This window comes from Roseospira marina, from assembly GCF_014197855.1.
Taxonomy (GTDB): Bacteria; Pseudomonadota; Alphaproteobacteria; order Rhodospirillales; family Rhodospirillaceae; genus Rhodospira; species Rhodospira marina.
Genome location: NZ_JACIGJ010000022.1, coordinates 1 through 48,563 on the forward strand (window position 1 = coordinate 1; position 48,563 = coordinate 48,563).

Here is a 48,563-nt window from a genome sequence, read left to right on the forward strand (position 1 = left end):
GGCCTGTTCACGTTCCAGACCGACACCGTGCCGTTCGCGGACATGGCGCGGGACAGCGCGTGGCGTTGGGCGTCGCAGGACCGCGCGGGGGCCGCCCCCGCCTATCAGTACACCGGGCCGGGGGCGGATACCCTGACCCTGTCCGGCACCCTGATGCCGGAGGTCACGGGCGGCCCGGTGCATCTGGATACGCTGCGGCGCATGGCCTCGGAGGGCAAGGCGTGGCTGCTGATGGACGGCCAGGGGCGGCGGCGCGGGACATGGGTGGTGTCTGGTGTGAGCGAGACCCGCACGCACATGATGAACGACGGCACCCCGCGCAAGGTGGACTTCACCCTGTCCCTGACACGGTACAGTGACGACGACATCGCCGGGCGCGGCGCCCTCACGGACAGCCTGCCGGGCCGTCTTGGGGCCGTCACCACCGACGACGTCATCGCCGGCGCGCGCGACGCGGCCGGCGCCCTGGTCGGGGCCGTCGGCGATCTGTGGAGCCTGTACCGGTGATCCCGGCGTGGCGCGTCACCGCCGACGCCGTGGACGTGACGGCGGCCGTGGCGGCGGGCCTGCTGTCCCTGACCGTGACCGACAAGCCCGGGTTGGATTCGGATGAACTGACCCTCGCCATCGCCGATCCCACGGGCTCCCTTACGCTGCCCCGGCGGGGTGTGATCCTGCGCGTGGCCCTGGGCTGGCAGGGATCGCCCCTGATCGACAAGGGGCGGTATCGGGTCGACGAGGTCCGCCACGCCGGCCCGCCCGACCGGATCGAGATCAAGGCCCGCGCCGCCGACCTGACCGGCGGCCTGCGCGCCCATCGCGACGAGTCCTATGACGAGACCACGCTGGGCGCGGTGCTCCAGGCCGTCGCGTCCCGGCACGGTCTAGCGCCGGCCATTGCCGCATCCCTGGCTTCGTTGCCGATTCCCCATCTGGATCAAGCCACGGAATCCGACGCCCACCTGGTGACGCGCCTGGCGCAACAGGTCGACGCCATCGGCACCATCAAGGACGGCCGCCTCGTCTTCACCCCGCGGGGAGCCGGTGTGACCGCCGAGGGCGCGACCCTGCCCGCGGTCACCGTAGCGCGGACGGAAACCGCGTCCCATGCGTTCGGCATCCAGGATCGGGAGGGCGAAACCACCGGCGTCCGCGCCGTCTGGCGCGACCATGACGCCGCCGAGGACCGGGCCGAACTGGCTGGCGCCTCCGGGACCGTCACCACCTTGCGGCGGGTCTATCCCTCCCAAGCCGAGGCCGCCGCCGCCGCCCGCGCCGCCCTGACCGACATCGCGCGTGGGCAAAGGGATTTGCGCCTGTCCCTGGCGTTCGGCCGGCCGGAGATCATCGCCGGCCAGCCCCTGGCCGTGACCGGGTTCCGCCCGGAGATGGACGGGGTTCAATGGGTCGTCGAGACCGTCCGCCACACTCTCGATGCCGCCGGCGGCTTCCGCTCCGACATCGAGGCCGTCGAACAGCAACCCCCCGCCCAGCGCAACGGGTCGGACAGTGGATCGGACGGCGGATCGGGCGGCGGATCGGGCGGCGCCGCCGTAGACATTACGTCTCTGCGCGAGAGCGGGGTGGATTGGTCGGGCCTCTCCGCCGCCGAACGAGCCGAGAGGGCGGGCGCCTAAACCGCCCCACACGCAACGCAACTCTCGTTGCTCCCGCACATCCCAAGCGTTAGGCTTCCGACCGGAGATCACCTTCGGCCGGGGGGAGCCGGGACATGAGCGTGACGTCCAAAGCCATTGCGGTTGAGGACCTGTATCCGATGCCTCACCAGGGCGTCCACGTCATCACCACCGAGCTTTTGGCTGCCGTCTACGGCACGGAACCGGATCGCATTCGGCGGAACCATAGTCGGAACGCAGATCGGTTCGTCGAGGGGAAACACTTCTTCAAACTGGTGGGCGACGACCTCAAATCGTTTCGCACCCGAGCAGAGGGTCTTAAAGACCCTCTGCTCGGTATCGCAACGAACGTCAACGCTCTGACCGTGTGGACCGAACGCGGCGCCGCACGCCACGCCAAGATGCTGGAGACGGATCAGGCGTGGGAGGTGTTCGAGAAACTGGAGGACGCCTACTTCGAACGTGGTCCCGTCCTCCCCGTTCCGCGACCGAACAGCCCTGACACCAGCGGATATGGCAAGCAGTCCTGCGAGCGGTTCGTTGAAGAGTGCGAGCGGTTGGGCTTTCGAAACCCCGAGGCCTTCGCCGAGGCCATTGGGTGGCCGAAGTCGAAGCTGTTTCACTACGCGGAAATGCACGCTCTTATTACAAAAGACGACGACTTTAAGCGTTTTCTTGGTCAGAACTTCGATTTGAAGTATTGGTTTTGGGGGACGCGGCAGTATTCCGAAGATGAGATGGCGCTTCTATATGCCTTGCGGACCCTCTCGGAGCCCGACCGCCTTCGCGCTCTCAAGGCTGTGGAACAGGTCTATCGTACACCGGTCGGGCCGGCCTTAACCGACGAAACGGACGATCCATCCTTGCCGGCGAAAGCGGCGCCCCCACGCACACCGGCGCTGTTCTCCAACCTGACCGGACCGTTTTTCGACGCGCTCGATGAACTGACGGAAGACAAGATACCCTGGAACCATTCGCGCGCCCCGAACCTGATCGCCTTCGACCTGATGGAAGTGCGCGACCTGTTCATGGCGAACGGCATCGATGTTGAGATCACACCGCTCCTATGCCGGGCACTGAAGACGTGTGAGGACCCCGTGTTCCAGGCCGTCAAGCCGGTCAACAGCGCACTCAAGCGCGGCGTGCAAGTGCGGTGTTGGGTGTTTGAAAAAGCCGGCTCAGTGCGAAGGTGATGGTTCTATTTTATTGATGCTATATGTGGAGGATGCAAAATGTCCGAAAAATCGGAGAAATTTTCCAGCAAGCTGGATGAATTGATTCATATGGGTGACAATCTGTTTCAATCAATTCAATACGAGTGCCGTCCGGAAGAATACAAAAAAGAAGTTTTACGTATATTAGGAAAAGAAAAATTTAATGATCATATTAATAAATTGCCTTCATTCAATGAAGAGTATCAGACTTGGTTTTCGGAGGCGCAGGCCCTTGTTAAACAAGTAATGCCAGATAGATTGACAGATTTTAACTCACACTATGAAAGTCCGCGTGTCAGAAAAATTATCTCTTATCAAAATTATATGATACGAGATTTCCTGCAGGGCCTTACTATTAGAAATAGTATTGGGGAGGTGATCGTGGGTGGTAGTGCGGCTATTCCTGAATTTAGGCAGCAGTTAAATATTGTAAGGGCAGCAAAAAAGAACCTCGATAGTGCTCTTATGGACATATCAGGAATAATGCAGGCGGACTTGTTTGACTCTGAAGTTGATAGCGCGCGGGCGCTGGCCAAAGCAGGTCATTTGCGTGCGGCTGGCGCCGTGTGTGGGGTTGTCATTGAGAAGCACCTGTTGCAGGTGTGCCAAAACCATTCCATACGGATTACAAAAAAGAACCCGTCTATCAGTGATTTGAACCAAGCCCTTAAGGACAATGGAAATGTGGATGTGCCTCAATGGCGGTTCGTGCAGCACTTGGCTGACATCCGGAACCTTTGCGATCACGCGAAAGAGAAAGAACCGACTAAGGAACAGATTGATGATTTAGTTGCCGGCACAGATAAGGTTCTGAAAACAGTATTCTGACATAGCCATCTATTCAGGCGCATAGTTTCTGTGAGTCACCTTTGTCAAGCGCGTCGGCGCTTGCTGCCTATGAAAGGGTTGCGTCGTTTGGGCGCGCCCGTTATGACCCGCCATTTTTTGGCGTTTGAACCAGTCTCAGGCCGGGCGTTTATCGCTCGTGGGGTGGGTGGTCGCGGCGCGTAATCTGCGCCGCAAGGCGATCTGGTGTTCCGCCAAGGCGTCGAGGCGGTCTCCCGGGCCGGCGGCTTGGGATGTGATCGTGCCGTACCACTCGGCCGCCAACTCCCCCAGGGAGCGGTCGGGGATCGCTTGACCCTCGGCTTTGTAGACCGCCCGAATCGTGTCGACGATTCGTCCCATAAGGTCGCCGTCGAGGCTGGTAGGGCGCGCCGGTTCCCGAAGGTGATCGGGGTTCGGCGTTCCGGCGGCATAGGCGGACTGGAGCGCCGCCTCATCCTCTCCCGTCAAGAGCCAGTGAATGTTCACCCCGACCTTCGCAAGGCCCTGAAGGTGCCGCAGTTTCGGGGAGCGCGTTCCTGCTTCATACCGTTGATAGGCGCTCCGCGATACGCCCATGAGTGCGGCGAAATCCTCCTGAGACCGATTCCGCATTTCCCGGGCCTGAACCAAACGGAGCGCCACCTCGCGGTCCGCCTCCGGTTCCTGCTCCCGTTCGGGTGCTTCTCCGCTAGTTTGCTTTTGTTGCATCCGTTCGGAAGCCCGCTTTTCGACAATAAAAACAACGATATAAACTTATGTTGGCATATAGAAGCAGCCATTCGGCGGCTAGTCCGAGGCCAATAGCTTCGTTTTGGGTTTGACAGCTTCCGTTTGGACGCCTACCGTTCGCGCATGGAACCTGCACCTGCAACCCAAGACATGCCGATCAACCCCGTCCACCGGCGGGATTGGATCGGCTACCAGCTTCGGCTGCGAAACCTGAGCTTCCGGGCCATTGCCCGCCAGGAAGGGGTCTCGCACCAAGCCGTGTGCGCCGCCGCCCGAGGCAGCAGCAGCCGGCCCTTGCAAGAGGCTCTGGCCGCCGCGCTCGGCCTGACACCCCAGGCGCTGTTCCCGGAACTCTACGACGAGGCCGGGCAGCGCCTCGGGTCGACGCGCGCGCCCCAGCGTAGCACGCCCCCGGCGGCCGCGACATGCCCCTTGAGCCCTCCGGCCACTCTGCCGGAGGCCGCGCTCCCCTACACCCGGATTGAGGAAAGTGTTTTCCGCCATGCGACCTCATAGCCCTGCCGTTTACGCCGGCATCAAGAGCGCGTTCCGGCGCCTGCTGGCGGAATGCGGCGACCTGCGCGAGGCGGCCGCCGTCACCCGGGTCGGCAAAACCATGCTGGCTGAATACGGCTCCCGGAACCACCCGGAGACCTATCCCCCGGCGGACGTGGTCGCCGACCTTGAGGCCCACGTCGGGGAACCGATGGTCTCCCGGCAACTCGTCCGCCTCGCCGCCGATCGGCCGGAGCCGGAGGCCGCCCTTCCGGACGACGTCGCCGCGGTGTTGCACATGGCGACGCGGGGGCAGGTGGCGCTGGGCGAGTTGGCCCGGTGTGCCGTCGAGGCCGCCGAGGACGGGGTTCTGTCCGATTCCGAACTGGCGGAGCTGATCCAGCGCGCGGAAACACGCATGCACGTGGCCCAGAGCGACTACGACGCCCTCATGAAGCTCCGCGAAACCCGGCGCGGACAGCCCCACCGCCGCACGGCGGCAAAATCCGGGAGATCACCACGATGAAACGCCCCAAGGGTCGCCACGCCCAGAGTGTGTTCCGCAATCAGGCCCGCTGCCCCGTGTGCGGCACGGGCTGCCGCACCGCCAAGACTCACCACCTGACCGCCGCCGTGACCGAGATCACCTACGTCTGTCCCAACGAGGACTGCGGCATGGTCTGGGTCGGGCAGTTGTATCCGCTGCGCATCCTGGAGCCCTCGCGCCTGCCCGCCGCTCCGCCTCGCGCGGTCCCGGTTCCGGCGGCCGATGAGCGCGGCGCCGAGCTGGTCCTGACGCTCGCGTCGGGCGGCTGATCCAGGGGAAGCGGGGGACCCAACCATGCGTGACGATATCGCCGCCGACGTGCGGCAACGCCTGATCCATGACTACAAGCTGCGCCCCCGGGGCGAGTGGCTGCAACGCGGCACCTGTCCGCAGTGCGGCGAAAAGGAGCTGTACGCCAACGGCACGGAACCCTGGGCGATCCGCTGCGGCCGGCTGAACAAGTGCGGGTTCGAGGCTTCGACCAAGGACCTGTACCCCGACGCTTTCGGGCGGTTGAACGAACGCTATCCCGCCACGTCCGAGAAACCCAACGAGACGGCGCACGCCTATATGGGGTTCGTCCGGGGCCTGCCGGAGGCCGCGCGCGGTTGGTATCGCCAGGGGCGGTTCTGGCATCCGACCGGCGACCGCGCCACCGCGACCGTGCTGTTCGAAATCGCTCCCGACGTCTGGATGGAACGGTTCGTTGAGCCGGTGCGGGTGCGCGAGGACGACGGCGACGTCACCGTTCGCAAGCAGCACTTCCACGGCAAGTTCAAGGGTTTCGCGTGGGCACCGCCCAAGCAGCGCATTGGCGAGGAACTCTGGATCGTCGAGGGCTGCATTGACGCCGCCTCCCTGGCCTGCGCCGGGCTGTCCGCCGCCGCCACCCTGTCCGCGTCCAACTACCCGGGCGACTACCTGAAACGATTGGCGGACACGGGTACACGCCCGGTCCTGGTCTGGGCGTTGGACAACGACCCGGCCGGCCATCGCGCCATGCGCCGCCACATCGCCCGCGCCGAGAAAGACGGCTGGACCTGCCGCGCTGCCCTGGTGCCGCGCGACGGCCGCACGAAGCGCGATTGGAACGACCTCTGGCTCGCCGGCGCCCTGGCTGACGACAAACGGGACGACACCCTCGACCGCTGCCGCTTCCACGGCGACCTGTTCCGCGCCCGCTCGGCCAAGGAAAAGGGCCTCCTGATCCATCGCCGCAAGAGTGCCACCGCCTTCGGCCTCGACTTCGATTGCCGCACATGGTGGTGGAAGCTGGACCAGGAGCGCCTGAACAAGGCCACCATGGAGGGGCTGTCCCGCGAGGCCGCCGAGGACATGGCCGCCGAGTGCCATGAGATCTGCAACTGCGCGGTGTCGTTCCTGTACTTCCAGCAGTCCAAGCTGACGGACGAAAGCTGGTACTACACCCGCGTGGACCTGCCGGACGGCCGCACGCTGAAGAACACCTTCCGGGGGCCGGACATCTCGTCCGCGTCGGAGTTCAAGAAACGCCTGATCTCCATCGCGCCGGGCGCGTTGTACAGCGGATCGTCCCAGCAACTGAACTGGATCGTCGGCCGCTACCTCCGCCGGATCCGTGTCGTCGAGACGGTCGAGTTCATCGGCTATTCCCGCGAACATGAAACCTATGTGTTCCCGGACGTCGCCGTGCATCACGGCCGCGTCCACCGGATGAACGACGAGGACTTTTTCGAGGTCGGGCGCCTGTCGATCAAGAGCCTCAACGGCTCGCTCGCCCTGCACATCGGTAAGGCAACGGAGTACCGCGCCGACTGGCCCGATCTGGTCTACCGCGCCTATGGCGCCCAGGGCCTGATCGCCGCCGCGTTCTTCCTGGGCTCCCTGGTCGCCGAACAGATCCGCGCGGTCCACAAGTCGTTTCCGTTCCTGGAAATCGTCGGCGAGGCCGGGGCGGGCAAGTCCTCCCTGATCGAGTTCCTCTGGAAGCTGGTCGGCCGCGTCGATTACGAGGGCTTTGACCCGAACAAGGCGACCAGTGCGGCCCTGGCCCGCAACTTTTCCCAGGTGGCGAACCTGCCGATCTCGCTGATCGAAAGCGACCGGGACAGCCCGGACAGCAAGCAACGGCAATTCGATTGGGACCAGATGAAGACCGCCTACAACGGCCGCGCCGTGCGGTCGCGCGGGGTGAAGAACGGCGGCAACGAGACCTATGAGCCGCCGTTCCGGGCCTCGGTCCTCATCAGTCAGAACGCGCCCGTAAACGCGTCCGAGGCCATCCTGTCGCGCATCGTGCATCTGCTGTTCGATTGCTCCGGCCACTCCACCGAGGGCAAGGAGGCCGCCGACGAGTTGTCCGCCTTGCCCGTGGAACACCTGTCCCACTGGCTCATCCTGGTCTGTCAGGCCGAAGACCGGATCATGGAAACCCTGCGCGGCCGCACCCCATTGCACGAACGCGCGTTGCTGGCCGATCCCGCCATCCGGTCCCACCGCATCGCCAAGAACCACGGCCAGATGATGGCCCTGGCCGAGGTGTTGTGTGACCTGTGCAAGGTCCCCGACCCGCGCCGCCAGGACGTGCTGGAGACCCTGCACACCGCCGCCACCCGCCGCCAGGACGCCATCGCCTCCGACCATGCCGTGGTCGAGGAATGGTGGGAACTGGTCGAGTTCCTGGACCCCGACGGCGACAAGCTCAACCACAGCCGCAAGCCCGAGCAGCTCCTCGCGCTCAACCTCAATCAGGTGATCCAGATGGCCCAGCAGCGCCAGCAGGTGTTGCCCGCCACCTCCGCCGACCTGAAGCGGCACCTCAAGACCAGCAAGAGCCGCAAGTTCCTGGGCATCAAGACCGTGAACTCCGGTCAGCACGGGGACTTCTACAACCGCGCCGTCAAGTGCTGGTGCTTCGAACAGCGCCCGTCCTGACGCGCGCCCCAAGGCATGGAGACCCCGCCATGGTGTTGTCCGACATCCTTCTCGACATTGCCCAGGACGTTCGCCGCGAGGCCCTGATCGGCCCCGACGCCGACTCCCTGTTCCTGACCGCGAACCGTATCTCGGCCGCCGCCCTGCACCTGGCCGACATCGAGCGGCGCGAAGACCAGGACGGCCCAGCACCCGGGTCGGACCCCGCCGACGTCCTGGCCGTCGAAAGCCCGCTTGACCAGCTCGTCAACGCCGTCCGCGCCGTCGAACGCCGGGGCACCGCGTCATGAGCCTCTCCACCATGGTCCGCGAGGGCCTCGTCCTCGCCGGCCTGTTCGTCGTCCTGATCCTGTGGTCGATCCTCGGCCACGCCGTTTTGGAGTCCTGATCCATGACCGACACCACCACCGAAACCGCCGGCACCAACACCAACGACGTCGGTGGGATCGCCGCTGACCAGCTCCGGTCCTTCATCGAACGCATCGAGCGGTTGGAAGAGGAAAAGGAAAACCTCACCACCGACATTCGCGACGTCTACGCCGAGGCCAAGTCCACCGGCTTCGACACCAAGATCATGCGCCAGCTCGTGCGCCTGCGGAAAATGGACCGCGACGACCTGGCCGAACAGGACGAGGTCCTCGATCTCTACCGCCGCGCCGTGAACGTGTAGGGGGGCGTCGTTATGACCGTGCCTCCGGCGGCAACGCCCTGTCGCGCCCTGTCCATCAAGCAGCCCTGGGCGCACCACATCGTGTGCGGCCGCAAGGACGTCGAGAACCGCTCATGGAACACGGCGTATCGCGGGACGCTCCTGGTTCACGCCGCCCGGTCGACCGCCGAGGATCCCGACCTGATCCGACGCCTTGATCTGCCCTTGGGCGGCATCGTCGGCGCGGTCGACGTGGTCGAGTGCGTGACCGACCACCCGAGCCCCTGGTTCTTCGGGCCGATCGGGTGGGTGTTGGCGAACCCCAGGCCGCTCCCGTTCACGCTCTGTCGGGGTCGGTTGGGGTTGTTCACGCCCGACCTGACGGCCCGGCAATGGGAGACGATCGCGGTCGCGCTGACCGCCGGGGCCGGTGCGTCATGACCGCGCCGGCGATGGTCCGGGAGGCTGTGCGCCTGTTCAACGAGGGCTGGCCGGCGACGGCGCAATTCTGTGCTTACGACGCCGGCACCAGCGCGGGCGAGGCCTTGGCTCCGCGGGCCGCCTGTCCGTTCGACAGCCAGGTCTTTCCCGCACTCGCCGCTGCCTGGGAGCGCGGCCGGAGCCAGACCATCGCCTTTCAGGCCGGCCAGAGCCGGCGCATCGATGGCGCTCCACGGCCCCGTCTTACCCTTCGTCACGTCGGCGGCACCCACGCCGCCCACGCCCACCCCGAGGACTGACCATGACCGCCGCCCCGCATCCGACCCTGTGGCCGCATCTGGCGAGCGCCATGCTCGCCGGGTCCCATGCGTCCCTAACCGCCCAGGCCGTGGCCGCCGAATGCTACGAGACGCCGGACTGGGCCGCGCGCCGGGTCCTTGAGGTCGAGATCCTCACCCGCCGCGTGCTCGATCCCTGTTGCGGGACCGGCATCCTGTCCCGGGCGGCCCGCGCCGCCGGCTATGACGTCGGGTCCCTGGACCTGCACCGGTGGGGCTATCCCGATCAGCACGGACAGGCCGACTTTCTGGCCGACCCGCCGGCCTGGATCGCATGGCCGATGTTCCGGGAGACCCCGGCCTACCTCCGCCACAACATGCCGCTGCCTCTGTCCGGCGTGAGCGTGTTCATGAACCCGCCGTTTTCCCAGGCCACCGGCTTCGTCGATCGGGCGTTCGCGTTGGGTGCCCGCAAGGTCCTGTGTTTCCAGCGGCTGGCATGGCGGGAAAGCCAAACCCGCCGCGCGTGGTGGGACGCCCGGCCGCCGGCGCGCATCTGGTTGTGTGGCGACCGCGCGCTCTGCTGGCGCTTCGATATCCCGCCCGAGGCCCGCACGGGCGGCTCCCCGACTGCCCACGCGTGGTTCGTTTGGGAACAGGGCCATCGCGGCCTCGAGGCCGTCGCCACGATCTGGAAGGACGGGCGGGAGCGCGTCCCAGAACCCCCAGACCACACACCAGGGGATCTGCCATGACCAAAATTCTAACATATCACGTCGGGTCAATGCCGTTCCGCGTCCAGAAACAGCAATGCGTGCCGTTGTTCGTCCTGCGCGACCTGTGCCGGATTCTCGGCTTCTCCGGCGAGGCGGACGCACTCCGGTACCTGAGGGACCACGCCGACGATCCGGACGATGTGGTGACGGGATGGATCCACGATCCGGCGGAGCCCGCCGAGTCCCCCTTCGTCGCGGTCGCCCTCTGTTCCGTTTTCGCCCTGTCCTGCGCGCCAAACGCCGTTGGAGCCAATCGGTTCGAGACCGTTCTGGTGACCGAAGCTATGCCCGTTCTCTTTCACATGAGGATCAAGGAGGCGGTACGATGAACTCCAGGTCCCTCTCCTCCGTTTCTGTCGAGGACCTTCGCCCCATCACCTACCGGGGCGAACCGGTCCTGACCACCGAACTCCTGGCCGAGGCCTACGGGACGGACCCAAAGCGGATCCAGAACAACCATGCGCGCAACGCCGACCGCTTCGTGGACGGCAAGCACCTGTTCAAGATCAGCGGGGAAGAACTTCGCTTGTTCCGGACCCGGTGTGACCCTCTTAAAGAGGGTCACACCGGCATCGCAATGAAGGCGCAGTCGGCCACGCTTTGGACCGCGCGCGGCGCCGCCCGGCACGCCAAGATGTTGGAGACGGACGCCGCCTGGGAAGTCTTCGAAAAGCTGGAGGATTCCTACTTCGACCGCCGGCCGGAAAGCCGGGTGAAGGCCGACGCTCACCTGTTCGTCGGAAGTGGGGAGTACGTCGACGCTCGCCGCGTGCCCAACAGCGCCCGGTTCTGCGAAGAGGTCGCCCGCCTCGGCTATGAGAGCCCCAAGGCATTTGCCGCTTCGGCCGCCTGGACCGGCTCCAAGCTCTGGTACATCGAGCATGGCAACACCCTGCCCAGCAAGTCGGAGGACCTGAAGCTGTTGATCGGGCGCGGCTTCGATCTCCGTTATCTGCTGTACGGCGAGCGCACGGTCTCCCGGGCCGAACTGGACCTGATCGCCGCCTACCGCGACGGCGACACCGCCGGTGTCCAGCGCATCACGGCCGCTCGGCCGCCGCGCATCACCGACCAGACCAACGGCGAGACCTGACGCCATGCCCCGCACACCCGCCACGAGACCGACCGAGGGCTCGCTCTGGACCAAAGGGGGACAGCCGTGATGCGCGTTTCGAGGGACATGTCCCGCTTTCCCGACTGGCCCCGTCTCATGACGGCCGACGAAGCGGCCGCATATCTGTCGATCTCGGCCAACACGCTGCGCACGCACGTCCCTATCGCACCGGTTCGGATCGGCGGGTGCGTGCGCTATGATAGAAAGAAGCTGGATGAATACGCCGACGGTGACGCTTCCTCAGGGGAATCCGCCACCTGGGCGGACGAACTGTTCGGGTGATCCATGCCTGTCTACCGGATCAAAGGTATCAAGCGGGTGCGGAATCCAAGAACGGGCGCCTACTACCTGTATCACCGAGGGACGGGAAAGCGCCTGCGAGAAAAGGAGGGTACGGCCGCGTTCCTTGAGGAAGTGGCGGCCCTCGATCGGAACGCGGAGGATAGGCAGTCGGACCCGAAGGCGCCGGCCGGTACATGGGGCTGGCTGCGCGAACTGTACCTCGCCAGCCCGAAGTATGCCCAGCTCGCGCCGCGCACCCGCAAAAGCTACCGGGCCGTTCTGGACTATCTGGCAGAGCCCAACCCGGAGCGCCCCGGGAAGGGGATGGACCCGGTTCCCTTGGATCGGATCGACAGCCCGTCCGTCATGCGCCTGCGCGACGCGACGCACGACCGCCATGGTTGGCGGCAAGCGAATCTGGTTCTCGCCGTGATTTCGCTCGTGTGGAATTGGGGGCGGCCCTATGGCTACGTCACGGGGTCCAATCCGGCCGAGAAGGTGCCGCGCATCAAGCGGCCGCGTGACAAACCCGCCGCGAACCGGCCGTGGACGGACGACGAGCTGGCCAGTGTTCTTGCGACGGCACAGACGGGTGTGCGTGAGGCCGTGGCGCTGGGGGCCTATACCGGCCTTCGCCAGGGCGATGTGCTGGCGCTGCCGTGGTCCGCGATCGAGGACGGTTGGCTCCGGTGCCGGCAGTCAAAGACCGGCGAAGAGGTTTGGATCCCCGTGCATCGGGACCTTGCCGCGATCCTGGAGCAGGCCGAGCGCCGCGCCACGGTGATCGTCGCCGGCGCGCGCGACCGGCGGCCGTACAGCGGCGATGGCTTCCGGACGCTGTTCTTTCGCCTGATCCGCAAGCTGGAGGCCGAGGGCCGCATCGGCCAGGGCCTGACGTTCCATGGTCTGCGGCACGGTCTCGCGACGCGGCTGGCGGACGCCGGCGCGGACGACCGTACCATCGCGGCAATCACCGGCCACAAGCAGGTGTCCATGGTGCAGCGTTACACCCGCACGGCCGACAAACGGCGCCGCGCCCGGGCGGGAATGGACCTGCTGGAAGGCGGCAAGCCAGAGGACAAGCCGTGAACAAACGGCCCTAAGTTTGGCAAATGTTCGGGAAAAATTTGGCAAAAAGGGGCAGATAGGTTGACCTACCTGCCTCTTAACATATTGATTTAATTGGTGTGCCCAGCAGGACTCGAACCTGCGACCCGCTGATTAAAAGTCAGCTGCTCTACCATCTGAGCTATGGGCACGCCGTGGGAGGGCGCTGGTGTTCGAACGACCGGACGCAGGCGGACATCGGCACCGGGGTCGGGCGCGAAACACGCCGCCGCGCGGCGCGCACTGTATGGGCTGACCGGGGCCGGGTCAACCTCGTCGCCGTGCCGTACGGCACATGGCACACGGCAGGCGGCATGGGGCACGGGGCCCAACGTGCCGGACGGGAATGCGAGGTCTCGCCGAGCGGATCGGGAGCCGGTGTGCCCGAGCCCTCCGTCGCGCATCCCGCCCGGCTCGATCGCCCCGCGATACGTGTCCGAACGGTGGCGGCGGGGGCGGCGTCGGCGGCGGGAGCGGGCTGGAGGGGGGCAGCCTGGGCGCTAGCCACACCGGGACGCCTCTGCTAGCGTCGGGACCCGGTGATCCTGCGTTTTGGCTCTGGCGACATCGGTTGCGCGGTCCCAGGGCGACCAACGAGAGAAGTGGGCCGCGCCATGCAGAGCACAATCGTTCGCGAGTACATGGACCTCGCCTCCAACGTCACCTACTGGGGGCGGCGTTTGGCGTTCGACGCCCCCAAGCTTGCGGGCCGTGGCCTGGGCGCGTTTGTTCGGACACACGTGCGCGTTGGGGCGGGGGCCTCACCCGACGGCGACACGCAGATCCTTGTCGGCACGCACCACAAGGTCCTGACCGTCTTCTTCAACCGGACCTTCCGGACGTTCGGCTTCCTGACCAATCGGCGGGTGTCGAGCGGGACGGGGGACGCCCTGCGCCTGGATGCGGACATCATCCTGGACCACCACGCCTATTTCCGGGGCTTTCAGCCTGGGCGGCCGTTTCGTGGCCTTCATGTGATCCGCGATCCCCGGGATGTGCTGGTGTCCTCGGCGAACTATCACCTGAAATCGGCGGAGGGCTGGCTGCATGTGCGCCGGCCGGAGTTCGGCGACCAGACCTATCAGGAGCATATCCGCAGCCTGCCGACGATGGAGGCCCGACTCCTCTTTGAGATCGACCATGCGTCGGGCGAGACGATTCGCGACATGCACTCGTGGTATGAGGGCCGGCCGGGCTTCCGCGAGCTGCGCTACGAGGACCTTGTAACGGAGCGCGCCGTGGCCGAGTTTTCACAGGCCGTGGCGGACTGGCCCCTGTCCGACAAGGATCGGGACCTGCTGATCGCCGTGTTCGACTACTTCTCGATCCGGGGCCGGGGCAGCCGGCGGAACGCCCACATCCGCAACCCGTCGCCCGGCCAGTGGCGGCAGCATTTCACGCCCCCCGTGCTCGCGCGCTTTACGGAGGCCTTCGGTCCCGTCGTCGAGGATCTGGGCTACACGTGGTAACGAAAACCGCCGCCGGTGCGCGGGGGCGGTTTGGTGACGAGGATCCGGGATCGCAGGGGACTGTAGCCGGCGGAGGACTGCAAAGAGGTGTTGATCGGACGTCCGGGGCCGCGCCGTCAGGACGGAGCGGCGGGCTCCGGCACAGGCGCGGCGCCACCGCACACGTCCGGCGCGCCCTCGACGGTCCGGCGCAGGCTGTCGCTGATGTGGGCCGCCAGTCGGCGGCTCACCGTGGCCAGGGCATCGGCGGCGGCGGCCGCGTCCGCGCTGTCGAGCGGCTGGCTCCCCGTCCAGCGGCAGATATGGACCGTGTCGTCGGACAGGGACCGCAGCGTCCACGAGCCCGCCACGGCGGCGGCGGCCCCCGGAACAGCGTCGAACCGCTCGATCCGAATCGCCAGCCGGTAGCGGGGCAGTGCCGTCGCGTCCGCCGGCACCGGGGCCTGATAGGTGTCCGTGGCCCGCACCGTCCGCCACAGGTCGTCCGCGACCACCTGCTTCATGTCGTCCGCCACGGGGGCCAGCCAACGGTCCGTCTGCAGGACGGTGATCTGACCGTTCCGGTCTTTCAGCACGAGGTTGTCACGGGCCGCGCCCTCGGGCACGACAACGGGAAGGATCTGGACCAGAACCTGGGCCGCGGCGACCGAATCCGGACCGGTCTCGGCGGGAACGGACTGCGACAGCGTGTGATAGCGGACCGGCGGCGAGGTCACGCAGGCGGCCAGCATGGACAGACCCAGGATCACGGGGATGATGCGGCGAAGGACGAGAGCGGTCATGACATACACATAGGCAGTGGCCGGGACGAACCAATGCCTCACCATATACGAGGCGGCGCTGCGCAGGACTCATCGCCGCCGTGTTATTTCGCGCCATGCGGCGCGGCGGCCGGTCGGCCTTGCCCGTCTGCGGTGCGATGATCGCACCGCAGACGGGTTTTACCGGTCCGAGGGCCGGCCCGTCAGCAGGGCCTCGGGATTGCGTTCCAGGCTGTCGGTCAGAGCCTTGAGCGAGCGGGCGGCTTCGGTGACCGCGCGCAGGGCCTGACGGGCCTCCTGCTGCAACGGTGAGTCCCCCGCCATGCTATCGTCGATCCCCCGAAGCGTCTGGGTCGCCGTGCGCCCCGCCCGCACCACTTCCGGCAGGACGGCGGTGTTCACCGTCTCCGCCAGTGTCTGCAGCCGGGTGACGGTGGCGGTCAGCCCGGTCAGGACGGATTGCACCTCCGGCATCGTGTCGCGGTCGACCTGGTCCGCCACGCTTTCCAGCCGTGTCAGGGTGCCCTTCGCCGCCGTCAAGACGCCGTGGACATCCTCCGCCAGCGTGTCGAACGGAATCTGCGACAGTTTTTGCAGGACGGCCTGTGCCTGCTGCTGGAGTGCCTGCAGATCGCCGGGGACGGTCGGCAGTTCCGGCGGGCTCTGGTCCGCATCGAACCGGGCCGGTGCCGCCTCCGGGAAGACGTCCAGGGCGACATACAGCCGTCCGGTGAACAGGTTGCCCGAGCGCAATTGGGCGCGAAGCCCACGGTCGACCAGTTCGGACAGCATCGCCAGACGCGCCTCTGGCGTGGAGTCGCGTGAAAACGTCGCGATGGCGCCGCCCAGGCGCTGGGGATAGGTGTCCACCACCACCCGTGACGTGAAGGTCGCGCGCGCGTCGTTGTAGACGATATCCATGGACCGGATTCGGCCGATATCCACCCCCCGGAAGTCCACCGGCGCGCCGACGGACAGCCCCCGAATGCTCTCGTCGAAGTGCAGCACCAGCGTTTGCGGATCGCTGTCCGTCGCCTTCATCGCCTCGGTGTGATCGGACGCCAGGGTAAACGTGTGGCCCTCCTCGGCGGGATCGGCCGGTGGGGCGCCGTCCGGGGCCTCGAACGCCACGCCCCCAAGCATCACGGTGGCGATGGACTGGGTTTGCAGCGTCACGCCGGACGCATCCATCCGGAGGTCGATGCCGCTGGCGTGCCAGAACCGAGTGTCGAGGGTCACGAAGCGATCGTAGGGCGCTTTCACGAACACCCCGAGCTGAAGGCGCGGCCGGTCCGGTTCCAGTGAAAACCGCTCGACCTGCCCCACCTGGATGCCCCGGAAATACACCGGCGACCCGATGTCGAGCGAGCCGAGCTCGTCCGCGTGCAGCACGTAGCGACGGCCCGGCACGTCGGAGGGCACGACGGGCGGATCCTCCTCGCCCGTGAACGTGGTCACGCGCGAGTCGCCATTGCCCGGATCGACGGCGATATAGGACCCGGACAGCAGGGTCCCGATCCCGGAAATGCCCGAGCCCGCGAAGCGCGGGCGCACCACCCAGAACCGCGTGCCCTCGACGGCAAAGGATTCGGCTTCCTTCACCAGATCGATGGTGGCCACCACGCGCGAACGGTCCTCGCTGAGACCAACGTCGGTGACGCTGCCGATGTCGACGTCGCGGTAGGTGACCTTGGTGGTGCCGGCCTCGATCCCTTCGGCGGAGGCGAAGGAGACCGTGATGGTCGGGCCGCGCGCGGCCAGAACGTTGAACAGCAGCCCCAGGCCGATGAGGGCGGCGACCAGCGGAATGCCCCAGACTAGCGACGGCCGCCAGCGCCGGGTCTGGACGATCTCGGGCTCGGTCGGGCGGGGGCTGGTGGCGGCGTCATCGGGCATCGTCGGAGCGTCCGTGATGGTCCCACAGCAGGCGGGGATCGAAACTGTGCGCGGCCAGCATGCTGAGCACGACCATGGCGCCGAAGGCCGCCGCGCCCGGACCGGCGGTGATCGTGGCAAAGGACCGGAACTGCACCATGCCGGCCATCAGGGCTACGACGAACACGTCCAGCATGGACCAGCGGCCGATCAACTCGACCACGCTGTACAGGCGGCCCAGTGGGTGCGCGTCGGCGCGGAAGGGCTTGCGCGCCCGCCACGCCAGGAACGCCAGGGCGACGATTTTGGTTATGGGCACGACCACGCTCACCGTGAAGATGAGAACCGCGAGTTCGGGGGAGCCCGAGGTCCAGAAGTAGGCCACGCCGCTGATGATGGTGTTGTCGGAGGTGTGGAACAGGGTCGACGTCCGCATCACCGGCAGCAGGTTCGCCGGAATGTACAGAATGGCGGCGGCGATCAGAAAGGCCCAGGTGCGCGCCAGGCTGTCGGCCTTGCGGGCGTGGACGGCCGCGCCGCAGCGCGGGCAGCGCACGGGGGCGCGATCATCGCCCATTCCGTCCCCGGGGGCGTGACACACCGTGCGGCAGACCAGGCACACGCGCAGGCCGGCGGTCAGGGCCTTCATCGGGCGGCCTCCTGGTGGGGGACGGGCCGCCACAGCACGCGCAGGTCATAGGACAGGATGGCCGCCAGCAGGACCGTCAGCGCAATGAACGCCCACAAGGCCACCCCCGGAACCACATCGGCCATCCTGGACAGCTTGATGAGGGAGACGAGCACCCCCAGCATCAGAACCTCGATCATCCCCCAGGGCCGCACAGCCTGGAGCGCGCGCAGCAGCGGCGCATACAGGGCCGGACGCCGCCCCGTCGTGACCGACAGCAGCAGCACGAACAGGGCCAGCAGGTCGAACAGCGGGAACAGCCAGGCGGTCAGGAACACCAGGACGGCGGCGGGTTCCTGCCCCTCCGTCCAGAGCGCGGCCACGCTGCCGAGCAGGGTCGCCTCGCTGAGGATCCCCTGCGCTCGGAGCACCAGGATCGGAAACGTGTTGGCGACGACGAAGGCGATCAGCGCCGCCGTTACGATGGCCAGCATGTGATCGGGCCGGCGGCGCGGCCTGCGGTACAGGGTCGTGCCGCACCGGGTGCACCGGGCGCGTTCCCCGGGCCGCACGGCGCGGCGGACATGCAATTCGTCACACTCGGGACACGCGGCGAGGTCCGCCTCGGTTCCGTCCCCTTCGGCCGCCACTGGGGTCATCCGCACCTCATGTCGCGCTCAAGCATCTGGCGGGATCCAGATGCTCCACAAAATGCTTTAGGTGAGGACGACGGCGGCCCGTTCCAAGCCGCCGTCGTCCCCGTCGCTTACATCATGCGCGTTCCTGAGGCTGGGCGCACGGCCTACCGCGTCAGGTGCAGGAACTGCACGTGCTTCTGGTACTGCGACAGGATGTCGCCGATGATCTGCTCGCGGGTGTAGCCGAACACGTCGTAGTTCTGGCTGCCCTCCGACAGGTAGACCTCCGCCCGGCAGTACTGGTCGTTCGGATTGCGATCGGTCCGCTGCGGCCCGTTGGCGAAGGCGTAGTCCTCCGAGGCCTCGTACATCGTGGGTTTGACGGCGTAGAGGAAGTCCTGTTCCGCGCCGTGGTGGATGGTCAGCGCGGCTTCGCCGCCCTCCAGGCGCACCTCGGCCTCCAGGCGTCCCAGCCGCCGGGTTTCCTCGGCCACGTCCTCCATGGCCCCGTACACCGTGTTGTGCAGAAAGGCCTCGATCCGGCCGGGCTGCGGCTGGTGCACGATGTTCGCCAGCCAGCGCCGCCAGTCGACCTCGGCGCCCCGGATCTGCACGGCGCTGGACAGGTGGAAGGACTGGCGCCGCGCGGCCTCGATCCGCAGACTTTTCAGCAGCGCGTAGCAGACCAGCAGCATGATGAACGTGAACGGCAGCGCGGCCGTGATGGAGGCGGTTTGGAGGGCTTTCAGTCCGCCGGCCAGCAGCAGGGCGGCGGCCACCAGCCCCTCGGTCAGCGCCCACATGGTCCGCTGCCAGACCGGTGATTTTTCGGCGCCGCCGGACGTGATGATGTCGATGACCAGCGAGCCGGAGTCCGATGAGGTGACGAAGAACGTCACCACCAGCACCGTCGCCAGCACCGAGGAGATCGAGGCGAACGGCAGTTGTTCCAGGAAGGTGAACAGCGCCAGCGGAACATTGTCGTCCACGGCCTGCGCGATGGCACCGGCGGCGGCGCCCTGGTCCAGGCTGATCGCCCCGTTGCCGAAGAAGCTCAGCCAGATGAAGGTGAAACCCACCGGCACCAGCAGCACGCCGACCACGAACTCACGGATGGTGCGGCCCCGGGAGACGCGGGCGATGAACATGCCGACGAACGGCGACCACGCGATCCACCACGCCCAGTAGAACAGCGTCCAACCGCCGATCCATGCGTTCGGCTCGTAGGCGTACAGGGTGAAGGTCTTGCTGACGACCTCGGACAGATACGCGCCCGTGTTCTGCACCGTGACCTTCAGCAGGAACAGCGTCGGCCCAGCCAGCAGCACGAAGGCGAGCAGAATAAGCGCCAGAATCAGATTCAGGTTGGACAGCCGTTTAATGCCCGCGTCCAGCCCGGCGACCACGGAGGCGGTCGCCATCAGGGTGATGACCGCGATCAGGATCAACTGGACGCCCGTGGTCTCGGGCACCCCGAACAGATGCGCCAAGCCGGCGTTGACCTGCAACACGCCCAGGCCGAGCGAGGTCGCCACGCCGAACATGGTGCCCAGCACGGCGAAGATGTCGGCGGCATGGCCGATGGGACCGTGGATGCGGTCGCCGATCAGAGGGTGCAGGGCGGAGCGGATGGTCAGGGGCAGATTTTGCCGGAACGCGTAGTAGGCCAGCGCCAGACCGATCACGGCGTAGATGGCCCAGGCGTGGATGCCCCAGTGAAAGAAGGTAATCTTCATCGCCTCGCGGGCGGCCTCCATGTCGCCGCCGGCCCCGGTGGGGGGCGACATGAAGTGCATCATCGGCTCGGCCACGCCGAAGAACATCAGCCCGATGCCCATACCGGCGCTGAACAGCATCGCGAACCAGGAGACATAGCTGTAGTCGGGCCGTGAATCGTCCGGTCCCAGGCGGACCTGACCGTGGGCGGACACCGCAAGCCCCAGCGCGAAGACGACGAAGATCGCGACCGCAAGCATGTAGAACCAGCCGAAGGTGTCGACGATCCAGTTCTGAACGGCGGTGAAGGTATCGCTGGCGGTGTCGGGAAACGCCACGCCGAAGATGACGAACGCGAGTGTCAGGCCGGCCGAGCCCAGAAAGACCGGAGGGTTTATGGTAGCGGGTATGCGCATGGCTGGCTCTCTCAGGATCGAGGGTCTGACCGGCGTGTCCGGCCCGCAGACAGGATGGGGACCTCAGGAGGCGGCCGGCGCGGACGGCCGGCCGGAACCGGATGCAGCGGGGACCCGCCGCCGACGCGACCTGGAGCACGGTCGCGAGGCGGATGCGTCATCCGGTCACGGGCCGCGGGGCCGATCCCCCCTGATTCGTGGAAAGAGGCAGCCTAGAGAGTTCCGCCTGGATTGTCACCTGCGGCTACTCCAGATGGGATCAATTCGGCCGAAAGGGGCCTAAGAAACGAGCAATGCGTGTTTGCGCCCTGTGTCTCCAGGGGTATCGACGGCGCCTCCCGTCCATGCGGGCGTGGGGTGCCCCCCGTGGGGTGCCCCCTATGGTTCGCGTGCAGGCGGCCCCGAAGGCGCTTTCGGACTCAAATCGCCCCGCGTGCCCGACCGTCCCCGGCCGGACGTGTCGCAGGGGGCCCCGCCGGTCAGCGCATTTGCAGGATGATGACCTCCCCGCTGGCGGCGTCGGTGTCTTCGCGCAGTTCGGCGACCGCTTCCGCCGACACGGGGCCGCCGGTGTTGCCCCAGGCGGCGCGCACGAAGGTCAGGACCTCCGCGATTTCGTGATCGGACAGCTTCGCCCGCAGCGCCGGCATCCGGTAGATATCGGGAATGCCCTTGGCCACCGCGCGTCCGGCCCCGTTCAGCGTCAGGTTGATCGCCGAGGCCGGTTCGGACGACAGCAGGGAACTCGCCCCCGCGAGGGACGGGATCCAGGGGCCGCGTCCGCGCCCGTCCGTGCCGTGGCAGAACGAGCATTGCGCCATGTAGATCGCCGCGCCCGGCGCCTCCGGCGCCGTGCCGTTGGACAGGCGCTCGGCCGTGGCCGGGTCGTACTGCCAGGGCGGGCCGTCCCGGTCCGGATCGCCCGGCAGGGATTTCAGATAGTGGGCGATGGCGTGGAGGTCCGCATCCGTCAGGAACTGGGTGGAGTTGTTGAACGCATCCAGCATGGAGCCGAACACCACGCTGTGGCGGTTCCGGCCGTCCCGCAGATAGCCGATGATCTCGTTCTCGGTCCAGCGGCCGAGGCCGGTGTTCGGGTCGTTGCGCAGACTGGGGGCGTACCAGCCGTCAAGCAGCGCGCCCGACAGGAACGCGGTGTCGCTTTCGTCAAAGGCGACCTCCTGGAAGGCGAAGCCGCGCGGCGTGTGGCAGCTTCCGCAATGCCCGGGCCCCTGCACCAGATAGGCCCCCCGGTTCCACGCGTCATCGCGGTCCGGGCTTGGCTCATAGGGGCCGTCGTCGGAGAACAGCAGGCTCCAGAACGCCAGCGGCCAGCGCATGTTCAGCGGCCACGCGATGGTGGTGGGCCGGTTGTCCTGCCGCACCGGCTTCACCTGGGTCATGAAGAAGTCGTACAGCGCCTCGACGTCGGCGTCGCTGAGGTTGGCGTAGGACGGGAACGGCATGGCCGGGTACAGGCGGTGCCCATCGCGCGCGACCCCGCGCCGGACCGCGTTGTCGAACTCGGCCAGGGTGTAGGCGCCGATGCCGGTGTCGTCGTCGGGCGTGATGTTGGTGGTGTAGATCGTGCCCAGCGGCGAGCCCATGGCCCGGCCGCCCGCGAACGGCGCACCGTGCTCGGTGGTGTGGCAGGCGACGCAGTCGGCGAGACGGGCGGCGTATTCGCGTTGCTCCGGCGGCGTGGCGTGCGCCGCCGAGGCCGGACGGTCATCGAAGGGTGACGCGGGAATCCGGGCGGCGAACCACCAGAGCCCGGCGGCGGCGACCCCGAGGATCGCCAGAACGGCTGTGAACCATCGCACGGTCGGTCATCCTTCTTCCGTGGGACCGGCGTTCTTGGGACCGGCGTTCTTGGGGCCGGGAGGGGCCGTCAGGCCGCCCCCTCGAACCGTGTCCGCGACAGGGGCAGGCTGCGAACCCGCCGTCCGGTGAGGGCGGCCACCGCGTTCGCTACGGATGGCGGCACACCCGGCACGCCCGGTTCGCCGATTCCGCCCATCGGCGCCCCGCTTTCCACGATCCGCACGTGGACCGTCGGCATCTGGTCCGGCGGCAGGATGGGATAACCATCGTAGTTGCGCGCCTGGGGTACGCCGTCCTTGTAAACCACCTCTTCCAGCAGCGTGGCGGACAGGCCGATGGCGACCGCACCGGTCACCTGGGCCTCGATGATGGCCGGGTTGACGATGCGGCCCGGGTCGATGGCGACCCACACGTCGTGCACCCGCACCCGGCCGTCGGCGATCGACACCTCGGCGATGGTCGCCACTTCGCTGCCGAAGGGCGAGGCCATGGCCACACCGCGCGCCCGCCGGCGGCCGTCGTCGGCGGTGAACGGCCCGCGCTTCCAGCCGCCGGACAGCTCCGCCACCGCCTTCAGCAGGGTCGTCAGGCGCGCGTTGTCCTCCAGCAGCCGGAGGCGCAGCGCGTAGGGATCCTGACCACCGGCGTCGGCCATCTCGTCCAGAAACGTCTCCGAGAAGAAGTCGTTCATGGAATGGCCGACCGAGCGCCAGAAGCCGATGATCGCCGGGTCGTCGATGGGAAGGTGCGCCACGCGCCGGTTGGGAATGGCGTACGGTTTGCCGGAAAGGCCTTCCACGGCCGAACTGTCCGCCGTGTCGGGTTTGCGGCCGAACCAGCGGCCCATTGGTCCTTCGCCCACCGCCACGGCGTCCAGGGCGACGGGCAGGCCGTTCTCGTCCAGGCCAGCGCGGAAGCGGGCCACGCCGAGCGGCCGGACCGCGTCGCGCAGGAACTCCTGCTCCCGGCTCCAGATCAGCTTGACCGGACGCCCGGCCGCCTTGGCCATCGGAATGGCTTGTGGGAACGGGTTGGCCGTGTCGTAGATGAAATGCCGGCCGAAGAACCCGCCCAGCATGGGGGAGTGGATGATGACCTTCTCGGGCGCGATCCCGGCGGCTTTGGCGGCCGCGCCCTGGAACATTTCCGGCGCCTGGTTGGGAACCCACATCTCCAGCGTGCCGTCGTCGTTCCACCGCACCAGCGCGGACGGCGGCTCCAACTGCGCGTGCGCGAGGTAGGGCGCGGTATAGGTCGCCTCGACGACCGTGGCGGCGCTGTCCAGGGCCGCGCGCACATCGCCGTTCGCCTCGAACGCGATCCCCTCGCCGGGCGCTGCGCTCAGCGTGGCCGTCCGCTCCTCCGAGGAGAAGTCGGCGGGCATCGCATGGTCGGCGCCGGGCTCCGCCTCCGTCCAGTCGATCTGGAGCGTCTCGGCGGCCCGGTGCGCCCGCCACCAGCTATCGGCCAGCACCCCGACCGCACCGGGCAACCGGTGGATGGAATGGACCCCGGGCATGTCCCGGACCTGGGCTTCGTTGGCGATCGCGCCCGGCTCCATCCTTAGGCGGGGCGCATGCTGAACCGCGCCGTGCAGCATGTCGTCCAGCGACAGGTCGATGGCGAACTGGGCCTTTCCGGTCGCCTTGTCGGGGATGTCCAGCCGCGAGACGGACGCGCCGATCCAGCGGAAGTCCGCGCGCGCCCGCAGCGTCAGATCCGCCGGGTCCGGCAACGGCAGGCTGGCGGCCGCCTCGGCCACATCGCCGTAAGCGAGGCTCCGGCCGGACGCCGCATGCACGACCCGCCCCGGTTCCGTGGACAGCTCTGCGAACGGCACGTCGAGCCGGGTCGCGGCCGCCTGCAACAGCATGTGCCGGGCCGAGGCCCCCAGGGTGCGCATCCGGTCATAGCTTCGGCGCACCGACATGCTGCCGCCGGTGAACCGGATGCCGTCGAACAGCAGGTAATCGGGACCGGGCGGAGCACACTCGACCGTGAAGTGGGCCGGGTCGACGTCCAGTTCCTCGCCGACGACCTGGGGCAGGGCTGTGAACACGCCCTGGCCGCCCTCAATGAACGGGGTGCGGAACAGGACGGAGCCGTCGGGCCGGATCTCCAGGAAGGCGCTGACCCGCGTGCCGGGCTCTATGGCGGGTTCTTCGGCCTCCTGCGCCTGGGCCGGACCTCGGCCGGGCAGGGCGACGCCCAGCACCAGGGCGCCCGCCGACGCCCCGAGGAAGCCGCGCCGGGAGAGTTTCAGGATGGAGCCGTCGCGGTGACCGGCGTTCCGGTGACCGGCCTTCTGGCGACCGGGCGGCCCGGAGCCCAGGGGGGATTGATCGGTCATGGTGTCCTCCCTCACGCCGTTTCGGCGGCTTGCCGGACGGCGGCCGTGATCGCGGTATAGGTTCCGCAGCGGCACAGGTTGACCATCGCGGTGGCGATGTCGGCGTCGGTCGGGTGCGCGTTCTGCTTCAGCAGCGCGGTCGCCGACAGGACCTGACCGGACTGGCAGTAGCCGCACTGCGGCACCTGATGATCCACCCAGGCCGCGACGACCTTCTGGCCGACCGGGTCGTCGGTGACGGCCTCGATCGTCATGATCTCCGCCCCGGCGACGCTCTCCACCGGCGTTACGCAGGAGCGAATTGGGTGCCCGTCGGCGAGCACGGTGCAGGCCCCGCACTGCGACAGGCCGCACCCGTACTTGGTTCCGGTCATCCCCAGTGTGTCCCGCAGGACCCAGAGCAGGGGAGTGTCCGGCTCGACCTCGACCGGATGGCGGGATCCGTTGATCGTCAGTTCCATGCGGCTCTCCTTGGCGGTTCGACGGCGGCCCTGTGGGAGGGCCTGCGCGGTGCCCGACGCGGTCCTTCGGCGGGTCGCGGCACGCCGGATGCCTGGGCGCGGAGGGAACGCGGGCCCGTCTCCGGCCCCTTCGGTCCGCGTGGGCGCGCAGCCCAACGGAGCATGTGGGTGTGCGACCGTTATAAATGGGTCCGGATCCGACACAAATTTAGGGGGCCGCGTCACAAACGGACAGGAGGGCCCCCTCACAAATCGGTGTTTCGCGGCGGGGATGGGATCGCCCGACGTCGTGCGCCGCGCCGGCCCCTGCTATGCGGGGGCGTTCCGATGTTGGACGGGCGGCCGTTGTTCCCGGTCCGCCGTGCCGTCAATACGCCAGCGTGACGGAAACGGCGTTTTCGCCCGGGCCGGCCGTGAAGCGCGCCGACTCGTAGCTTGGAATCCCCAGCAGTGTGGCGCCGTCGTTCGAGACGCCGTAGCCTTCCAGCGGATACCCGAAAAAGTTTCGGTTGAAGTCTCCGTCCCCGTCCTCATCGTGATACACGGTGATGGCGTAGGACGTGCGCTCCGGCACCGCGAGGCAGGCTTCGGTAACGCCCTGTCGCGCGGCGACCCGCACCCGCCCCAGCTTTTTCCCGGGGGCCAGAAAGTCGTCTGGATTATCGCCGTACACGGTGATGGTCATCAGGCCGTCGCCGCTGCGAACACCGAACACCGAGACCGTCAGCCGAACCGGATGGCCGTCCTCGACGCAGGCGGTCGCGTCCCCGGTGTATCGGGGCGCCGCGCGCGCGGCCTCCGGGCCGACCACGATCGCGAGCAGGCAGGCTGCAATGCACCCAAATGCTCTCAAAACACCCTCCACGGTTCTGTTCGCCCGGCGTTCCGCCGCGATGGGACGAAGACGCGACGCGAACCCTGTCGTTCCGTCCTGAGGTAATGTGAAGCCGACGAAATGGAAGCCCGAACCGCGCGGCGGAGGCGGAGGTGGAGAGGCGGTCAGGCGACGCGCGCGCGGAACCAGCGCAGCACCGGCAGCAGAAAGGCAATCAGGGTGATCACCGTTGCGAACAGCCGTGCCCAGCCGGCGCCGATCAGGCCGAACTGGTGCACGAGCAGCAGCAACACCGGAATATAGAGCGCCGAACTCCACAGCCGGGCGCGCAGCGCGGTCCCGGCCTCCCCGCCGCTGATGAGCACCGGCTCCAGCGGAAAGGCGGCGATGGACACGACGCCCGCCGCCACCAGCCACAGCATGACGGGATAGGCCGCCACGAAATCCGGCCCGAGCACCAGCCCGAGCAGCCATTCCCCCCCGAGCCAGGCCACGAGCAGGCTCAGGCTGGCCCCGGCGCCGGCCAGCAGGGCGGCGCGTCCCACCAGCGAGCGCATGGTCTGGATCGCGCCTTCGGTCGACAGCTTGGCCAGTTCCGGATAGATGGCCGGCACCAGCAGCTTGGCCGGTTTGGACAACGCCGTGCCGACTTGACGCGCCACCCGGAACAGCGCCGCGTCACTCGGCCCCAGCAGCCCGCCCACGGCCAACGTGCTGAGATGGTTGGAGATCAGTCCCAGGCTTGCGTTGAGATTGGTGGACCAGACAAAGCTCCAGATCCGCGGGAAGTCCGCGGTCCAGGGACCGCCCCACCACCGGAACCCGTCCAGGAGCCCGCGCCCCTTCACCTCGCGCCACGCCGCGTAGAACAGGGACAGCCCGGCCACGGTCGTTCCAAGATACCAGGCGACCAGGAAGCCGCCCGTCCCGGCATCCATCCCCCAGGCCACCAATCCGGCCGCCAGCCGCACCACACTGCCCAGCGTGCTTTGCACGGACAACAGATCGAAGCGATCCACCAGCCGCAGCACGCCCGTTGGGGTGGCGCTGACCATGAACAGAATCGAGGTCGCGTACACCATCACGCCGGGTTGCAGGTCGTCCGACCAGCCCAGGTGCGGGCCAACCCACCAGGATAGCGCCATGGCCAGCCCGATGCCGAGCACGGCGCCGAGGCCATCCAGCACGACGGTGAAGCGCAGCAGGCGCTGGACGGTCTCGACCTGCCCCTCCATCACCGGCCCGGTGCCGTACCGCAACACAGCCTGCCACGACTGGAACTTGGCGATGTCGCCCATGGTCTGGATGAAGGCATGGATCAGGATCAGAACGCCGAACGCTTCCGTGCCCAGGGCCCGCGCCGCCACCGCCATGGCCGCCAAACTGAACACGGCGTTGAGGCCCTTGCCTCCGAGCAGGATGCCGGCGTTGGCGAACAGCTTTTTCAGCCGGTCGTCGAACAGCCACGCGGACCGCACCGGGCCGAGGCCGCGTGATTTCTGTGACTCAGGACCCATGGACCCCATCTGTGTGACGACTGACCCAACGGATGCGTGCACGGGTCTCGGCCCGTCCGGACCCGTTCGGCGCCATTCGGGTGGTGGCGGCCGGCCCGACAGAGCGCCGGCGCGGTGTCCGGACCAGACGGGATTCCGGGCCAAAAGCCATACATTAAAAGGGGAAATCCCTCTATTGTCGGGGCCAGCCTGATAGTGTAACGTCCGTTACTGTGAATAAAATGCTACAGTCAGTGTGCCGGAGAACGCAACGGGGATCTCCGCGGTGTGGGGCGTGGCTGTCCTGACCCGTGGGAGCCGCCGCGTGGTGTTCGTGGGCGGGCGCCTTACCCCGTTGGGCGGTCCTGCGCCGGGCCGGGCAGACAGGGACGAGGCCCGCCACATGTGGGGCCGTCACGTGGGGCATTGACGGCAATTGAGGGGCCGAAACCTGAACGACGGCCATCGATGGGGTTTCCGGGGTGTGGGCATACCCCGGATCAGGGAACGGCGACGGTTCGATGTCGCCGCGTTTTTGTATGGGGCTGACCGGGCCACCGAGCGTGCGGCAGGCGCAAACGAACCGTCGCGCCTGTTCGGACATCGCATTGCACACATCATCCGCACTCTTGAGCAACCATGCTGATACGCCGCCAAGCCCTCGCATCGGCTCTTCGGACGTCCGACACCGGCACGCCCGTCTTCGTACACCGGACGACGACGCGGTCGCACTCTGGGCGAACCCCCTTTGCGAGATGATGGGTTAGACATCGTGGAACTGTTGTCGGCGTCGCCGTCCACCCGCCCCGTGCCTGTTCGCAGGGCCTCCTTTGCGACCCTGACCGACGCGTTGGACGATGCGGTGATGGGGCAGCATGGCCTGAATTTTTATTCAGGGAAAGGCCAGCGCGTCGAGAGCGTCAGCTATAGCGACCTCCGCAGCGAGGCGCAGGCGTTCGCCCGGCGTCTGCGGGCCGCCGGCTTCGCGCCCGGCGCCCGCATCGCCCTGATAGCGGAGACGAGCGGCGCCTTTGTGCGCGCGTTCTTCGGGTGCGCCTACGCCGGCGTGGCCCCGGTGCCCATGCCGCTGCCGATGGCGTTCGGCGGGCGCGCGGACTACGTCCAGCACATCCGTGGCATGCTCCAGGCCGCCCGGGTCTCCGGTGTGTTCGGCCCGGCGTTCCTGGCGGACTGGGTGGCAGAGGCGGCCGACGGGCTGGACCTGCGGGCGATCGGCGATTTTACGGCGCTCGACGGCCATGAGGACGATGGGGCCGACCTCCCCGTCGTGGCGCCCGACGACGTTGCCTATCTGCAATTCTCCTCGGGCAGCACCCGGTTCCCCTCGGGGATCACCGTCACCCACCGCTCGTTCATGGCCAACGCCCGCGCCATCGTGCAGCACGGCCTGCGAGTTCGGGAGGGCGACCGGGCGGTGTCGTGGCTGCCGTTCTACCATGACATGGGGCTGGTCGGGTTTCTGCTGGTCCCCATCACCGCCCAGATCTCGGTCGATTTCCTGCCGACCCACGAGTTCGCGCGGCGGCCCCTGACGTGGCTGTCCCTGATCGCGCGCAACAAGGGCACGCTGTCCTACAGCCCGAGCTTCGGCTACGAACTGTGCGCGCGGCGCGCCGCCACGGCCCGGCCCGAGGGGCTGGATTTGTCCTCGTGGCGGGCGGCCGGAATCGGCGGCGACATGATCCGCCCGCATATCTTGGACAGCTTCGCCGAGACCTTCGCGCCGCACGGCTTCGACCGCCGCGCCTTCATGCCCAGCTACGGCATGGCCGAGACGACCCTGGCGGTCAGCTTCGCCCACCCGGACGTCGGCGCCGAGGTGGACCATGTGGACACCGATGTGCTGGAGGGCGAGGGCCGCGCGGTGGCGCCGCAGACACCCGAGGCGCGCTCGCGCGCCTTCGTGCTGTGCGGGCCGCCGCTGCCGGAGCACGCGGTCGAGATTCGCGGCGCCGACCGGACGCCTCTGGGGGAGCGACAGGTGGGCCGCCTGTTCGTGCGCGGGCCGAGCCTGATGCGCGACTACTTCGACCAGCCGGACAAGACCGCCAGCGTCCTGTCCGAGGACGGATGGTTCGACACCGGGGACCTCGGCTATCGGGTCGGGGAGTCGCTGGTCATCACCGGCCGCGCCAAGGATCTGATCATCGTCAACGGCCGCAACATCTGGCCGCAGGACCTGGAGTGGAGCGCGGAGCGTGTGACCGGCCTGCGCAGTGGCGATGTCGCCGCGTTCGCCGTCGACCAGGGCGACGCCGAGGATATCGTGGTGCTGGCCCAGTGCCGCACCTCCGAGATCGAAGCCCGCAAGGCGCTGAAGGCCGCCGTGGCCGGCGCGCTGCTGCGCGAGCATGGGGCGGAGGCACAGGTGCTGCTCGTGCCGCCGCACAGCCTGCCCCAAACGTCGTCCGGCAAGCTCAGCCGCAGCCGTGCCCGCCAGCTCTTTCTGGGCGGTGCGTTCGGAGACGGCCTATGACGCGCACCGTGGCCGTGACCGGTGGCACCGGATTTCTCGGGCGGGCCGTCGTCGCCACCCTGGTTCGGGACGGCTGGCGGGTGCGCGTGCTGGTGCGCCGCAGCGCGGCCCCCTGGTCCGAGCCCGGGCTGGGGGCCAAGCACGAAGCCGACCATGAAACAGAGCTGGTGTTCGGCGATCTGGCGGACCCGGCGGCGCTGCGGCGGTTGGTGCGCGGTGCGGATGCCGTGGTGCACGCGGCGGGTGCGATCGCGGCGCGCGACCGGGCCGCGTTCATGGCCGTCAACCGTGACGGCAGCGCGCGCCTCGGCGCGGCGGTGGCCGCCGAGGCACCGGCCGCGCGGCTGGTGCATGTGTCGTCCCTGGCCGCCCGTGAACCCCAGCTTTCGGACTACGCGGCCAGCAAGCGCGCCGGCGAGGATGCCCTGCGCGCGGCCTGTGGCGCCGCGTCGTGGGTGGTGGTGCGGCCGCCGGCCATCTACGGCCCGCGCGATCGGGCGACCCTGCCGGTGTTCCGGGTGGCGTCCGGTCCGCTGGCCCCCGTGCTGCACGGTCCGGAAGCGCGGGTTTGCCTGATCCATGTCCAGGACGTGGCGGAGGCCATCGCCGCCCTGTGCGCCGACGGTCCGTCCGGCCGTGTGTTCGAACTCAGCGACGGGCGGCAAGAGGGCTATTCCTGGCGCGCCATCGTCGACGAAGCGGCGCGCGCGGTGGGCGGAACCCCCCGCATCGTCCGCGTGCCGGCGGCCCTGATCCGACTGGTCGGCGCCGTGGCGGGGGCGGCGGGGCGCCTGACCGGCCGCGCCGTCCTGCTGTCGCGGGGCAAGGTGCGGGAGATGCTGCATCCGGACTGGTCGTCGGCGCCCGAACAGCAGCCGCCGCCGTCGCTTTGGTCGCCGCGTGTCGCCTTGCCGGAGGGCTTCGCCGCGACCGTCCGGTGGTACCGCGAGGCCCGGTGGCTATGACATTCCCCGCGCGCCGCCATCCCCAGGGACACGATGCGCCGCGCCCCGGTCGCCCCTGGCGGTGTGCGATCGGCGCCGTCGAGCAACAGTGAAGATGCGAACCATGAGCCAAAAAGACGAGATCGTTGCGGTGATCATCGAGATGATCGGCGCCTTGCCCCAGCCGCCCGCGCAACGGGCGACCCCCGAGACCAACATCGCCCGGGATCTGGGCTTGGATTCCCTCGCCGTCATGAATCTGGTCATGCAACTCGAAGACCGTTTCGACGTCTCCATGCCCATGGACCGACTGGCGGAGGTCCAGACGATCGATGACTTGGCTGTCACCATCGCCGACCTTCAGGGAGGCTGACCCCAGAATGGCGATTCTCGATAAATTCAAGCCGCAGCAAGCGGCCTACACGGCCATGAAGACGACGGGACGCGATCCGTTCTCCGTCTGCTTCGACGAGGTCGTGACCCCCAGCGAGGCCGTCCTGAAGGGACGGCGCATCATTCTGTTGGGCACGAACAACTACCTGGGCCTGACCTTCGACCGCGAGTGCATCCAGGACGCCGTCGCGGCGGTCCGGCAGGCCGGCACGGGCACGACCGGGTCGCGCATCGCCAACGGCACCTACGGCGATCACGCCCAACTGGAACGCCGCCTGGCCGCCTTCTACGGCTGCCGCTCGGCCATGGTGTTCTCGACCGGCTATCAGGCGAACCTGGGCATTCTGTCTACGGTGGCGGGGCGTGGTGACACCATCCTGATCGACGCCGACAGCCACGCCAGCATCTACGACGGCTGCCGGCTCGGTGGGGCCGAGGTCATCCGCTTCCGCCATAACGATCCCGATGACCTGCACCGCCGTCTGCGGCGCCTGGGCGATGCGCCGGGCAACCGGCTGATCGTGGTGGAGGGCATCTACAGCATGCTCGGCGACACCGCGCCCTTGACGGAGATCGCGGCGGTCAAGCGGGAGTGGGGCGCCTCTTTGCTGGTGGACGAGGCCCATTCGCTGGGTGTCCTGGGCGAGACCGGGCGCGGTCTGACCGAGGAAGCCGGGGTGATGGACGACGTCGATTTCATCGTCGGCACGTTCAGCAAGAGCCTGGGGGCGGTTGGTGGCTTTTGTGTGTCCAACCTGCCGGATTTCGACGTGCTGCGGGTCGTCTGCCGGCCGTACATGTTCACCGCGTCGCTGCCGTCGGCGGTTATCGCGTCGGTCACGCGGGCGCTGGCCCACGTGCACGAGCGTCCGGAGCTGCGGGAGCGTCTGAGCCGCAACGCGCACCGCCTGTACCGGGGGCTCGCTGCCGAAGGGTTCGTGCTGGGGCCCCGGGTCAGCCCGATCGTCTCGATCCGGCTGCCGTCCTCGGAGGTCGCCATCGCGTTCTGGAACGCGCTGCTGGACGCCGGGATCTACCTGAATCTGGCGTTGCCGCCGGCGACGCCCGACAACGCGCCGCTGCTGCGCTCCAGCGTCAGCGCCGCGCACAGCGACGACCAGATCGACGCCGCCCTTGAGGCGATGGTCGGCATCGGGCGCTCGCTGGGCGTCATCGCGGCCCCCGCCCGACGGGCGCGGGATGACCAGCGGGCGGGCGTCCGGTTGGGTGAGGCCACCTGGGGCCAACCCGGCCACGGTCCCGCGCGTGTGGCTGTGACAGGGAGTTGAGTGTGAAGGCGATCGTTCTCAGTGCGGGGCAGGGCAAACGACTGTCGCCGTTGACCGACTCCCGCCCCAAGTGCTTGTTGCCGTTCGGGGGCCGGTCCCTGCTGGAGTGGCAGATCCGGGCGCTGGCGTCGCAGGGCGTGACCGAGGTCGTCGTCGTTGTCGGCTTCGGCGCCGAGGCGGTGGAACAGGAACTGGCGCGGATCGCCCTGCCGGACCTGCGCCTGCGGGCGCTGTTTAATCCGTTCTTCGACGTCGCCGACAACATCGGCAGTTGCTATGTCGCGCTGCCGGAGATGACGGGCGACTTCCTCATCCTGAACGGCGATACGCTGTTCGAGCCGGCCGTTCTCGAAACGCTGCTGGCGCGGGCGACGGCCCCGGTGACGGTGACCATCGACCGCAAGGCGCGCTACGACGCCGACGACATGAAGGTGTGCCTCGACCAAGGCCGCCGGCTGTGCGCCATCGGCAAGACCCTGGCGGCCGACAGCGTGAACGGCGAGTCCATCGGTATGCTGTTGTTCCGGGGCGACGGTGGGGCGCGGTTCGCCGAGTCCATTCAGGCCGTGATCCGGGAGACTGATGGGCCGCGCCGCTGGTATCTGTCGGCGATCGACCGGCTGGCGCGGGCCGGCGGCGCCGTGGAGGTCGTTTCCATCGAGGGACGCCAGTGGGGCGAGATCGACTATCCCGCCGACCTTGAACGCGCCCGGCGAATGGCCGAGGGCTGGATCGCGACCGAGAGCGCCACGGTGGTGACCGCCTACGGGGTCGGGTCCTGACCACGCGCGGCCGAATGGGAGCCTGAGACGACGCTATGACCGATGCGACGCCCCGTAATGCCACGATGCAAAAGTTCGGGTATCCGGGCACTCTGGTGACCGAGACGCCCCACTGGGTCGTGCTCGTCCGCCCGCAGCAGGTGACGCTGGGGTCCCTGGTCGTGGTCTGCCGGGAGCCGGCGACCGCCTTCGGCCAGATCAGCCCGGCGGCGTTCGCCGACCTTGGCCCCGTCATGGCCGGGGTGGAGGCCACGCTGCGGGCGTTCGTCTCCTATGAGAAGATCAACCATCTGATGCTGATGATGGTGGACCCGGACGTTCATTTCCACGTCATTCCCCGGTATGCCGAGCCCCGGCGGTTCGAGGACGTCGCGTTCCCCGATGCCGGCTGGCCCGCCGTGCCCGCTCTGGGCACCGCCGTCACGCCGTCGCCGGACACGCTCGACCGGATCGTGGCAACGCTGCGGGACCGCTGGACCGGCCACACAGTCTGACGCCCCCGCGAGGGAGGATCAAACAGGGGACCGCTCGGTGCGCCTGATCGATCGGTATATTCTGCTCCAGGTCATGCCGCCGCTCGGAGTCTCCCTGGCGGTCCTTCTCGTGGGGCTGGTGTTGGAGCGGATCCTCCGCCTGTTCAACATCATCGCGCAACAGGGCCAGCCGTTCGGGTCGATTCTGGCCATGGCCCTCAATCTGGTGCCGCACTACCTGGGGCTGGCGCTTCCGGCGGCTTTTTTCATCAGCCTGTTCCTGGTCGCGGCGCGGTTCAGCGAGGAGAACGAGCTGGACGCGATCCGCAGTTGCGGCTTGTCGATCCGGCGCTTCAGCCGCCCCCTGATCGGTCTCGGGCTCGTGCTGGCCGTGGTGGCGTTCGCGCTGTACGGCTATCTTCAGCCCTACTCGCGCTATGCCTATCGCGCCATCCTCCACACCGTCACCAGCGCGCCGTGGGATGCGTCGGTGGTCGCGGGTACCTTCGTCGATCCGGGTGACGGCTACACGATCTACGCCGACCGGATGGACGACGGGGGCGCCGGCCTGGAAAACGTCTTCGTCCATGAACGGCGGAAGGACGGCGCCACCATCACGACCACGGCGGCGCGCGGGCTGATGCGGCTGAGCGACGACCATCGCTGGCTTCGGGTGGTTCTGGAGGACGCGGTTCAGATCCGCGACACGGGCATCGCCACGCCGACGGTGGTGGCGTTCGATCGGCTCACGCTGACCCGTCCGTTCACTCTGGCCGAGCCCCGGTTCCGGCGGCGCGGCAAGGGCGAGCGCGAACTCACGCTGACGGAGCTGCGGGCGGAGCTGGACGATCCCTGGTCCACGATCCCGGACGACGCGCTGAGGGCGGAGTTCCATTCTCGTCTGGTCCGGTCGGTGTCCCTGCTCGTGCTGCCCATGCTGGCGATCCCGATGGGGCTGGCCGCAAAGCGGACCTTCCGCTGGCAGGGCATCGCGCTCGCGGCGGTGATTCTGCTGCTGTACCATCACACGCTTCAGTTCGGCGCCAGTCTGGCCGCGCTCGGGCGCGTGGACCCGCGCCTCAGCCTATGGGGTCCGTTTGTGGTGTTCACAATCGCCTGCGCCGTGCTGTTCCTGACCCTGGAACGCCGGGCGGGCGTCCTGCCCTTCGACGCCCTGTTCACGCGCCTCGACGCGGTCACCCGGGGGATTGCCGGGTGGGCCCGCCGGCGGATGCCAGACCGAAAGGCACCGCGGTGACCCTTACGTCCACCCTCACGTCCTACGTCTCGCGGGCGTTCCTGGGACGGTTCCTGGGCGTGCTGCTGGGGTTCGCCGCGGTGTTGCAACTGCTCGACCTGCTCGACACCGCGAGCACGGTTCTGGAGGGCGGGCGCGGTGCGACCGACCTTGTGACCTACATCGGCTTGCGCTTGCCCCTGCTGGTGAACCAGATCGTGCCGCTGGCGGTTCTGATCGCCGCGCTGGCGACGTTGCTGGGGTTTGCCCGGCGCAGCGAGATCGTCGCCATGAAGGCCGCCGGCGTGTCGCCCTGGAACTTCCTCAAGCTTCTGGCTCCGGTCGTGGCCGTCATTGCCGTCTTGCACATCCTGCTGTTCGGCCAGGTGGTGCCGTGGAGCGAGCAGGCTTTGCGGGACTGGTGGGCGAGCCACGTTGAGGCGCCGGACGCCGACGCGGCGGCGGACCCGGTGTGGCTGCGGGCCGGTCCGGATATCGTCTCCATTGATCGGGTGGACGATGCGGGCCGCCACCTGAGCGGCGTCACCATCGTCTCCCGCGACGAGAAGGGCCGGGCGGACGAACGCCGCGTTGCGCGCGCGGCCGACTGGATAGAGGAAGGCGAGGACGGGGGCCAGTGGACGTTGCGCGATGTCGCCATTCTGCCCCTGACCGGAGGCGCCCAGGCCGAAACCCATCGGGAGAGCATGCCCTGGCCCGCGGGCCCCGCGCCCGAGACCATCGCGTTCGTGGCCGATCCCACGGAGTTCCTGTCCCCGCAGCGCAGCCTGTCCATCCTGCGCGGGGCCTGGTCCGGCACCAAGCCCCAGGCGTATTACGCCACCCAGCTTCAGGCGACCCTGGCCGTTCCCCTGTCGTCTTTTGTTATGCTGCTGTTGGCGCAGCCCGCGTTGCGCGGCCTGCGGCGTGGCGAGCGGTTCGGCGTCGGCATGGCCATGGGCCTGGCGCTCGGCCTGCTGTTCCTTCTGGTGCAAGGGCTGCTGTCGGCGCTGGGAGAAACGAACACGCTGCCCCCCACGCTCGCGGTCTGGTCGCCCCTGCTCCTGTTCGCCTGCATCGGCGGGACGATCCTTCTGTATCTGGAGGAATAACCCATGCGTCCCCCGTCGCCGGCCCCCGCTCTCGTCATTGAGCCGGTCACCGGCCGCCGCGCCATGGCGCGGTTCATCCGCCTGCCGTACACCCTGCACCGCGACGATCCGCACTGGATCCCGCCGCTGCGCATGGAGCGCCGCGCCGCCCTGTCGGCGTCCGGCAATCCGTACTTCCGGCATGCCGACGTGGCGTTCTGGATCGCCCGGCGGGACGGCCGGGACGTCGGCCGCATCAGCGCGCAGATCGATCATCTGGCGGAGCCCGGCACCGGTCATTTCGGCCTGCTGGCCGCGGTCGACGACTGTGCCGTGGTGGCGCGCCTGATGGCGACGGCGGAGGACTGGCTGCGGGCGCGGGGATCCCGGCGCGTGCTCGGTCCGTTCAACCTGTCGATCAACGAGGAAACCGGCCTGCTGGTGGACGGGTTCGAGACCCCGCCCATGCTGATGATGGGGCACGACAAGCCCTATCTGGACGGCTTGCTGACCGGCGCGGGCTACACCAAGGCCACGGATGTGCTGGCCTACCGTGCCGACAACCCCGACCTGCCCGGCATGGCGGCCGTGCTGGACCGGCCGCTGCCGCCGAACGTGCGCATCCGGCCGCTGAACAGGAAGGCCTACCGCGATGAGGTCGGCGTGCTGACCGCGATCTTTAACGACGCATGGCGCGACAACTGGGGCTTTGTGCCGCTGACCCCGGAGGAGATCGACCACATGGCCGCGCAGATGAAGCCGCTGATCCATGAGCGGCTGGTCTGGTTCGCCGAGGTGGACGGGGAGCCGGCGGCCTTCGCGGTCTGCCTGCCCAACCTGAACGAGGCCATCCGGGATCTGAACGGCCGCCTGCTGCCCCTGGGCTGGGCCAAACTGCTGTGGCGCCTGAAGGTGTCGGGCGTGAGCAGCGCCCGCGTGCCGCTGATGGGGGTGCGGCGCAAACACGCCGGGACCATGATCGGCAGCCTGCTAGCGTTCCTGATCATGGGCGCGATCCAGCGGGAGGCCCGGGCCCTGGGCCTGCGCAGCCTGGAGATGTCGTGGATTCTGGAGGACAACACCCCCATGCGCCGCATCGCCGAGGCCATCGGCGGGCGCGCCTACAAGACCTACCGCATTTACGAGAAGACGCTGTGAGCCGGCGCCCCGATCATCCGGTCGTGATGCCGCGTGACCGACGCTCCACCTCCCCCCGTCGGGGGGAGGAACGTGCGGCCACAAGCCGTGACCGACGGTGTCCCGGAGACGCCCTATGAGCCCGGAACACGCGCCCACGATCACGGCGATCGTGCTGGCCGGCAGTCGCGGCCCGTCCGATCCGGTCGCCGCCGCCGCCGGTGTGTCGCATAAGGCGCTGGCCCCGGTCGCGGGCGTGCCCATGCTGGCACGGGTGCTGGACACGCTGGCCTCCGTGCCGCGCATCGGTCGTATCGTCGTGGTGATCGAGCGGCCCGATCTGGTGCGGGAGCATCCGGCTTTCGCGCGATTCCAGGATCGGCTGACCATCCTCCCCGCCGCGCCGTCGCCCAGCCGCAGCGTGCTGGCGGCGCTGGACCACGACCCCGCGCCTGGGTCCTATCTGGTCACCACCGCCGACCACCCGCTGCTGACCCCGGCGATGGTGGAGCATCTCTGGACCCATCAGCCCGCCGAGGCCGACGCGGCCGTCGGGCTGGCCCGGTCGGAGACCATCCAGGCGGCCTACCCGGACACGCGCCGCACCTATCTGCGCTTCCGCGACGGCGCCTACAGCGGCTGCAATCTGTTCGTTCTGCGCACCCCGGCGGCGCGGGCGGTGGTGACCTTCTGGCGGCGGGTCGAGCAGGACCGCAAGAAGCCGTGGCGCATGATCCGCCTGCTTGGCCCCGGGCTGCTGCTGGCCTATGCGCTGGGCCGCTTGACGCTGCCGACCGTGCTGGCCGCGCTCGGCCGGCGCACCGGAACGACGCTTGCGGCGGTCGAGATGCCGTTCGCCGACGCGGCGGTGGACGTGGACCGGCCGGGGGATCTGGCCTTGGCGGAGGCCATCCTGGCCCGCCGCGCAGGTGCCGCGTCCGACGCTCAGGGGGCCGTGTGATGCGCCTCGGTGGTCACCGCGAAGCGGGCGTCGGTGCGGAAGCCGTCCGGGGTGTAGCCGCGCACCACAGCGGACAGGCGCCAGCCGCCACCCGCCGGTCGGGTGACCGTGTAGTGGACCCAGCGGGCCGGTGTGGCGCCCGCGACCGGCGCGGCGGAGGCGGACGAGACCCCGATCACCGGCACCGGGCCATTCGGGCCGGGCAGGGACCCGATGTGGTCGCGGTGATGATGGCCGTGCAGCACCAGCTCGGCCCCGACCCGCGCCAGAGCGTTTTGCACACGCGGGCGGTCGCGCAGGGCTCTGCGCTCCGATTCGCCGACCCGCAGCGGCGGATGGTGTATCAGCACGACCCGGAACCGATCGCGCCGGCCCAGATCGGCCAGGATCGCCTCCAGGCGCGCGGCCTGTTCGGCGCCGATGCGGCCGGTGGCCAGCAGGGGCAGGCTCGGCGCGGCCGTCGAGACGCCGACGAAGGCCACCGGCCCGCGCATGCGCACGAAGGGGAAGGCGTCGGGCTCCGGGGTGTCGCCGGTCAGCCAGGGCGCCCACCGGCCGAGGCCGTCGGTCCAGGGGACCGCGACCATGGCGTCATGGTTGCCTGGGACGACGGACACGCGGTCCGGCGGTCCGATCCGGTCCAGCCACGCCCGCGCCCGTTGGACCTCGTCCGGCAGCGCGAGATTGGTGAGATCCCCGGTGAGCACGATATGATCCGGCGCCTGGGCCGCCACGTCGGCCAGAAGCGCGGCCAGAACCGCCGGCTGATGAATCCGCTGCCGCTTGAGGCGCCAGGACAGCCGGCCCAACCGGCGTTTGACCCCGAGCCACCGCACCCCGGCCGCGTCGTCGGGCCGCAGGGGCAAATGGGGGTCCGAAAAATGAGCGAAACGAAACTCGACCGGCATAAGGAGGGATACACCCCGTGAACGGTGTCGCAGATCATGCCTTGAACGACGACGGCGCCGCTGTCGAGTCCGGACCGCCGCCGGTCGGCCGGATTCTTGGAGATTGCCCGGTCCGGTTGTGGGGCATGACCTCGGCGGAGCGGCTGCGGCGGTCCCTGCGTCGCGCCGGGGTGACCGAGGTGGCCCCCTGGGACGGCACCGTCACGCCGGGCCGTCGGCATCTGCTGGTGCGCGACGATCACGTGTACGACGCGATCCTGATGAAGGATCTGGCGGGCGTCCGCAATGTGGTGCTGACGACGGAGAGCGGCGAGCCCGTCGCGGCCTGTGTGGACGCGGCCCGCGTCGAAGCCGTCGCGGCGGCACTGACGGCGGGCGGTCCCCTCCCGGACGACCTGCGGACCGTGACCCCGGGTGTGCTCAGTTCCGCCCACAACGCCATCCTGCGCAAGCGGGAGACGCCGTACCTGCTGCCCCTGACGGCAGAGACCCGCCCCGCCGTGGAGCGGCGCATGTTCGCCGGGTCCTACAAGGGGGTCACCGATTTGGTGACCAAGTACCTGTGGCCGGCGCCCGCGTTGCGCGTCACCCGTTGGTGCGCCGGGCGGGGCATCACGCCGAACCAGGTCACGAGCGCGAGCTTCGTCCTGATGCTTCTGGCCCTGGTCGCGTTCCTGTACGGCTGGTACCTGCCCGGGCTCGTCATGGCCTGGGTCATGACCTTCCTGGACACCGTCGACGGCAAGCTGGCGCGCGTCACCCTGACGTCCAGCCCCTTCGGTAACATCTTCGACCACGGTATCGACCTGATCCATCCGCCGTTCTGGTACTGGGCCTGGATCGCGGGGCTGGGCAGTGTCGGGCTGGCGCTGGCGTACAGCGACGCTATCGTCGTCGTGATCTTCGCGGCCTACATCCTGCAGCGGATTCTGGAGGGCGTGTTCCCCCTGCTGTTCACGGTCAAGATGCACGTCTGGCGCCGCTTCGACAGCCGGTTCCGCCTGATCACCGCGCGCCGCAACCCGAACCTGATCCTGCTGACGGTCGGTGCGCTGGCCGGGCGCCCGGATCTGGGGGCGCTGGCGGTCGCGATCTGGACCGTGCTGTCCCTGCTCGTGCACATCGGGCAGGTCGTGCAGGCATCCAAGGCGCGCCGGAACGGCCCGCTGGTCTCGTGGTTAGCGCAATGACACGGGTCGGACTCATCATCAACCCGTACAGCCGGCACAACCGCGCCGGGGTGTTCCGCCGTGCGGTGGCGGAGCAGGGGGATGCGTTTCTTTGGGTGGAGCCGCGCACGCCGGCGGGCCTGGCCGAGGCGCTGACGGACTTCCGGCGCCAGGGCGTGCGGGTGGTCGCCGTGAGCGGCGGGGACGGCACCCTGCGCGATGTGCTGACCGCGCTGCCCGCCGTCTATGGCGACGACGCGCCGGATATTGCGCTGATGCCGGCCGGCAAGACCAACCTCGCCGCCCGGGTCGTCGGTGGGACCCGCCGGGACCTGCGCGGCCTGCGCCGCCTGTGCGACGCGGCGCGCGATGGAACCTTGACGCGCACCACATGGCCGCTGCTGGAGGTCTCCTGGCCGGATGCGCCGGAGCGGCGGGTGCGCGGCTTTCTGTTCGGTGCCGCCGCCTTTGCCGAGGGCACCCGGATCGCCGCCCGCCATATCCAGGGGGCCGGCGTGCACAACGGGCTGTCCGTGGCGCTGTCCATCGCGGTCACCGCCGCCGCCACCCTGTTCGGCCGCCGCCGCCGCGCCCTGCTGGCGGGGGAGGCGATGCGCGTTACGGTCGACGGGGCCCCCGCGCGCGGCGGGCACCATTTCATCACCCTGGCCACGACGCTCGACCGCCTTGTGCTCGGCCTGACGCCCTTCTGGGGCGAGGGGGCGGGGCGGCTCCGCTGGCTGGATGTGGCCGCGCCGCCGCAGCGGCTGATGGCGGCCCTGGTCCCGGTCCTGCGCGGCCGGCCGCGTCCCTGGATGACCGACGCGGGCTATGCCAGCGGCCGGGCCGACCGGCTGCACATTGAAACGGACCAGCCTGTCGTGGTGGACGGCGAGATGTTCGAGCCCGGGGCGGGCGGTCTCGTCGTGTCCACCACGGCGCCTTTGGGGTTTGTGGCGCCATGATCACGTTGTCGAGCCAGCGTCTCGCCGCCCATATCGTCGATGACCTGACCCAACCCGTCATGCCGGAGGCACGCGCGCTTGCCGACGCAATCGTGGCGCGGCACGGGGCCAGCGTCGCGGCCGTGCTGTTCTACGGCTCCTGCCTGCGCACCCAGGACACCAGCGGGATCCTTGACCTGTACGTTCTGACCGACGACCTGCGGGCGTATCACGGTCGCGTCCTTCCGGCCGTGCTGAACCGGATCGTGCCGCCGACGGTCGCCTATCTGGAGGTGCCGGGCGCGACCGGGACGATCCGCGCCAAGGTGGCGGTGATGGGCACGGCCGCGTTCGCCCGCGCGGTACAGGGTGGCCGCCTCGACACGACCCTGTGGGCGCGCTTCTGTCAGCCGTCGGCGCTGCTGTACGCCCGCGACACCCAGGCCCGCGCAGCGGTGGTGGCGGCGGTCTCGGATGCCGTGATCACCGCCAGCCGTTGGGCGATCTGGCTGGGGCCGCCGAAGGGGTGGCCGGCCGACTACTGGACGACTCTGTTCCAGCACACCTATCGGGCCGAGTTGCGCGCCGAAGGAGCGGACCGATCCGCGCTGGTGTACGGCTGGGCGGCGGAGCGCTACGACCGCCTGTTGCCCCTGGCGCTGACCCGGGCGGGCATCCCGGTCACCACGGCGCCGGACGGGCGGATGATCCCCCACGGTGTCGATCGCGACGCGGCCCGCCGCGCCTGGGCGCGGCGCCAGCGCGTGGGCAAGCTGTTGAACATGGTTCGCCTTACCAAGGCCGTGTTCACGTTCGAACATGGCGCCGACTACATTCTGTGGAAGCTGGAGCGGCACAACGGACGGCCTGTTCCGGTCTCGGACTGGGAGCGTCGGCACCCGATCCTGGCCGCGCCCCGCGTGCTGCTGCGATTGTCCCGTGAGGGGTTCATTCGATGACAGGGCAAAGACAAAACAAAAAACAAAGCAAAAGACGGGGACAGGGGCGCGCGTTGCCAAGATCGGGCCGCATTCACGCTCGCGCGTTACGGGTCATCGTAAAACATTCACATATGGTTGCGCCCGAACTCTTGACAGCCGGCTCGCCCCCGGCTGGGATTGTATGAGATTTGAGAGCGGATTGTGCGTGCCATACTCTGAGGTCACCCCGAAAGACAGGCGAAACGGATCGTGGTGTCGCGAAGCGCTCTTGACTCATATCGTCCAAAGGTGACGGCACCGGTGGCGCAGCGACGCGGCCGGGCACGCGGTGAATCCCGGCGTGCGGAGATTCTGGACGCCGCCCTGCGCATCTTCCTGCGCAGCGGGTACAAGGGGGCGACCATTGATCTCGTCGTCTCCGAGGCGAATGCGTCGAAGGCCACGGTGTATAGCTATTTCGGTGGCAAGGAAGGTCTCTTCATCTCCATCTTGGAGGAGCGCACGGAGCACGTGCTCTCGGACCTGTTCGCCCAGGATATGATTGATCCGCATGCTATCGGCGCGGCCGACGTGCCCGGTGTCCTGGAGCAGATCGCCCGGCGGCTGCTGACGGCCTCGCTGGCGCCGGAGGCGCTCGGCATTTATCGGCTGGTTCTGTCCGAGGGCCGTCACTTTCCCGAGGTGGCCCGCACCTTTTACCGACTCGGACCGGATCGCGCGAGGCGACGGCTCGCCCGCATCCTGACGACCTGGCGGGAGCACGGATGGATCGTCGTGGACGACCCGGACCGGACCGCGCGGCACTTCCTGACCATCGCTCTCGGCGATCTGCATCTGCGCGGCGTGGCCGGTCTGCTGCCGGACGATCTGGATGCCGCCATCGACGACCACGTCAAAGAGGCCTTGGCCTTCTTCTGGACCATCGTGGGATGGACGCCGCCGCCCGCGTGAGACGCTCCGGCGACCCCCGCGCCGTCCTGCGTCGGGACGGGCGCGGGGCGGAGCGGGGGCGGAAAGGGTCAGGCCGTCCGATCGGGCAGCATGCGGCTCAGCGTGTCGTCGCGGTCGATGAAGTGGTGCTTCAACGACACCAGGGCGTGGCCCGCGACCAGCAGCAGCACCAGATAGCTGCCCCACTCGTGCACGATATGCCCGGTGGCGGCGAGCCACCCGACCTCGCCCTGCGCCGGGATGGTGTACAGGCCGAGCAGGGAGACGGGATGGTTGTTGTACAAGGACATCACGATCCCCGACAGGGGCAGCAGCACCGTGGCCACCAGCAGCGTGGCGTGCAGGGCGGTGCGCAGGGTCTCGGCGAGAGCGGGTTGACCCTCCACCGCGCCGGGGCTGCGTTGCAGGGCGCGCCAGCCCAGCCGCAACAGCGCCAGGGTCAGCGCGAGCACGCCCAGGAGCTTGTGCACCTGGATCAGGTCGCCCTTCATGGGGCTGCGCGGCAGGCCCTCCAGGATCAGGCCGAACGCGATCAGGCCAAGAATGAGGGCCGCGATGGCCCAGTGGTTGATGATGCTGATCCAGCCGTAGCGGGATCGGGTGTCGGCAAGCGCCATGGGTGTCTCCTGAGGCAGACCATTCGAAACGGGGCTCACAGGGCGGGGGCTGCGCTGGTCCGGCACGCGCTCTCCACGCCCTGTGCAAGATCCCACCGTACGGTGGCCCCATCACATCCCTATGACGGTGTGTCCCGACCTGTAAGCCGAATCATGGCAAACTCTGACTGTTTTTGACGAAATGTGACACGGTCGCCCCCGGTTCGATCCGGTCCGGCAGTCCTTCCAGCTGCGTCCGGTGGCTTCCGTGCGCGACAGGTGCGGGCCGTGTGTGCCACACTCGCCCGCCACACCGGTCGCGCGCCACGCCCGTGCCAACGTCCACCAAAAGGAGTGCGCCCATGGGCGAAACGATCACCCTGAACGCATCCGACGGGCATACCTTCTCCGCCTACTGCGCGGATCCGACGGAGGCGCCCGCACGGGGCGGCCTTGTCGTGATCCAGGAGATTTTCGGGGTCAACGGCCACATCCGGCGGGTCTGCGACGACTTCGCGGCGCGCGGGTTCCGGGCCGTGGCGCCGGCGCTGTTCGACCGCGCCGAACGGGGTGTGGAGCTGGACTACGACCAGGCCGGCACGGCGCGCGGCCGCGAGATCCGCGGCGCGCTGGGCTGGAGCGAGCCCCTGCGCGATATCGACGCGGCGCGCAATCTGGCCGCCAGCGCCGGCCCCGTCGCCGTGGTGGGCTACTGCTGGGGCGGGTCGCTGGCCTGGCTGGCCGCCTGCCGGCTGGCCGGGTTCGGGGCCGCCGCCTGCTACTACGGCGGCCAGATCGTCCAGTTCGCCGACGAAAACCCGCGCTGCCCGACCCTTCTGCACTTCGGCGCGCTCGATCCGCTGATCTCCATCGACGCCATCGCCAGCATCCGCGCCGCCCATCCCGACCTGCCGATCCTGGTCCACCCCGGGGCGGGCCACGGTTTTAACTGCGAGGCCCGTGCCGACCACCGGCCGGAGATCGCGGCGGTCGCGTTGGACCGCACCCTGACGCTGTTCGCCCGCGCGCTGGGCCGAGGCTGAGCGGTCCGGTGGCCGCGCCCGCGACGATCCCCGGCCCAGAGGCCGCGCGCTCTCCCCGAGGCGATCGGCGGCGTGGGCGCGCCGGGCTGGACCGGGCGTGGTGGTGGGGCGTGTTTCTCGGCTGTGCCCTGCCCCTGCTGGCGCTGGTCCTGTGGGCGGCGACCGGCGATCTCGGCGCCAACCCGATCGAGACCGTCGTCCGCCATCTGGGCGATTGGGCGTTGCGCCTGTTGATCCTGACGCTGGCGCTGACACCCCTGCGGCATCTGACCGGCTCGTCCCGCCCGGTGCGCTACCGCCGCATGATCGGCCTGTGGGCGTTCGCCTACGTCTGCCTGCATGTCCTGGCCTATGTCGTCGTGGACATCGGTCTGCACCTGCCCACCCTGATCGATGACCTGACGAAGCGCCCCTACATCATGGTGGGCATGGCCGGCGTTCTGACCCTGATCCCGCTCGCGGCAACCTCCACCAAGGGCATGATCAAGCGCCTGGGCGGCCGGCGTTGGCAGCGGCTGCACCAGTTGGTCTACGCCGCCGGCATCCTGGGGGCGGTGCATTACCTCCTGATGGTGAAGGCCGACATCACCGAGCCCCTGGTCTATATCGGGCTTCTGGTGCTGCTGTACGGCATCCGGGTGGGGCGCTGGGTGGCGCGCTGATCCGGCGGGATTGTTCGCAAGAAAACGTCTTGTGCCGCCGCGCGAGACCTTGCAGCGTACGGAATGCGACCGTGTGTCCTGCCTCAAACCGCCCACCGCCCGCAGGAGGATCCCCCGATGACCGCCCAAGGTGCTGGTGTTCCGCCGTCCGTCAACGACCTGTCGTCGTTCTGGATGCCCTTCACCGCCAACCGGCAGTTCAAGGCCGCACCGCGCATGCTCGTGGGGGCGCAGGGTGTGCACTACACCACCGACGACGGTCGCCAGGTGCTGGACGGGACCGCCGGCCTGTGGTGCTGCAACGCCGGGCACGGCCACCCCGCCATCGTCCAGGCGATCCAGGCGCAGGCGGCGGAGCTGGACTACGCCCCGGCCTTCCAGATGGGGCACCCGAAGGCCTTCGCCCTGGCCAACCGGCTGGCCGGGATGCTGCCGGGCGACCTGGACCATGTGTTCTTCACCAACTCCGGCTCCGAAAGCGCGGACACCGCGCTGAAGATCGCGCTGGCTTACCACCGTATGCGCGGCGAGGGCAGCCGCACCCGCCTGATCGGGCGTGAGCGCGGCTATCACGGGGTGAACTTCGGCGGCATTTCCGTCGGCGGCATCACCAACAACCGGCGCTTCTTCGGCACCCTGCTGACCGGTGTGGACCATCTGCCCCACACCCACCGGCCGGAGAAGAACGCCTTCTCGCGCGGCCAGCCTGCGCACGGCGCCGAACTGGCAGACGATCTGGAGCGCCTTGTCGCCCTGCACGGTGCGGAGACCATCGCCGCCGTGATCGTCGAGCCCATGGCCGGCTCGACCGGCGTGCTGATGCCGCCGAAAGGCTACCTGGAGCGGCTGCGGGCGCTCTGCGACCGGCATGGCATTCTGCTGATCTTCGACGAGGTCATCACCGGGTTCGGCCGTCTGGGCTCGTCCTTCGCCTGCGAGCACTTCGGGGTGCTGCCGGACATCGTGACCACGGCGAAGGGCCTGACCAGTGGGACCGTGCCCATGGGCGCCGTGGTGACGCGCAAGGGCATCTACGATGCCTTCATGAGCGGCCCGGAAACGGCCATCGAGCTGTTCCACGGCTACACCTATTCCGCCCACCCGCTGGCCTGCGCGGCGGCGTTGGCGACCCTGGACGTGTACCAGAGCGAGGATCTGTTCGGCCGCTGCGCGGCGTTGGCGCCCTATTGGGAAGAGCGGGTGCACGGCCTGAAGGGCAAGCCGCACGTCATCGATCTGCGCAACATGGGCCTGATCGCGGGCATCGAGTTGGAACCCCGGCCCGCCAAACCCACCGAACGGGCGTTCGAGGCCTTCCTGAAATGCTACGAGGCGGGCCTGATGATCCGCACCACCGGCGACATCATCGCCCTGTCGCCCCCTCTGACCATTGACCGGGAGCACATCGACACGATCTTCGACACCCTGGCTACGGTGCTCGACATCTTGGACTGAGAGAGCCAGCGGGCGCGATCAGAGGCGTTGGTCCGCAATCGGAACGGCCTGCTCGTCCGGCGGCGCATAGTAGCGGAACGTGTTGCGGCCGCCGGTCTTCGCGGCGTACATGGCCGCGTCGGCCCGCTTGAGCAGGGTTTGCGCGTCCGCGGCATCGTCCGGATAAAAGGCGAGTCCCAGCGAGACGCCGACGCGCACCGTCACGGTTTCCAGGGGCATCGGCTGTGTGATCCGGTCGATGAGAGCGGCCGGGACGCGGTCGCTCATCCGGCCCGGTCCCTGATTCTCCATCAGGATCACGAACTCGTCCCCGCCCATGCGGACCGCCGTGTCGGACGCCCGGAGCTGGCTGCGAATCCGGTCGGCGACCGTCTGCAGCAAAAGGTCGCCGATATCGTGGCCGTACGCATCGTTGATGTCTTTGAACCGGTCGAGGTCGACGAAGATCAGGGCCAGACGGCCCTTCTCCCGCTGCGCCCGGACGATGGCGTGTTGCAGGCGGTCCTTTAGAACAAGGCGGTTGGGCAGGTTGGTCAGCGCGTCGTGAAACGCGAGATGGCGAATCTGTTCGTCCTGCAGGTGGCGGCCCGTGATGTCGCGACACACCGCCACATAGCGCACGCGCCGGTTGGCGGAGTCGGCGGCGCGGTTGATGGTCATGGATTGCAGATAGGCTTCGCCGTCCTTGCGGCGGTTCCAAACCTGTCCCCGCCAGACACCGTGCGTCGCCAGGGCGTCCCACATGGTTCGGTAGAACTCGTTGTCGTGCCGGGTCGAGCGCAAGACGCCCGGGTTGTGGCCGATCAGTTCCTCCGGACTGTAGCCCGTGATCTGGGACAACGCCGGATTGATGGTCAGGATGTGGCCGTCCGCATCGGTGACCATGATGCCTTCCGACGAGTGCGCGTAGACGGCGGCCGCCAGCCGAAGCTCCTCCTCCGCGCCCGAAAACCGCCGATAGAACCGATGCATGGCCTCGATCGATGTGCAGACGAGCAGCGCATCCACCAGGAACACGGCGTTGGAGAGAATCATCTCCCGCTCGAAATCGACCTGCCAACTCATATAGGGCGGCCAGAACAGGTACGTTGCCAAAACGGTGCCGATCCCCGCGGCCACCATGCCGGGGCCGAACCCCCCGATGACGGCGGCGATCGCCACGGACGGGAAGAAGGTGATGTACTGAATGCCGCCGTCCAGGGGGGCGATCACGAGGCGCAAACCCAGCGCCAAGGCCATCAGCACGACGACAAAAAGACAAACTAAGGCGCGTTCCCTTGGAGATGCGCCTTTTGATTGAAATCGGCCTAATAAGAAATCAAAGAGGCGGCCGCTTCTAAACCAAAAGTTTGACATGTGACGGACTCGGCGCACGACAAAGACGTGTTGAATACCTGCCGCCGACCGTCTCCCTCACACGACGACGCCCGTGTCATGCTGATAATAGGGAAGCCGGACCCTTCCGGAAAGCCTGGATCTTGGTCCCGGGCCGAACCGGATGGGAGGACGGGATTCACCTGAGCAACCGGAAACATTGGTAACGTTTTGGACCGATGACATAGGTAACACTTTTTGCCTCTGATCACCGCCTGGACCCGGGTCTGGATCGCG

At 68.3% G+C, this 48,563-nt stretch carries 49 protein-coding genes and 1 tRNA gene; 35 read left to right on the plus strand and 15 right to left on the minus strand.

The genetic code is table 11. The features are described from left to right. The 4 genes from GGD82_RS18415 to GGD82_RS18430 form a co-directional block, all read left to right on the plus strand. Positions 1-507 (plus strand): phage tail protein (locus tag GGD82_RS18415; RefSeq protein ID WP_184013320.1); only part of this gene is annotated, 507 nt, incomplete at its 5' end. Continuing rightward, positions 504-1,637 (plus strand): contractile injection system protein, VgrG/Pvc8 family, encoded by a 1,134-nt coding sequence (locus GGD82_RS18420; RefSeq protein ID WP_170284439.1) that lies wholly within the window; start codon positions 504-506, stop codon positions 1,635-1,637. The genes GGD82_RS18415 and GGD82_RS18420, both read left to right, overlap by 4 nt. 95 nt (positions 1,638-1,732) lie before the next feature. Further along, positions 1,733-2,830 (plus strand): ORF6N domain-containing protein, encoded by a 1,098-nt coding sequence (locus tag GGD82_RS18425; protein ID WP_150063787.1) that lies wholly within the window; start codon positions 1,733-1,735, stop codon positions 2,828-2,830. A gap of 39 nt (positions 2,831-2,869) precedes the next feature. Then, a complete protein-coding gene (locus GGD82_RS18430; protein WP_150063788.1) occupies positions 2,870-3,679 on the plus strand; it encodes a hypothetical protein in 810 nt (269 codons plus the stop codon). A 135-nt stretch (positions 3,680-3,814) separates the two neighbouring features. On the opposite strand, the gene GGD82_RS18435 is transcribed toward GGD82_RS18430, so the two are convergent. After that, the gene (locus tag GGD82_RS18435; protein WP_150063789.1) at positions 3,815-4,387 is read right to left on the minus strand and encodes a helix-turn-helix domain-containing protein; all 573 of its coding nucleotides are present in this window, start codon (positions 4,385-4,387) and stop codon (positions 3,815-3,817) included. A 171-nt stretch (positions 4,388-4,558) separates the two neighbouring features. Here GGD82_RS18435 and GGD82_RS18440 point away from each other — a divergent pair, with 171 nt between their 5' ends. From GGD82_RS18440 to GGD82_RS18500, 13 genes are all read left to right on the plus strand, one after another. After that, positions 4,559-4,924, plus strand: a complete 366-nt coding sequence (locus GGD82_RS18440; RefSeq protein ID WP_170284441.1) for a helix-turn-helix domain-containing protein — start codon at positions 4,559-4,561, stop codon at positions 4,922-4,924. Next, positions 4,911-5,429: a hypothetical protein gene (locus tag GGD82_RS18445; protein ID WP_150063791.1), complete on the plus strand. Its 519-nt coding sequence runs from the start codon at positions 4,911-4,913 to the stop codon at positions 5,427-5,429. The genes GGD82_RS18440 and GGD82_RS18445 overlap by 14 nt, the downstream gene beginning before the upstream one ends. After that, entirely contained in the window at positions 5,426-5,719 is a 294-nt protein-coding gene (locus GGD82_RS18450; protein WP_150063792.1) for an ogr/Delta-like zinc finger family protein, read from the plus strand. The genes GGD82_RS18445 and GGD82_RS18450 overlap by 4 nt, the downstream gene beginning before the upstream one ends. A gap of 25 nt (positions 5,720-5,744) precedes the next feature. Continuing rightward, entirely contained in the window at positions 5,745-8,363 is a 2,619-nt protein-coding gene (locus GGD82_RS18455) for a toprim domain-containing protein (protein WP_150063793.1), read from the plus strand. Between the two features lie 29 nt (positions 8,364-8,392). Then, positions 8,393-8,653 (plus strand): hypothetical protein, encoded by a 261-nt coding sequence (locus tag GGD82_RS18460; protein ID WP_150063794.1) that lies wholly within the window; start codon positions 8,393-8,395, stop codon positions 8,651-8,653. Positions 8,654-8,754: 101 nt separating this feature from the next. Continuing rightward, positions 8,755-9,033 (plus strand): DUF2312 domain-containing protein, encoded by a 279-nt coding sequence (locus tag GGD82_RS18465; protein WP_150063795.1) that lies wholly within the window; start codon positions 8,755-8,757, stop codon positions 9,031-9,033. Between the two features lie 12 nt (positions 9,034-9,045). After that, positions 9,046-9,453: an ASCH domain-containing protein gene (locus GGD82_RS18470; protein ID WP_150063796.1), complete on the plus strand. Its 408-nt coding sequence runs from the start codon at positions 9,046-9,048 to the stop codon at positions 9,451-9,453. Then, a complete protein-coding gene (locus GGD82_RS18475) occupies positions 9,450-9,752 on the plus strand; it encodes a hypothetical protein (RefSeq protein ID WP_150063797.1) in 303 nt (100 codons plus the stop codon). Before GGD82_RS18470 ends, GGD82_RS18475 begins: the two co-directional genes overlap by 4 nt. 2 nt (positions 9,753-9,754) lie before the next feature. Further along, positions 9,755-10,486: a hypothetical protein gene (locus GGD82_RS18480; protein WP_150063798.1), complete on the plus strand. Its 732-nt coding sequence runs from the start codon at positions 9,755-9,757 to the stop codon at positions 10,484-10,486. Continuing rightward, positions 10,483-10,836, plus strand: coding sequence for a BRO-N domain-containing protein (locus GGD82_RS18485; RefSeq protein ID WP_150063799.1), 354 nt, complete (start codon positions 10,483-10,485; stop codon positions 10,834-10,836). The genes GGD82_RS18480 and GGD82_RS18485 overlap by 4 nt, the downstream gene beginning before the upstream one ends. After that, entirely contained in the window at positions 10,833-11,600 is a 768-nt protein-coding gene (locus GGD82_RS18490) for an ORF6N domain-containing protein (protein WP_184013321.1), read from the plus strand. Before GGD82_RS18485 ends, GGD82_RS18490 begins: the two co-directional genes overlap by 4 nt. A gap of 69 nt (positions 11,601-11,669) precedes the next feature. Continuing rightward, positions 11,670-11,903, plus strand: a complete 234-nt coding sequence (locus GGD82_RS18495) for a helix-turn-helix domain-containing protein (RefSeq protein WP_221240827.1) — start codon at positions 11,670-11,672, stop codon at positions 11,901-11,903. A gap of 3 nt (positions 11,904-11,906) precedes the next feature. Continuing rightward, complete coding sequence (locus GGD82_RS18500) at positions 11,907-12,992, plus strand: tyrosine-type recombinase/integrase (RefSeq protein ID WP_150063801.1); 1,086 nt, start codon at positions 11,907-11,909, stop codon at positions 12,990-12,992. A 94-nt stretch (positions 12,993-13,086) separates the two neighbouring features. Here GGD82_RS18500 and GGD82_RS18505 read toward each other — a convergent pair. Continuing rightward, positions 13,087-13,162: transfer RNA gene (locus GGD82_RS18505), tRNA-Lys, on the minus strand. A gap of 462 nt (positions 13,163-13,624) precedes the next feature. Here GGD82_RS18505 and GGD82_RS18510 point away from each other — a divergent pair. Next, entirely contained in the window at positions 13,625-14,479 is an 855-nt protein-coding gene (locus GGD82_RS18510; protein WP_150063802.1) for a sulfotransferase family protein, read from the plus strand. 116 nt (positions 14,480-14,595) lie between these two features. Here GGD82_RS18510 and GGD82_RS18515 read toward each other — a convergent pair whose 3' ends face one another. The 10 genes from GGD82_RS18515 to GGD82_RS18560 all read right to left on the minus strand — a co-directional run bounded on the left by GGD82_RS18515 (position 14,596) and on the right by GGD82_RS18560 (position 27,500). Then, positions 14,596-15,261, minus strand: coding sequence for a PqiC family protein (locus GGD82_RS18515; protein WP_170284443.1), 666 nt, complete (start codon positions 15,259-15,261; stop codon positions 14,596-14,598). A 159-nt stretch (positions 15,262-15,420) separates the two neighbouring features. Next, the gene (locus GGD82_RS18520) at positions 15,421-17,136 is read right to left on the minus strand and encodes a PqiB family protein (RefSeq protein ID WP_150063804.1); all 1,716 of its coding nucleotides are present in this window, start codon (positions 17,134-17,136) and stop codon (positions 15,421-15,423) included. Beyond that, the gene (locus GGD82_RS18525) at positions 17,126-17,764 is read right to left on the minus strand and encodes a paraquat-inducible protein A (RefSeq protein WP_150063805.1); all 639 of its coding nucleotides are present in this window, start codon (positions 17,762-17,764) and stop codon (positions 17,126-17,128) included. The genes GGD82_RS18520 and GGD82_RS18525 overlap by 11 nt, the downstream gene beginning before the upstream one ends. Beyond that, positions 17,761-18,402 carry a paraquat-inducible protein A gene (locus tag GGD82_RS18530; protein ID WP_150063806.1) on the minus strand — a complete coding sequence of 214 codons (642 nt, stop codon included), beginning with the start codon at positions 18,400-18,402 and terminating at the stop codon, positions 17,761-17,763. Before GGD82_RS18530 ends, GGD82_RS18525 begins: the two co-directional genes overlap by 4 nt. Before the next feature lie 143 nt (positions 18,403-18,545). Beyond that, positions 18,546-20,513: a BCCT family transporter gene (locus GGD82_RS18535; RefSeq protein WP_150063807.1), complete on the minus strand. Its 1,968-nt coding sequence runs from the start codon at positions 20,511-20,513 to the stop codon at positions 18,546-18,548. A gap of 479 nt (positions 20,514-20,992) precedes the next feature. Then, the gene (locus GGD82_RS18540) at positions 20,993-22,336 is read right to left on the minus strand and encodes a c-type cytochrome (protein WP_150063808.1); all 1,344 of its coding nucleotides are present in this window, start codon (positions 22,334-22,336) and stop codon (positions 20,993-20,995) included. Positions 22,337-22,404: 68 nt separating this feature from the next. Beyond that, positions 22,405-24,687: a xanthine dehydrogenase family protein molybdopterin-binding subunit gene (locus tag GGD82_RS18545; RefSeq protein WP_150063809.1), complete on the minus strand. Its 2,283-nt coding sequence runs from the start codon at positions 24,685-24,687 to the stop codon at positions 22,405-22,407. An 11-nt stretch (positions 24,688-24,698) separates the two neighbouring features. Next, a complete protein-coding gene (locus tag GGD82_RS18550; protein WP_150063810.1) occupies positions 24,699-25,148 on the minus strand; it encodes a (2Fe-2S)-binding protein in 450 nt (149 codons plus the stop codon). A gap of 367 nt (positions 25,149-25,515) precedes the next feature. Next, positions 25,516-26,001: a DUF2141 domain-containing protein gene (locus GGD82_RS18555; RefSeq protein WP_170284444.1), complete on the minus strand. Its 486-nt coding sequence runs from the start codon at positions 25,999-26,001 to the stop codon at positions 25,516-25,518. Positions 26,002-26,147: 146 nt separating this feature from the next. Then, positions 26,148-27,500, minus strand: a complete 1,353-nt coding sequence (locus GGD82_RS18560) for a lipopolysaccharide biosynthesis protein (RefSeq protein WP_170284445.1) — start codon at positions 27,498-27,500, stop codon at positions 26,148-26,150. 751 nt (positions 27,501-28,251) lie between these two features. On the opposite strand from GGD82_RS18560, the gene GGD82_RS18565 reads away from it, so the two are divergent. The 10 genes from GGD82_RS18565 (at position 28,252) to GGD82_RS18610 (ending at position 38,283) form a co-directional block, all read left to right on the plus strand. Continuing rightward, a complete protein-coding gene (locus GGD82_RS18565; protein ID WP_211364841.1) occupies positions 28,252-29,976 on the plus strand; it encodes a fatty acyl-AMP ligase in 1,725 nt (574 codons plus the stop codon). Beyond that, positions 29,973-30,941 carry an NAD-dependent epimerase/dehydratase family protein gene (locus GGD82_RS18570; RefSeq protein WP_150063813.1) on the plus strand — a complete coding sequence of 323 codons (969 nt, stop codon included), beginning with the start codon at positions 29,973-29,975 and terminating at the stop codon, positions 30,939-30,941. Before GGD82_RS18565 ends, GGD82_RS18570 begins: the two co-directional genes overlap by 4 nt. A gap of 103 nt (positions 30,942-31,044) precedes the next feature. Then, entirely contained in the window at positions 31,045-31,293 is a 249-nt protein-coding gene (locus tag GGD82_RS18575; protein WP_150063814.1) for an acyl carrier protein, read from the plus strand. Between the two features lie 7 nt (positions 31,294-31,300). Beyond that, complete coding sequence (spt, locus tag GGD82_RS18580) at positions 31,301-32,602, plus strand: serine palmitoyltransferase (RefSeq protein ID WP_150063815.1); 1,302 nt, start codon at positions 31,301-31,303, stop codon at positions 32,600-32,602. A 2-nt stretch (positions 32,603-32,604) separates the two neighbouring features. Beyond that, positions 32,605-33,384 carry a phosphocholine cytidylyltransferase family protein gene (locus GGD82_RS18585; protein ID WP_150063816.1) on the plus strand — a complete coding sequence of 260 codons (780 nt, stop codon included), beginning with the start codon at positions 32,605-32,607 and terminating at the stop codon, positions 33,382-33,384. A 35-nt stretch (positions 33,385-33,419) separates the two neighbouring features. Continuing rightward, entirely contained in the window at positions 33,420-33,878 is a 459-nt protein-coding gene (locus tag GGD82_RS18590) for an HIT family protein (protein ID WP_150063817.1), read from the plus strand. A 37-nt stretch (positions 33,879-33,915) separates the two neighbouring features. Then, positions 33,916-35,115, plus strand: coding sequence for an LptF/LptG family permease (locus tag GGD82_RS18595; RefSeq protein WP_170284446.1), 1,200 nt, complete (start codon positions 33,916-33,918; stop codon positions 35,113-35,115). After that, complete coding sequence (gene lptG / locus GGD82_RS18600) at positions 35,112-36,206, plus strand: LPS export ABC transporter permease LptG (RefSeq protein ID WP_170284447.1); 1,095 nt, start codon at positions 35,112-35,114, stop codon at positions 36,204-36,206. Before GGD82_RS18595 ends, lptG begins: the two co-directional genes overlap by 4 nt. 3 nt (positions 36,207-36,209) lie before the next feature. Continuing rightward, entirely contained in the window at positions 36,210-37,343 is a 1,134-nt protein-coding gene (locus tag GGD82_RS18605) for a GNAT family N-acetyltransferase (RefSeq protein ID WP_150063820.1), read from the plus strand. A 115-nt stretch (positions 37,344-37,458) separates the two neighbouring features. Further along, positions 37,459-38,283: a nucleotidyltransferase family protein gene (locus GGD82_RS18610; protein ID WP_150063821.1), complete on the plus strand. Its 825-nt coding sequence runs from the start codon at positions 37,459-37,461 to the stop codon at positions 38,281-38,283. Here the strand turns inward: GGD82_RS18610 and GGD82_RS18615 are convergent. Further along, positions 38,268-39,191 carry a metallophosphoesterase family protein gene (locus GGD82_RS18615; protein ID WP_150063822.1) on the minus strand — a complete coding sequence of 308 codons (924 nt, stop codon included), beginning with the start codon at positions 39,189-39,191 and terminating at the stop codon, positions 38,268-38,270. The two genes, GGD82_RS18610 and GGD82_RS18615, sit on opposite strands and share 16 nt — an antisense overlap. Positions 39,192-39,208: 17 nt before the next feature. Between GGD82_RS18615 and GGD82_RS18620 the strand changes: the two genes are divergently transcribed. The 4 genes from GGD82_RS18620 to GGD82_RS18635 all read left to right on the plus strand — a co-directional run bounded on the left by GGD82_RS18620 (position 39,209) and on the right by GGD82_RS18635 (position 43,196). Further along, positions 39,209-40,381 (plus strand): CDP-alcohol phosphatidyltransferase family protein, encoded by a 1,173-nt coding sequence (locus GGD82_RS18620; protein WP_246163997.1) that lies wholly within the window; start codon positions 39,209-39,211, stop codon positions 40,379-40,381. Next, entirely contained in the window at positions 40,378-41,325 is a 948-nt protein-coding gene (locus tag GGD82_RS18625) for a diacylglycerol/lipid kinase family protein (RefSeq protein ID WP_150063823.1), read from the plus strand. Before GGD82_RS18620 ends, GGD82_RS18625 begins: the two co-directional genes overlap by 4 nt. Next, positions 41,322-42,263 (plus strand): hypothetical protein, encoded by a 942-nt coding sequence (locus tag GGD82_RS18630; RefSeq protein WP_150063824.1) that lies wholly within the window; start codon positions 41,322-41,324, stop codon positions 42,261-42,263. The genes GGD82_RS18625 and GGD82_RS18630 overlap by 4 nt, the downstream gene beginning before the upstream one ends. Positions 42,264-42,545: 282 nt before the next feature. Further along, positions 42,546-43,196, plus strand: coding sequence for a TetR/AcrR family transcriptional regulator (locus GGD82_RS18635; protein ID WP_150063825.1), 651 nt, complete (start codon positions 42,546-42,548; stop codon positions 43,194-43,196). A 68-nt stretch (positions 43,197-43,264) separates the two neighbouring features. Here GGD82_RS18635 and GGD82_RS18640 read toward each other — a convergent pair whose 3' ends face one another. Further along, a complete protein-coding gene (locus GGD82_RS18640) occupies positions 43,265-43,813 on the minus strand; it encodes a cytochrome b (protein WP_150063826.1) in 549 nt (182 codons plus the stop codon). Between the two features lie 341 nt (positions 43,814-44,154). Between GGD82_RS18640 and GGD82_RS18645 the strand changes: the two genes are divergently transcribed. The 3 genes from GGD82_RS18645 to aptA all read left to right on the plus strand — a co-directional run bounded on the left by GGD82_RS18645 (position 44,155) and on the right by aptA (position 46,952). Further along, positions 44,155-44,835, plus strand: coding sequence for a dienelactone hydrolase family protein (locus tag GGD82_RS18645; RefSeq protein ID WP_150063827.1), 681 nt, complete (start codon positions 44,155-44,157; stop codon positions 44,833-44,835). 8 nt (positions 44,836-44,843) lie between these two features. Beyond that, positions 44,844-45,497, plus strand: a complete 654-nt coding sequence (msrQ, locus tag GGD82_RS18650) for a protein-methionine-sulfoxide reductase heme-binding subunit MsrQ (protein WP_211364842.1) — start codon at positions 44,844-44,846, stop codon at positions 45,495-45,497. Positions 45,498-45,614: 117 nt separating this feature from the next. Then, entirely contained in the window at positions 45,615-46,952 is a 1,338-nt protein-coding gene (aptA, locus tag GGD82_RS18655) for an omega-aminotransferase AptA (RefSeq protein WP_150063828.1), read from the plus strand. A gap of 18 nt (positions 46,953-46,970) precedes the next feature. On the opposite strand, the gene GGD82_RS18660 is transcribed toward aptA, so the two are convergent. Beyond that, complete coding sequence (locus tag GGD82_RS18660) at positions 46,971-48,308, minus strand: diguanylate cyclase domain-containing protein (RefSeq protein ID WP_150063829.1); 1,338 nt, start codon at positions 48,306-48,308, stop codon at positions 46,971-46,973. Positions 48,309-48,563 lie beyond the last annotated feature (255 nt).

What these genes read in the sequence shown, in the direction of transcription:
- GGD82_RS18485 (WP_150063799.1), top strand. Translation starts at nt 10,483, where the DNA reads ATGACCAAAATTCTAACATATCACGTCGGGTCAATGCCGTTCCGCGTC.
- GGD82_RS18570 (WP_150063813.1), top strand. Translation starts at nt 29,973, where the DNA reads ATGACGCGCACCGTGGCCGTGACCGGTGGCACCGGATTTCTCGGGCGG.
- aptA (WP_150063828.1), top strand. Translation starts at nt 45,615, where the DNA reads ATGACCGCCCAAGGTGCTGGTGTTCCGCCGTCCGTCAACGACCTGTCG.
- GGD82_RS18645 (WP_150063827.1), top strand. Translation starts at nt 44,155, where the DNA reads ATGGGCGAAACGATCACCCTGAACGCATCCGACGGGCATACCTTCTCC.
- GGD82_RS18470 (WP_150063796.1), top strand. Translation starts at nt 9,046, where the DNA reads ATGACCGTGCCTCCGGCGGCAACGCCCTGTCGCGCCCTGTCCATCAAG.
- GGD82_RS18510 (WP_150063802.1), top strand. Translation starts at nt 13,625, where the DNA reads ATGCAGAGCACAATCGTTCGCGAGTACATGGACCTCGCCTCCAACGTC.
- GGD82_RS18460 (WP_150063794.1), top strand. Translation starts at nt 8,393, where the DNA reads ATGGTGTTGTCCGACATCCTTCTCGACATTGCCCAGGACGTTCGCCGC.
- GGD82_RS18475 (WP_150063797.1), top strand. Translation starts at nt 9,450, where the DNA reads ATGACCGCGCCGGCGATGGTCCGGGAGGCTGTGCGCCTGTTCAACGAG.
- spt (WP_150063815.1), top strand. Translation starts at nt 31,301, where the DNA reads ATGGCGATTCTCGATAAATTCAAGCCGCAGCAAGCGGCCTACACGGCC.
- GGD82_RS18640 (WP_150063826.1), bottom strand. Translation starts at nt 43,813, where the DNA reads ATGGCGCTTGCCGACACCCGATCCCGCTACGGCTGGATCAGCATCATC.
- GGD82_RS18440 (WP_170284441.1), top strand. Translation starts at nt 4,559, where the DNA reads ATGCCGATCAACCCCGTCCACCGGCGGGATTGGATCGGCTACCAGCTT.
- GGD82_RS18455 (WP_150063793.1), top strand. Translation starts at nt 5,745, where the DNA reads ATGCGTGACGATATCGCCGCCGACGTGCGGCAACGCCTGATCCATGAC.
- GGD82_RS18520 (WP_150063804.1), bottom strand. Translation starts at nt 17,136, where the DNA reads ATGCCCGATGACGCCGCCACCAGCCCCCGCCCGACCGAGCCCGAGATC.
- GGD82_RS18515 (WP_170284443.1), bottom strand. Translation starts at nt 15,261, where the DNA reads ATGACCGCTCTCGTCCTTCGCCGCATCATCCCCGTGATCCTGGGTCTG.
- GGD82_RS18430 (WP_150063788.1), top strand. Translation starts at nt 2,870, where the DNA reads ATGTCCGAAAAATCGGAGAAATTTTCCAGCAAGCTGGATGAATTGATT.
- GGD82_RS18550 (WP_150063810.1), bottom strand. Translation starts at nt 25,148, where the DNA reads ATGGAACTGACGATCAACGGATCCCGCCATCCGGTCGAGGTCGAGCCG.
- GGD82_RS18535 (WP_150063807.1), bottom strand. Translation starts at nt 20,513, where the DNA reads ATGCGCATACCCGCTACCATAAACCCTCCGGTCTTTCTGGGCTCGGCC.
- GGD82_RS18490 (WP_184013321.1), top strand. Translation starts at nt 10,833, where the DNA reads ATGAACTCCAGGTCCCTCTCCTCCGTTTCTGTCGAGGACCTTCGCCCC.
- GGD82_RS18425 (WP_150063787.1), top strand. Translation starts at nt 1,733, where the DNA reads ATGAGCGTGACGTCCAAAGCCATTGCGGTTGAGGACCTGTATCCGATG.
- GGD82_RS18625 (WP_150063823.1), top strand. Translation starts at nt 40,378, where the DNA reads ATGACACGGGTCGGACTCATCATCAACCCGTACAGCCGGCACAACCGC.
- GGD82_RS18480 (WP_150063798.1), top strand. Translation starts at nt 9,755, where the DNA reads ATGACCGCCGCCCCGCATCCGACCCTGTGGCCGCATCTGGCGAGCGCC.
- GGD82_RS18525 (WP_150063805.1), bottom strand. Translation starts at nt 17,764, where the DNA reads ATGAAGGCCCTGACCGCCGGCCTGCGCGTGTGCCTGGTCTGCCGCACG.
- GGD82_RS18605 (WP_150063820.1), top strand. Translation starts at nt 36,210, where the DNA reads ATGCGTCCCCCGTCGCCGGCCCCCGCTCTCGTCATTGAGCCGGTCACC.
- GGD82_RS18500 (WP_150063801.1), top strand. Translation starts at nt 11,907, where the DNA reads ATGCCTGTCTACCGGATCAAAGGTATCAAGCGGGTGCGGAATCCAAGA.
- GGD82_RS18590 (WP_150063817.1), top strand. Translation starts at nt 33,420, where the DNA reads ATGACCGATGCGACGCCCCGTAATGCCACGATGCAAAAGTTCGGGTAT.
- GGD82_RS18610 (WP_150063821.1), top strand. Translation starts at nt 37,459, where the DNA reads ATGAGCCCGGAACACGCGCCCACGATCACGGCGATCGTGCTGGCCGGC.
- GGD82_RS18545 (WP_150063809.1), bottom strand. Translation starts at nt 24,687, where the DNA reads ATGACCGATCAATCCCCCCTGGGCTCCGGGCCGCCCGGTCGCCAGAAG.
- GGD82_RS18615 (WP_150063822.1), bottom strand. Translation starts at nt 39,191, where the DNA reads ATGCCGGTCGAGTTTCGTTTCGCTCATTTTTCGGACCCCCATTTGCCC.
- GGD82_RS18465 (WP_150063795.1), top strand. Translation starts at nt 8,755, where the DNA reads ATGACCGACACCACCACCGAAACCGCCGGCACCAACACCAACGACGTC.
- GGD82_RS18435 (WP_150063789.1), bottom strand. Translation starts at nt 4,387, where the DNA reads ATGCAACAAAAGCAAACTAGCGGAGAAGCACCCGAACGGGAGCAGGAA.
- GGD82_RS18630 (WP_150063824.1), top strand. Translation starts at nt 41,322, where the DNA reads ATGATCACGTTGTCGAGCCAGCGTCTCGCCGCCCATATCGTCGATGAC.
- GGD82_RS18575 (WP_150063814.1), top strand. Translation starts at nt 31,045, where the DNA reads ATGAGCCAAAAAGACGAGATCGTTGCGGTGATCATCGAGATGATCGGC.
- GGD82_RS18495 (WP_221240827.1), top strand. Translation starts at nt 11,670, where the DNA reads ATGCGCGTTTCGAGGGACATGTCCCGCTTTCCCGACTGGCCCCGTCTC.
- GGD82_RS18450 (WP_150063792.1), top strand. Translation starts at nt 5,426, where the DNA reads ATGAAACGCCCCAAGGGTCGCCACGCCCAGAGTGTGTTCCGCAATCAG.
- GGD82_RS18560 (WP_170284445.1), bottom strand. Translation starts at nt 27,500, where the DNA reads ATGGGTCCTGAGTCACAGAAATCACGCGGCCTCGGCCCGGTGCGGTCC.
- GGD82_RS18530 (WP_150063806.1), bottom strand. Translation starts at nt 18,402, where the DNA reads ATGACCCCAGTGGCGGCCGAAGGGGACGGAACCGAGGCGGACCTCGCC.
- GGD82_RS18445 (WP_150063791.1), top strand. Translation starts at nt 4,911, where the DNA reads ATGCGACCTCATAGCCCTGCCGTTTACGCCGGCATCAAGAGCGCGTTC.
- GGD82_RS18660 (WP_150063829.1), bottom strand. Translation starts at nt 48,308, where the DNA reads ATGTCAAACTTTTGGTTTAGAAGCGGCCGCCTCTTTGATTTCTTATTA.